Source organism: Flavobacterium chungnamense, assembly GCF_039539165.1.
In the GTDB taxonomy this organism is placed as follows: Bacteria; Bacteroidota; Bacteroidia; order Flavobacteriales; family Flavobacteriaceae; genus Flavobacterium; species Flavobacterium chungnamense.
Genome location: NZ_BAABCS010000014.1, coordinates 115,343 through 173,013 on the forward strand (window position 1 = coordinate 115,343; position 57,671 = coordinate 173,013).

Consider the following 57,671-nt stretch of genomic DNA (forward strand, 5'->3'; position numbering starts at 1 on the left):
GAAAAAAATTATTTTACTAATTCTAACATTATTTTTCTCAATAGCCGGGTATTCTCAGTTTCCAACACCGGGAATTGAAGGTTTCGAAGGAACAACTGCACCAGATTTACCAAATCCTACAACTCCTAGTGCATGGACATTAGGAACAGGTGCAATTGGAAATCAATGGGCAGTTTTTGACAATGGTGTCGGTCTCACAAGACGATGGAATATAAACACTGCTGTTGCAAATGTTTACCAAGGAGTAAATGCAGCCTATATGGATCGTGAAAATATCGGTCTTGGAAATACTTCTGAAGATTATTTAGCTACTCCATTAGTAACTGTTCCTGCAAATGGACAATTACGTTTTTGGACAAGATCAACAATCAGTGGTGCAAATGGTACAGAATATTTAATCAAGGTTTTTGATCAAACCGCACAAGGCGCAGGAAGTCAGACAAATATTGCTAATTATATTAACACACCAGCTCAATGGACTGAGGCTACCTTAAATGCAACTTATAATATATATGAAGAAAAAGTTGTAGACCTTACTGCTTTTGCTGGACATCAAGTTCACATAGCTTTTGTAATGCGTTTTTCCCAACCAACAGCTGGTATAGGTGGAGATAGATGGTTGATAGATGATATTAGATTAGTTGAAAGATGTTTAGAACCAACTAATTTATCTGCGACTGGCATAACTCAAACTACTGCAAATTTAAACTGGAATAATCCTAGTGGATCAACTTCATGGGAAATTGAAGTTATACCTGCGGTTGGTGGTACTCAAACTGGTGTTGGTGTTGTTTATAATGGAGCACTACCATACGTAGCTCCAGGTTTATCACCTAATACATGTTATGTATATTATGTAAGATCTTTATGTACTGATGGTCCTAGTACTTGGGTAGGACCCTTTAATTTTTGTACCGTACCACCAGGCCTAACATGTACTGCACCAATTGCAATAACGACTTTACCATACAGTACAAATGACAACACTGCAAATTATGGAGATTCTACAGATACAGCTCAACCTGCTGCTTGTGCAGGAACTGCCGCAAATTACATGACTGGAAATGATGTGTTTTATTCTTACACTCCAGCAACTTCTGGTACTATAAGTATAACAATGACTCCAAATGACGATTGGTCAGGTATTTTTGTTTATCAAGGATGCTCAAATGTTGGAGTAACTTGTGTAGCTGGTGTAGCAAATAATGGTGGAGGGATAAGATCAATACCGAGTTTAAGTGTTACGGCTGGTTTACCTTACATTATAGTAATTTCAACTAATGCTGCACCACAAACTGTTGGCTATAATTTATTAATTCAAGAAGTAAATTGTCCTCAACCGGATAATTTAACTGCATCAAATATTGGACAAACTTCAGCATCACTTTCTTGGGGTAATCCAGGTGGAGCAACATCATGGGAAGTTGCAGTTCAACTTGCTGGGTCTCCAATTCCTGCTGGTCCAGGTGTTCAAACAAATACGAATACAAATTATTTAGCTGCTGGACTAACTCAGGCAACTGCATATCAATATTACGTTAGAGCAGATTGCGGAAACGGAACATTTAGTGCATGGTCTGGTCCATTTTTATTCAATACTAACATTTGTGATGTTTCACAACAATGTAACTATACTTTTAGATTAACAGATTCATTTGGTGACGGATGGAATGGAAATACTATGAGCGTTAGACAAAATGGTATTGAAGTAGCGCTTTTAGGACCAACTTTCACTGCTGGTACAGGTCCTGTAAACATTACCGTTGCGATGTGTGATGGATTACCTTTTGAATTGTTTTGGAATGCTGGCGGTGCTTTTGCTGGTGAAGTAGGTGTTTCTATCATCAATTCATTCAATCAAACTATTTACACTAAAGCAGCAGGAACAGGAATTCAAAATAGTTCATTGTATACTGGAACTGTAAACTGTTTAACTCCAGCGTGTTTACCTCCAACAAATTTAGTAGCAACTAATATGTCACAAACAGGAGCTACATTGGGTTGGACTACAACAGGACCAGAAACTTCTTGGGAAGTAATTATACTTCCTGCAGGTTCACCTGCTCCACTTCCAAACAATCCTTTATGGACTGCAGCCCCAACTAATCCATTTACTGTTGGCGGACTTACTTCTGGTACTGCTTATGATTTTTATGTAAGACCACTTTGTTCTCCATCAAATATTGGAGATCCAGCAGGTCCAAGAACATTTAACACTACAATATGTGATCCAGTAAATCAATGTACTTACACATTCACAATGACTGACACTTTCGGTGATGGATGGAATGGCAATACTATGAATGTAATACAAAATGGAATCGTAATTGCTACAATTGGATCTACATTTACTGCTGGTAACGGACCAATTACAGTTCAAGTACCATTATGTAATGCTTTACCAGTTGAATTATTCTGGAATGCTGGTGGTGCTTTTGCAGGTGAAGTAGGAGTTTCAATAACTAATTCTTTTTCACAAGTAATTTTCACTAAAGCTCCAGGAACTGGTGCACAGAATACTTCTTTGTATACTGGTACTGTTAATTGTTTAGTGCCATCTTGTTTACCTCCAACAAATTTAGTTGCAACAAATTTATCTCAAACGTCAGCTACTCTTGGATGGACAACAACAGGTCCTGAAACTTCTTGGGAAGTAATTGTGCTTCCTACAGGTTCTCCTGCTCCTCTTCCAAACAATCCAGGATGGACAGCAGCACCTACAAATCCATTTACTTTTATTGGATTAACATCTGGTACTGCTTATCAATTTTATGTAAGACCAATTTGTTCACCAACAAATACTGGGGATCCAAGTTTAGCGGGAGCATTTAATACGACAATTTGTCCACCAACTAATCAATGTTCATATACATTTACAATGACCGACACCTTTGGAGATGGATGGAATGGAAATACAATGAGTGTCATTCAAAATGGAATTGTTGTTGGAACTTTTGGAGCAACTTTTACAAACGGAAATGGACCAGTTTCTGTCCAGATTCCTCTTTGTCATGGAATTGCTTTCCAATTACAATGGAATGCTGGTGGTAATTTCGCTAACGAAGTAGGTGTATCTATTCAAGAAGCTTTAGCTCCTCAAGCAACAATATATACTAAAGCACCAGGTACTGGTGCACAGGGAACAATATTATATAATGGTACTGGAGAATGTTTCTTACCAACATGTCCAAAACCAATTAGTTTAACTGCTACAAATGTTACACAAACATCAGCTGTATTAAGTTGGACTGAACAAGGAACAGCAACTTCATGGGAAATATTTATTGTTCCTTCAGGTTCTCCAGCTCCAACTCCAACATCTTTAGGAATTGTAACAACTAACCCATATACATTAACAAATTTACCTCCTGGAACAGCTTATACATTTTATGTAAGAGCAATATGTTCTCCAACAGATTCAAGTTTATGGTCACAACCATTAACATTTGGTACATTGCCTGTTAATGATGAATGTTCTAATGCAACATTTGCTATTGTAAACCAAAATCTTAATTGCGTTCAAACAACTCCAGGTACATTAATTGGAGCAACTCAATCATTACCTGCAGTAAACTGTCCTCCAGGTGTTGCAAATGATGATGTATGGTATACATTTACAGCTACAGCTGCAACTCATATCATCTCTTTCAATAACGTTGTTCCTTTAAATACTGATTTAGATTATGCAATATTTACCGGAAATAGTTGCGGTGCATTAACTCAATTAAATTGTAATGCTGCAGACGGACTTACTGCAGGTCAAACTTATTATATCAGAATTTATTCTGCATCAGCACAACAACAATTAGTTAATTTTAATTTGTGTATTGGTACTTTACCATGTACAGAGGCACCTGCTTTCTGTACTGGTCAAACTGTAACTTATGCAAACTCAACAAATGTTCCAAGTTTAGGTCAAATTGGATGTTTATTCACTTCACCTAACCCAGCTTTCTTCTTTTTACAAGTAAATCAAGCTGGTCCATTAACTTACTTAATATCACAAGTTGACACTAATGGAATTGGTAGAGACGTTGATTATGTAGCTTGGGGCCCATTTACAGATTTACAAACTGCTTGTACAGGAGTTCCACAAAATCCACTTCCTGGAATAATTCCAGCTCCAACACCTGCTGCAGGTTGTCCTGGAACATTACATGCTTGTAGTTATTCTGCAGCTCCTACAGAAATCATGTGTATTCCAAATGCTCAATTATGTGAAGTATATGTAATCATGATTACAAACTTCTCAAATCAAGCAGGTACAGTAACATTTACACAAACAAATTCTGGTGGTGGAACAACTGCTTGTTTCCCAATTAATACTTTTAACTATCCTCAAACAACTTATTGTCAAGATGGTGTTGATCCGACACCATTATTAGCTCCGGGAGCTTCTGCTGGAACCTATACATCAACTCCAGGTTTAGTAATTGATAGTGTAACTGGAACTGTAGATTTATCTGCAAGTACACCTGGTGCTTATATTGTTACAAGCTCAACAGCTACAACTATTGGTGGTACTTGTAATACAATTCCTTTTATTACAACTACAAGAACAATTATTATTACAGCTCCTGCAAGTGCAACTATTTCATATTCAAATGCATCATACTGTAATAATATAACAGCATTACAAACAGTAACAAGAACTGGTACCGTAGGTGGTACATATAGTGCAACGCCTTCAGGACTATCGATTGATCCTATTACCGGAAATTTTGTACCGAGTGCTAGTGTACCAAATAATTATATAATCACTTATTCAGTTCCTGCTTCAGGTGGGTGTGCAGCTTTTTCAACAACTACTCAAGTTGTGATAATTCCTGCCACTATTCCAACATTTACACAAGTAGCACCAATTTGTCCTGGAGATGTATTAGCTGATTTACCAACAACCTCTAACAATGGAGTTACAGGAACTTGGTCACCAGCTATGAATAATACAGCTACAACAACATACACATTTATTCCTACTGCAGGATTATGTGCAACAACAGCTACCATGACAATTGGAGTAGGTTCAACAACTCCAACATTCACACAAGTACAGCCAATTTGCCCTGGAGCACCATTAGCCAATTTACCAACAACATCTAATAATGGCGTTGTAGGAACATGGGCTCCGGCAATGAATAATACTACAACTACTACCTATACATTTACTCCTAATGCCGGAATTTGTGCAGGCTCAGTTACAATGACTATTGTAGTTAATACTCCTACAATTGTACCAACATTTACTTCTGTTGCTCCAATTTGTATTGGTAATACATTATCTCCATTACCTACTACCTCTAATAATGGTATTACAGGATCTTGGTCTCCAGCGTTAGATAATACAGCTACAACAACATATACATTTACACCAGATACTGGTCAATGTGCTGTGGTTAGTACTTTAACAATAATCGTAAATCCAAATTTAGTTGTTACTGTAAACAATCCAACTGTTTGTGCTGGATCTACTGCAACAATTACAGCAACTCCAGCTATACCTGGAAATTATTCATACACTTGGACAGTACCGTCAGGATTTACAAATCCTGGTAACGTTGCATCATTTAATACAACAGTTGCAGGAACTTATACTGTTGTTATTAATCAAGTAACTAATTTTTGTAATACTGATTTTGAAAGTCCAACAGCTACTGGAGCCTTCCCTAACCTATTTGATGAGAATTTAGTTCCTTGTTGGGATACTACTTCCGCAGATGGTATAATAGAAATTTGGCCTCCAGGATTTGAAGGTGTAACAGCTTATTCTGGAAATCAGTTAATTGAATTAAATGGAAATACACCTGGAACATTATTCCAAGATTTTAGTGTTTTACCAGGAACTGCTTTAACAATTTCTTTTGCTCATAGAGGAAGACAAGGTAATGATGTTGTTGGGGTTGAAATAGGGCCTTTAGGAGGACCTTATGTAAGTCTTGGAAACTTTACCGATAATAACACAGCTTGGGTATTACATACAGTAAATTATGTAGTTCCAACAACTGGAGGAAATAACTACACATTACGTTTTGTATCAATTTCAAGCGCAGGAGGAAGTCCAAGTATTGGTAACTTATTAGATTCAATTTCAATATCTAGTTTAAGCTGTCCATCGCTTCCTACATCAGGTGTAGTTACATTAACTACTCCAGATACACCAACGTTTACTGCTATTCCAGATATTTGTTTAAATGGAACCGCTCCTACTTTACCAACAACTTCAAATAATGGAATTGCTGGAACTTGGTCTCCGAGTACAGTAGACACATCAGCAGTTGGAACAACAACTTATACTTTCACGCCTAATGCAGGAATTTGTGCTACAACCGCTACATTGAATGTTACAATCATAAATCAAGTTACACCAACATTTAATAGTATCGCATCTATTTGTCAAAATAGCACAGCACCTAGTTTACCACTAACTTCTTTAAATGGAATTATTGGAACTTGGAGTCCAAATACAATTAATACATCTGTAGCTGGTTCAGTAACTTATACATTTACGCCAGACGCAATTCCAAGTCAAGCTTGTGCATTAATTACAACTCTTTCTGTTACTATTGATCCACAAATTGTTAGTACATTTAATTCAATTGCAAACATTTGTCAAAATGGAGTTGCCCCTTCTCTTTCTTCTACTTCGAATGAAGGAATCGCAGGAACATGGAATCCAACTATTATTGATACATCAACTCCGGGAACTACAACGTACACATTTACACCAAATACAGGAATTTGTGCAACTACAGCAACTTTATCTGTAACTATTGATGCACCGACTGTTCCAACATTTACACAAATAGCAAGTATTTGTTTAAATGGAACTGCTCCATCACTTCCTTCAACATCAAATAATGGTGGAATAGCTGGAACTTGGAGTCCTGCTACAATTAATACTTCAGTAGTTGGAAATACAACTTACACATTTACACCAAATACTGGACTTTGTGCATCAACTGCTACGATGGTAATTACAATTAATCCTCAAACTGTTCCTACATTTAGTCAAGTTGGTCCATTTTGTCAAGGGTCAATTGCACCTTCACTTAATAACACATCTATAAATGGTATTGCAGGTACATGGAGTCCAAGTACTATTAGTACATCAACTGCAGGAAGCACTACTTATACATTTACACCAAATGTTGGACTTTGTGCAACAACTGCTACAATGACTATAGTAATAAATGCTACACCTATTATAAATCCAATTAGCAATATTACTGCATGTGATAATTATATATTACCAGCACCTAGCGTTGGGAATTATTTCACAGGTCCAAATGGTACAGGAACCCAATTAAATACTGGAGCTATAATTACTGCCAATACAACTTTATATGTGTATGCTGCAAATGGAATTTGTACAGATCAAGAATCATTTACGATAACTATTTCACCTTCTCCATCATTCACATTAACAGGAGGTTGTGTTGGAACAAATTATGTTCTTGAGGTAATGTCAAATAACTTTGATACTTCAATAGCAACTTATTCGTGGACTGGTCCAACAGGAGTTGTTGGAAGTAATAGCCCAACTTTACAAGTTCCTGCAAATGCTGCTGGTAGTTATACTTGTTTCGTTACAATTCCTAATGGCTCTGGAACATGTTCTGACTCTGAGGTCTTTATTGCAAATGATGTAACTTGTTCTATTCCAAGAGGTATTTCTCCTAATGGAGATACATTAAATGATACTTTCGATTTAACAGGATTAAATGTAAAAGTATTAAGTATTTACAATAGATATGGAACTAAAGTATATTCAAAAACTAACTATGTTAATGAATGGGGAGGACAATCTGACGCTGGAAATGAACTACCAGATGGTACTTACTATTATGTTATAGAACGTAATGGAGTTGAAGCTAAATCTGGATGGGTTTACATAAACAGAGAAATCAAATAATTTAAACCTTAATAATAAAAAAGAGACTGAAATTCAGTCTCTTTTTTTGTTTAATATAATTCCGAAATTTCTTGAATGATTTCTATTAACATTTTATTATCAATTTCTTCAAGTGAAGAATACCTTAGTGATTTCATTATACTCCTATTCTCTATAATAAGATGTTCTTGATGATTTTTGATTTGAAAACCTTTTACAATTCCTAGGTCAACATACTTTCTTTTATGACTTACATTTATAAAACAAAAGGGTTTTCCTCTATAATAATAAAAAGGAATCTTCCATTTGTACAATAATTCTAAATCTTGAATTTGATTTTCAATTACAATTTGTAAATTAAAAATTATAGAACGATAAGGCTCTGGTTGACTTAAAATATATTCATCAGCAGGTTTCATCTACTGCAATCCATATTGATCAAACAAATACATTAAAGAAGCCATCGAAGCAGCTCCTAATTCTAATTCTCTTTTATTTACAGCATCAAAAGTATCATTTGCAGCATGATGATAATCAAAATAACGTTGGGAATCGGGTTGTAAAGCTACTTTTACAATCTTTTCAGACTTCAAAGGACCAATATCAACTCCAGTATGTCCTTTTCTAAAAATATGAATTAAATAAGGCTCAAATAAGTTCTTCCAAGTGGTGATTTTATCAAAATTAGAGTCATCCGCTTCAATTGAAAAACCTCTTGGTGAAAAGCCACCCGAATCACTTTCTAAAGCAAAAATGTGATTCTCATTATTCTTATTTGACAGTTCTTCATATTTTAATCCGCCTTTAACACCATTTTCTTCATTCATAAATAAAACAACTCTAATCGTATTTTTAGGTTTATAGTTCAATTTTTTAAATATTTCCAAAACCGCCATACTCTGAACACAACCTGCACCATCATCATGAGAACCATCACCTAAATCCCAAGAATCTAAATGCCCTCCAACTACCATTATTTTATTTGGATGTTCCGAACCCGTTATTTCACCTACAACATTGTAAGACAAAACATCTTCCAATATTTGGCAAGACTGTTTAAAATATAACTTTGCATTTGGGTTTTCTTTCAATAACTTACTTAACTCTTCTGCTCCATTTGTAGAAATTGCTGCTGCAGGAATTCGTTTATCAACTGAAATATCTTTGTAATTTGTTGAACCTGTATGAGGAAAATCATCCAATCTCAAATTCATGGAACGAACAATTACACCAACTGCTCCCAATTCGCCAGCTTCTCTTGCTCCAGAAGAACGTTGGTCAACGCAACTTCCATAAGCATGAAAAGTTTCAATAAACTCAGGATTCATTGGTCTGTTGAAAAATATAATTTTACCTTTCACTTTTTCAGTTCCTAAAGTTTTTAACTCCTCTAAACTTTTAACTTCAATTACATTTGCCAACAAACCATTTTTGGGAGTTGCAACCGACATTCCTAAAGCACAGATTGGAAAGGATTTTTTTTGCTTTCCAACTTGTAAATAGGCTACTTCCTTCTCACCTCTCACCCATTGTGTAACCATTACTTCTTGTAGATAAACTTTATCTAAACCCAAAAGCTCCATTTGTTGCTTTGTAAAAGTTACCGCTTTTGCTGCTCCTGCAGAACCTGACAAACGATGACCAATTTTATTTGACAAATCGTCTAACCATGGGTAAGCTTTACTTTCGGTTAAAGCAACTTTATAAATTTGTTTTAACATTGCCTCATCATTGGTTTGAGACAGCATTAAGGTAGAATTAACCAACAACAAAAAAACTATTTTCTTCATTTCTATTTATTTTATTTCAAAAATAAAGTAAAAAACATTTGGTTGAACAATTTTTATTTATTTACTTTGTACTTCAAAGTACTTTTTATGGAAAACGAAAAATATCTTAATGACATTTCTGAAATAAAAAACATGATGAACCAATCATCACGATTTATTTCGCTTAGCGGATTATCTGGTGTTTTAGCTGGAATTTATTCTTTAATTGGAGCATTTCTTGCATATAATACTATTTATTTTGACACCACTTCTATGGGTAATTATAAAAATCTAATCATCTCTCAAGATGCCATAAATAAACTTTTTATAATTGCTTTCTCCGTATTAATTTTATCAATAATAACAGGAATAGCATTAAGTATTAGAAAAGCAAAAAAAACAGAAGATAAAATTTGGAATGTTTCATCAAAAAGATTGGTTATTAACTTTGCAATTCCGTTAGCAACTGGTGGCTTTTTTATTCTATTTTTGATAGAGAAAGAAATGTTAAGTCTGGTTGCTCCATTGACCTTATTGTTTTATGGATTAGCCTGCGTAAATGCTAGTAAATATACACTTGGTGATGTACGATATTTAGGAATTACAATGATTATATTAGGATTACTTTCAACTTGGTTCTTAGGTTATGGCTTACTATTTTGGGCTTTAGGATTTGGAATTTGCCATATAATTTACGGTAGTATGATGTATTTTAAATATGATAGAAATTAATTCCATGAGAAAATCCATAAAAATAACACTAATCATTGTATCACTTTTTGCACTTTTCTATGTTGTTGCAATAAAGTCTTCAAATGAGGTTGAAAAAACATTTGCAATTTTAAATAAAAAAACACAACAAGCATTTAAAGATGGTGATGTTATATTTCAATCATCACAATCAGATCAATGTGAAGCTGTAAGAATTGCAACAAATTCAAAATTTTCACATTGCGGAATAATTTTTAATGAAAATGGAAAAAACTATGTTTATGAAGCCATTCAACCAGTAAAAAAGACATTGCTAAATGATTGGATTAAACATGGAATTGATAGTAAATACTTAGTAATGCGATTAAAAGATTCTACTCTTTTGGATAAATCTTCATTAGAAAAAATGAAATCTTATGGAAAGAATTTATTTGATAAAAATTATGATATCTATTTTGAATGGTCAGATGAAAACATTTATTGCTCAGAATATGTTTGGAAGATTTATAAAAATGGTGCTAACATTGAATTATGCAATTTAGAAGATTATCGTGTTAAAGCAATCTTGAGTGAGCGCTATGGTAAAAATATTCCCTTGAATGAGGATGTGGTTGCTCCATCTCAATTAGCTAAATCCAATAAATTAGTAACTATATTTGACAATTATTAAACTTTGAAAACCATCATACAAAATATCAACAAAGCCTTTGATCACCGAATTCGTTTGGGGATTATGTCGGTATTGATGGTAAACGAAAGCGCCGATTTTAATATGCTTAAAGAACTTCTTGGAGTAACTGATGGCAACCTCGCCTCTCATACCAAAGCTCTTGAATCTGAAAATTATATCCAAATTGAAAAACAATTTATTGGTAAAAAGCCCAATACAAGATACATTGCAACCAAAGAAGGAAAAAAAGCATTCAAAGATCATATTGATGCGCTTGAAAAACTACTATCAAAAAGTTAAACCTATTTTTTTATCTATACACTTTGAAAAACAAAGTACTTTTAATTATTATGGAAAACATAAAAACAAAATATCTAATCATCAGTTGTATCATTTTAGTAATAGAAATAATTATTGCATTGTTCGTAAACGACCAATTCATAAGACCAATATTTGGTGATTATCTTGCGTCAATTCTAGTGTTTTACTTATTAGCAACATTTCTGAAAACAGATTTGAATAAAATTGCAATTCTATCATTATTAATAAGCTATATAATTGAATTTTTACAATACATCCATATTCTCGAACTTCTTCATTTAGATAAAATCAAAATCCTAAATATCTTACTCGGAAACTCTTTTTCGTGGACTGATATACTTGCTTATACAATTGGAATACTGACTGTTGTATTAATTCATAACTATAAAAAAATATAAAATGAGCTATTTTGTTAATGAAAAATCGATAGTTAGAGAAATTTGGAAAAATACGGATGCAGTGCTATTAATTTTTGCTGGTTCTGCAGCAGAATTTACATTAAATAAAGCAGTTGATTGGTTGTACTTTACAGGAAAGATTCCGACAAATCCATTGGAACGATTGTTTTCTACCGTTGAATATGCTCAGAACATTGTCTTTGCAGAAAACGATTTGGCATTAGCAACAATTGATAAAATAACACAGATTCATCAAGGAGTTGAAAAAAGTCGTGGACAGACCATTCCGGATTGGGCTTATAGAGATGTACTTTATATGCTTATAGATTATTCGATTTGCTCTTTTGAATTGTTAGAAAGAAAACTAGAAACCCCAGAAAAAGAAGAAATTTTTGATGTGTTTTTTAGGTTAGGAATCAGAATGGGTTTGAAAAATTTACCAACCAACTATAACGATTGGTTAATTGACCGAACTATTCATCTAGAAAACAACTTACAAAAAGGAGAATTCACTATTCACTTATTTGAACAATATAAAAAGCATTTGGGTAATTCTAGATACTTCATTCTACTAGAAATTCAGAAAATCTTAGTTCCGAAAATAGTTTATAAAATGCTCTTTAAAACATCTAATTTTCCAACAAAAACACTTTTAAAACTATATAAATTCGGCAAGACATTAAAAGTAGATCATCTAGTAAAAGTGATTCTACTTCCAAAAAAACATAAAGAATCTATTACAAACATCGGAAAATACGAAACACTATAAACATCAATTATTGCGCCAATGAGAGATTTACTAATTGAAAAAATGTATGAATTAACCAAAAAACCGTATCAAAAATTCTTAAAAAAAGGAATCGCTTGGAACGTTACTCCAAAGGAGTTAATCAATTACAAAGAAGATAGTTTAGGTTTTCATTTGGGATGTTTTCTACTAAAATACAATTTCGAAATGCAACCAAAACTGGAAGACCATGACGTAATACATGTGCTAACAAACACAGGAGTTTCAGTAGTTGATGAAATTGCTATGCAATACTTTTTATTGGGAAATGGCAAAAAAAGTGCCTATTTATTTATGGTAATATGCATTGGAACTGTCTTCTATCCTACTAAAATCAAACATTTTATTCACACTTACAATCGTGGTAAAAAAGCACATCAATTTCATGATTTAGATTTTTATAAAATGCTAACCATTCCAGTTAAAACGATTCAATCAACATTTAATATTAAGTAACTATGAATAATTTATTTTCACTTTATGTTTTAAATAAAAAACAAAACAATTTTTTAATTTTCAGTTCGATAATTGCAGTTGCTTTACTTTTAATACGAGTAAAAATAACCCATTCATTTTATTTACTATTTCTTATTTGGAATTTAATTCTAGCGGTTATTCCCTATATAATTTCCAATTTCATAAAAATTGATTTTTCTCTAAAGAAATATAATTTCAAAAATCTATTTTTCATTGTGTCATGGTTGCTTTTTCTTCCAAACACCTTTTATCTTATTACAGATTTTGTGCATTTGAATAACACTAATTTGATACAATTTTGCTTCGATTTCATTTTGCTTTTAAGCTTTACAATTGCAGGATTCTATTTTGGGATACTTTCTATTTTCTCCATTCAGCAACAAATTCAATTTTTTTATACTTCAAAAACATCCTATTTATTTACAATTTCAATAAGCTATTTATGTGCCTTTGGCATTTATATAGGACGCTTTCTTCGTTTCAATAGTTGGGATATTATTAGTTATCCTCTTTTTTTGGCTGAATCTACATTCAATTGCCTTTTCGAAAATGAAACCTGGACATTCACTCTTGGATTAGGAACACTAATTTCTATAGCAAACCTATTATATATTAAATCAAAATCTAATATCTAAAATCATGACAAAAAAACAATACGAAAATGCTACAGGCATTTTCTCAACTCAATTAGCCATTGGATCATTCATTATAGGAACTATTCTATTGATTTTACATCTAATTAATCCAACTGGTGCTTTATTTGGCGTTGGAGCAATCTACCTACTTCTAGCATTTACTATCAATTTAATAATGCTACTCCGACTTGCCTATTTAGCTTTCACGCAAAAAAATCATCAAGACTATTTTACCATCAAAATACTAATTCTTTTAGCCAACATTCCCATTGCTTTTGTGTATTTACGAATCGTTGGTGAAACTTGGAAATAATCAATAACAAATTCAAAAAACAAATTCAAAAAACAAATTCAATATCAATCTAAAATTCAATTTCAATCATGGAAAATTATCAAAATCAACCTAAACAAGGTTTCTTTCAATCAACAACTGCCAAAATGATTATGGTAGGTTTGTTAACATTAGTACTATTAATTCCGTTGTTCTTTGTTCAAGACCTAATCTCTGAACGCAGTCAACGCCAAAAAGAAGTTGTTGCCGAAACCACTTCCAAATGGGGTGAAAGTGTCTATTTTTATGGCCCTATTCTAAAAATACCCTATAAAGACCCAATTACAAATCAAGTTGAAAATGCGTTTTTCTTTCCTGAAGAACTTTCAAATGTATCCAACACCGAAATCAAAACTCCATTGCAAAGAAGCATTTATAAATCGAATGTATTTACCACAAAAATGCAATTTAAAGGAAGCTATGACCAGCCAAAATTCTACAAAAAAAACATACCTAATGAAAATGTATTTTGGGATAAAGCCACAGTTATCATTCGAACCACTAATTTAAAAAGTGTGAACGATGAAGTAAAAATCAATATCGGAAGCAACAGTTTTACCTTTGAACCGGTTCACAACAACCAAAACAACGATTCTATAGAATCTCTTGAAACTGGCTACTTCAAATATAATGATTTGAAAAACACCAATTTCAACATGAGCATCACCTACAACGGAAGTAAAAGAATCAGCATTGTTCCTATCGGAAAAACTACTTCTGCCAAGATGACTTCTAATTGGGCATCACCTAATTTTAACGGAAGTTTCATTCCAAACGACAAGAAAATCAACAACAAAGGTTTCGATGCTACTTGGAAAATTCTACATTTCAACAGACCTTTCTCACAAGAAAATTTTGAGTTTTTACCAGAGCTAAGCAAATACTCTTTTGCAGTAGATTTCATTACTCCAGTAGACGAATATCAACAAAATGAACGCGCATCTAAATATGGGTTTCTCGTAATAGGTTTAACCTTTTTAATCTTTTTCCTAATTCAGTCCATCAGCAAAATTAGTATTCATATTTTTCAATATTGCATGATTGGAATTGCATTAATTATGTTTTATACTTTACTAATTTCCATCACAGAACACAGTTCCTTCAGCTTTGCCTATGCAGTTGCCGGAATCTCTGTTGTGGCTTTAATTTCGCTGTATTCCATATCCATTTTAAAAGATAAAAAATTCCCAACTTTCATTGCAATATCACTTTCTGTACTTTACACCTTTATTTATGTAATCATCCAACTTGAAGATTATGCACTTTTGGTAGGTAGCATCGGATTATTCTTAATACTTGCCTCAGTAATGTATTTCTCAAGAAAAATTGAATGGAATAAATAAAGATTAGGAGCGAATGGTTTGGGAACTCTTGGAAACCTTATTCCTGCTGCCTTTCCAAAGCTACTATTGCTGCCTTCGATAGCCTCAGGCAACAATAGTAGGCTTTTCCCTTGCATCAGGGCTAAACGACCAACCATTTAAATAAAAATAAAACTCCGAAAGAAAATTATTTTCCTTCGGAGTTTTTAATACTATCAAAAAGTTTAATTAAATTTTCATAAGATGCAACATTGGTAATTCTTATAATAATATTTGAATTGATAATTTCAATTTCTAAATCATTCTCAAAATTTATTGTTTTAAAATAATCCTTAATTGCATTTTCTTGGTGTGACTTTTTAATAATTTCTGTTTGATATTCTTTAATTACCTCCTTCTCCTCGTCAATAAAAACATCAATTATATTTTGAACAATTGGTTTCTTAAAAAAACAATAATGACCAAAAAAATTAAAATCTTTAATCCAAAAAACAATACTATAATTTTCTGTTCTTGAGCTATATCTACTATTATTAGACTTAGCTTTTATTGAAGCTATAAAAACTGACAATTGATTTTTATGATACGAGTTAGAGCAATGCCATTTTTCAAAACTTGAAAAAGTTATCGTTTCTTCAAGAAAATCTAATTCCGAATCGGTAAATAATTTAAACTTAAATCCATTATCTAATAAATGGTTTTTGATTAAAATAAACTCTCTCTCTAAATCACCATCTTCATAATAATATTTATTTAATACATATTCAGAAGTCCTTCTGTGTTTATCATAAAAAACTCCATCATCTGAAATTTCATCTGAATATTTGTAGTTATTTTGAGTTTCACTAACTTTTGCTTTTTCGCCAGTTAAAGGATCTTCAAACATTGATATAATTTCTTTATCAGAGAGGGTTTTCTTGTCTTTAAGAGCTATTTTTCTTTTCTCATCAGCTCGAACATACAATCGATTAATGATAAATACAACTATTACAATAGAAAGCAGAATTATTACGCGTGTTTCCATAGTACCAAAATATAAAAAAACTCCGAAAGAAACCTAAATTTCAATTGGAGTTTTGTATTTAATTTTAGTTAAAACAAACTAATTAAAACTAATTAATGACTGCCTTCTACTTCAATAGCGTCAACATCAATATTTTGTTTTTTCAGAATACCTTTCACCAAAACAGCAAATAAAGTTAAATAGGCAAAACAAACTACAGCAATAATATACGATTGATGAATTCCAATAATATCAGACAATTTTCCTTGAATTGGTGGAATAATTCCTCCTCCCAAAATCATCATAATTAAAAATGCTGAACCTTGAGAAGTATATTTTCCTAATCCGATAATAGACAAACTAAAAATGGATGGCCACATAATACTACAAGCCAAACCTCCAGCAAGGAAAGCATAGACAGCAATAGTTCCTGTTGTAAACAAACCAATTAACATGGCAACAATTCCAAAACTACCAAAAATCATTAAAGTTCTTGCAGGTTTGTCTTTACTCAAAAAGAAAGCTCCAATTTGCACCAATACACAAACTACATAATAATAAAGTGGTTGCATATCTTTTCCTGAAAGAATGTTAACTCCTAAAATAATTCCAAAAGCTACCAACGGAACAATGATTAAAGCTATTGTTTTTTTACTTCCTTGGAGATTAAAAACACTAATCGCTCCAGCCCAACGGCCAATCATCAAACTTCCCCAATACATAGAAATATAAGGCGCAATATCCGATGATTGTAAACTTCCAAATTCTTTTAATTTTAAAAGTTCACCAAGATTACTTCCAATAGCTACTTCTACTCCAACGTAGGTAAAAATAGCCAACATTCCCAACACCAATTGTGGGTATTGCATTGCACCCCAACCTTCAGAATTCTTTGTAGCCGATGTGTAAGAAAATAAAATCCCGCCAAGCACAACTAACAAAGCTCCTGAAAGCCAAAGCATTCTTCCTTGTTCTAATGGCTCCTGCAAAGATTTTATTTCTAATTGTTTTGCTACAATTTCATGATAAATAATGTCTTTAGCTCTATTACTGTCTTTTAATTCAACATTAATTAAATTATCTTTTTCTTTTGTTAAAGCTTCTATTTTCAAAGCTTCTTCACTTTTATAACTTTGAAAAACAGGTGTAAACATTACAGCTAGTAAAACCGTCATTACAACTAATGTACGTAACGCTTTATTTGCTTTTTCCATTGGCTCATTTGCAATACCACTTGGTACTTTTTTAGAAAAGTAAAACAAAGCTGCTGCTGCAATAAACAACAATCCAACACCAATATATAAAATCACAACTTTACTTAATTCTAAAGCTTTTATTTGCTCATCTGAAATTGATTTTGCCGTTCCAAACAATGCCAAAGCCACCACAATTGGACCAATAGTAGTTCCAAAAGAGTTGATTCCGCCACCAAGATTTACTCTACTTGCACCAGTTTTTGGGTCGCCTAATAGTATTGCAAATGGATTGGCTGCGGTTTGTTGCAATGAAAATCCTAAGGCTACAATAAATAATCCAACCAACATTCCGGCATAAATACTAGCCTCAACTGCAATAATCATTGCTCCAGCTCCAAGTGCCGAAAATAATAATCCGTACACAATACTTTTTTTGTAACCCCATTTTCCAACGATATCTTTACCAGACATATCGCCTAAAGCAAACAATAATAATGCGCCAACGTAATAAGCGGTGTAAAAAGCAAAATCAACCAACTGCGATTGAAATTGATCTAAAGAAAAATAACTTTTACAAAACGGAATAAAAATACTGTTTCCAGCAGCAATAAATCCCCAGAAAAAAAACACTGTAATCAGCGTATATAATGCAGGATAGTTTGTTTTAATTTGTTCTGAACTCATAAATTTTAGTTTGTTTGGTTTGGTTTTTAGTTTATTGGTTTGAAACTTATAGCAGTTCCGCCACCATTAGCCAAATTTAATTTAATTTTTGACTTAGAAGTAACTTCCATAGTTTTTATAGCATAAGATTTTGGATTATTTTTCCAATCGGCATCGGTACCATCTTGATAGATAATGGCTTGGTACTTTTTATTAGGTGATAAGAAATCTAATTTAATTTCTGTTTTACGAGCGTTTTCATCGGTAATTGCTCCTAAAAACCAACGTTCTCCATTTTTTTCTTTTCTCGCAACTGTCAAATAATCTCCAGGTTCAGCTTCAAGATATTTAGAATCTTGCCAATCTACAGCAACATCTTTTATGAATTGAAAAGCATCAGCATATCTTTCATAATTTTCAGGTAAATCAGCTGCCATTTGTAATGGTGAATACATCGTTACATATAGCGCTAATTGTTTTGCCAAAGTAGTATGAACTTGTTCGGTTTTGGTTTTATCGTAATAACTCATTTTGATTTCAAAAATTCCCGGAGTGTAATCCATTGGTCCACCTAATAATCTTGTGAATGGCAAAATGGTTTCGTGCATTGGCGGATTTCCGACAGACCAAGCGTTAAACTCATTTCCGCGAGCTGCTTCGGCTGCGATATAATTCGGATATGTTCTTGAATATCCTGTTGGACGAGAGCTTTCGTGTGAATTGACCATTAACTTATAATCAGCAAATCTTCTTGCAACAAAGTTAAAATGATTCACCATAGTTTGTCCATCGTGAAACTCACCACGAGGAATGATTCTACCAACATAACCCGATTTAGCCGCAGGATAACCATACTCTTTCATCAGATTTAAAGCTCTATCCAAATGTCTTTCATAATTTGCTACTGAACCTGAAGTTTCGTGATGCATTATCATTTTGATTCCTTTCGATTTGGCATAATCGTTAATTTCTTTCAAATTGTAATCCGGATAAGGCGTTGTAAAATCGAATACATCTTCTTTCCAATTGCCAAACCAATCTTCCCAACCTACATTCCAACCTTCTACCAAAACACCATCGAAACCATTTTTAGCAGCAAAATCTATATATCTTTTAGTGTTTTCTGTTGTTGCTCCATGTTTGCCTGAAGGTTTCAAACTTCCATCTGCAGCATTTTGTGCATTTTGCGAACCTGCATAATCCCAAGTTGATTTTCCAACGTGCATTTCCCACCAAACTCCAACATATTTCATTGGTTGTATCCAAGAAGTATCTTCAATTTTTGATGGTTCATTTAAGTTTAAAATCATTTTTGAACCTACAATATCTCTAGCGTCATCACTAATCATAATTGTCCTCCAAGGCGAAACACAAGGAGCTTGAAGATAGGCTTTATCTCCAATTGCATTAGGCACTAAATTAGAAGTTAATCCAAAGTTTTTGGTGTCAACATCTAAATGCATTATAGGATAATTAACAACAGCTGCTTCAAAAACATTGATGTAAATTCCGTCTGCCGATTTCATCATCAATGGCGATTGCACTCTGAAAGAACTTGCGATGGTCTTTACTCCTATTCCATTATTCAAATCCAATTTAGAATTGTCGATTTCGGATAATTTTGTTTCATTATAGGCATATTCTTGACTGTCATAATCACCAGGAATCCAAAATGCTTTGTGATTTCCTGCTAAATTAAACTGCGATTTTTCATCGGCAATTATGAAATAATTTAGATTTTTCTGCTTTGGAAATTCATAGCGAAAAGCAATACCTTCATCAAAAACTCTGAAAATGATGTTTATCCTTCTATCTGTTGATGGTTGCGAAAGTGCTACAGTCATTTCGTTATAGCTATTTTTAATATTGGATTGTTCACCCAAAACTGGTTGCCAAGTCTCATTAAAACTTTTTTGACCAATGCTGTCTATTCTGAAATTGGCCTCTAAACTTTTTGAATCTTTTATTGTAATTCCGAGTGTACTTTCCTTTATAATAGGTTTGGTTTTGTAACTAACGGAATAAGAAGGTTTTCCATCTGAAGACAATTTAAAACTTAACGAAATAGTTTTAGATGGTGAGGAAACATTCTGAGCTTCAACTGATAAAATTGAAATTAAGAACACCAATAAATGTAATTTTCTCATTTTTTATTATATTTTTTTATAAAAATACATTTTATCCTAAAAATAAATCGATTTCGTAATAATTAGTTATTAACGAAATCGATTTATTAAAATTCAGTTTTGAATTTAAAACTAAATAAATTTAGATTTTATTTTCCATCAACATAATCTTGTAAATATTGGAAACGTTCTGTTAACTTACCATTTTCAGTCATTTTGGCTCTTTGCAAAATTCCGTCTTTATCACCATTAAAAAAAGCAGGAATCACGTATTCCATAAACATTTCTCCAAATCCTTCACTAGCATCTTTAGGCAATTCACAAGGTAAATTATCAACCGACATTACCATAATTGAGCCAGGATGCGTGTGCGAAACTTCTTTGTGTTCACTTGGTAAATAGCCAAAAAATGGTTCTGCAATGGTAGATGCCTTTATGGTACAAGCAACTGGTCCATCAACATCGCACGAAATATCGGCAACAACTTGAATTTTGTTTTTTGGAGCGTTAAGCATTTCTCTTGTCAAAATATCGGGCGCACCATTTCCGTGAAAATGTCCTGCCATATAAATATCGGCAACTTGTGAAAATCGTTCAAAATCAGAAACATATTCTTGAGGATTTTTATAAAAATCTTGATTATCAAAAACCTGTCCATCAATTCTTTTGTTGTAATCTAAAACATCAATTTGACTGTAAACTGGTTGCGTGTAAACTTTGTTTAAAAAATCATCGGCTGAAACTTGCTTAATTTTCATTCCATCAAGCATTTCTTTTGCTCCCATTCCCACTTTACCGTGACCTGTTAAAACAATTTTAATGTTCGGAAGCATTGGTCTTCGCAATCGTTCGATCAATTCCTCCTTACTTTTTAAAGTTTCAGCTTTTACTAAATTGAATAAATCATATTTAATTCCGAAAGCTCTAAATCCGTTGTAAGCGCCAACAATTCCTGCATATCTTCCGAAACCAATTAATCTTTTATTTCTGGCATCGACAATAGTTTCGTGGTCGAATAATTCGATATTTTTCTCTAAAATTGCTTGAAGTAACTTTCTATTGTATGGTTGAAATTTAATAGTATGCGAAAAGAAAAAGTACTTTTTATTGGGAATTAAGGCATCAACTGGAACTTCTTTTACACCAAATAAAACATCGCAATCGCTCATATCTGTAGTAACTTCGATACCTAAACTGCTGTATTGCTCGTCAGAAAATACTCTAATATCAGAACTTTCAACTTTTACTTGAGCTTCTGGATGTTCTGTTTTTAATCTAACTAATTCTTCTGGAGTAAAAACAACTCTTCTATCTGGTGGATTTTTTCTTTCTTTAATAATTCCGAACTTCATTTTAACAGTATTTTTTTGAGACATCAAAAGTAATAGTAACGAAAACGTTTTCAAAACTTTTTACCCAAAATAAAATCGAAGTTATTTATTGAATTTCAATTAATTGGAATATTTTGTTGATAATTTTATAATTAATATAACATTTCATGAAATTTGTTTGTCATTTTGTTTATTATATTTGTTTTTCAACCCAACCCAAAATGACCAATAACAAAGTAACATATCTATTGTTTTCTTTAACTTTTTTATTACTTATAAGTTGCGATAAATCAGGAAAAATTAAGAATCCATTTAAAAAGAATAAATCTGGTTTAGAATATGCAATGCTTCCGCTAGAAGATTCTTTACCAAAACTTTCAGATTCATACAAAAACACTAAAAAGAGAGAAATTGAAAATTTCTTTACTAATAATTTTGCCAATGATTTTGAGAACATGAGTTTTCTTGTGGCAAAAAATGGACAAATTATTTATGAGAAATATGATGGATTTGCAGATAAAGAAAATAATATTTTAAACTCACCTGAAACGCCTTTACACATTGCATCTGTTACCAAAGTTCTAACAGCCTCAGCTATTTTAAAATTGATTGATGCTAAAAAAATTAGCTTAGATCAAAAATTGACTACACTTTTTGACAAATTCCCTTATCCAGATGTGACTGTAAAAACTTTATTAAATCACAGAAGTGGTATGAAAAAGTACAATTATTTTTGTGATGACAAAGCCAATTGGGGAAGAGATAAAACACTAACAAATAAAGATTTACTTGAAGTAATTATCAATAAAAATATTCCATTAGAAACTAAAACTGATACGCATTTTAGTTATAACAACACCAATTATGCACTTTTGGCATTAATTATTGAAAAGGTTACAGGAATGAAATACAGTCAGGCGATGAAGAAAATCATTTTTGAACCATTAGGTATGAAAAATACTTTTGTATTTGACGAAACTACTCCAAAAGAGAAAGGAACACCTTCCTATAAATATAATTACGTAAAATATCCATTCGATTTTCTTGATGCTGTTTATGGTGATAAAAATATTTATTCTACTCCAAGAGATTTGTTGAAATTTGATTTGGCTAGAAATGCGCCAGGTTTTTTGAGCAAAAATCTTTTAGAACAAGTTTACAAAGGATACAGCTATGAAAGTAAAGGTTCTAAAAATTATGGTTTGGGAATTCGACTGCGTGAATGGGATACTGGACAAAAATTATTTTATCACAATGGATGGTGGCATGGAAATACTGCAAGCTACATCACTTTAAGAAAAGAAAATGCGGTAATTATTGCATTGTCTAATAAATTTACTCGTAAAACCTTTCAAATGAAACGATTGTCTGCATTGTTTGGTGATTATCCATTTACATTGAAAGATACTGTCGCCAAAGACGAATAAAGTGTTTGTTTATTGATTTTTTCGGTAGTACCTTTGTGGTCTAATTTTTGTATTGAAACACAATAATTATTGGGGACGACTGGTTTTGACAGCAAGTGGAATTATTCAGTAAGCACGTCGAGCATTGTACTTTTAGCTCGTAAATCCAAAGGTTCAAACTTATAAACGGCGAAAATAACTACGCTTTAGCTGCATAATCCGAATTTTAGTACGATTTTGCCACGTTCCTACAAGGTAGGAAAGCTGGATTCACCTCAAAAGCCTTGGTTTATGGCGGTTGGTTAAGGTGAACCGTAAAAGTAAACCTAGGAAAGGTAACGCTTTAAATCCTTTCTGACACTAATAAAGCTAAGCAAAAAGTGGCGGTTCTTGGCCTTGCTTTTTGACGAAAATCTAATTAAGGACTAAACGTGTAGAAAGCTTTTTGATTGCTTGTTTGGACCCGAGTTCGATTCTCGGCGTCTCCACTGTCGTACCAATAACCTCTAAAGAAATTTAGAGGTTATTTTTTTATTTAAAAGTTGTAAATCCGACATAAAATAGTTCGAGACAACTCCCCTCTTTTCCACAAATAAAAAGGGATAACTCATTGTACTGAGTTATCCCTTTTTTTGTAGAAAACATTCTACCCTAATAAATCCAAAATTATTATCAACTTCGTATATGCATATAAACTATAATAATGACAACATTTCAAGCAAATAACGAAACAATTCTTATCAATGATAAATTTGGATTAATCACTGATAACCAAGTAATTATAACCAAAGGTTCTAAGAAAAGTAAAGTCCCTTTTAACTCTATAAACAGAGTTAACTTAATAAAAAGTAGAGTCTTTTATTTGAATATTTTATTGTTTTTGTTAAGCGCTTCTGTTTTTATTTATTCCTATTTTATGTTCAATTCAGAAAGACTATTCTTTTTTTATGGATTAATTTTTTTAGGTATTGTACTATTCCTATATTCAATTGTTCATAAATTTTATACCTACAAACTTATCATAAAAGAAAAAGACCAAACATTGATTGAGGTAAAAACTACACAATTGAACAGAAAGAGCATTAAAGAATTTTATAATGCTATAGTTAGGAAAGTTCCAAAAAAATAGAGTTTTACTCTGTAAAACCAACTTCACCTTCCCAATTCATAAAACCACCTTCTAAGTTAAATGTGTTTTCAAAACCCATTTGCTTCATAATACTGCATGCTTGAGCACTTCTTCCTCCTGCTTTGCAATAAACATAGTAGTTTTTTGATTTATCAAGTTCTTCTAATCGGTAGATGAATCCTTGTCCTTTATAAATATCATTTAAAATTGCTCCTGGAATAATTCCTTCACTCCATTCGTCATCGGTTCTAACGTCTAAAATTACTGCATTCGTATCTGCTTCTAATTTTGAAGCCCATTCTTGTTGAGATAAGTTCATTTCTATTATTTTTTTCCAAATTTATAAATTTCATTTTACATGGTCATAAAAGTATTAACAAAAAAATAACACAACATTTGTATATACAAATAAAAATAATTTTACATTTGTACCTACAAATTTGGTAGTTACAATTATGAAAATCGAAGAAATAATAAAATCGAATGTTGCTATAGATGATGCTAAAAAAATTGTCCTGAACATTATGGTTACCCAAAATGTTGTTACTGAAAAGTTTAATGAGGTATTAAAACCTTATGATTTATCAGGCGAGCAGTATAATGTATTGCGCATTTTGAGAGGTCAAAAAGGAAATCCTGCCAATATGTGCGTGATTCAAGAACGAATGATTGCAAAAAACAGTAACACTACCCGATTGATTGACAAATTATTATTAAAAAATCTAGTTACAAGAGAAGTTTGTCCTGAAAACAGAAGAAAAATAGAAGTTTTAATTACTGAAAAAGGATTGAAACTATTAGAAGAATTAGATCCTAAAGTTTTAGAAAACGAAAAATTATTTGCCGCAAATCTGAACCAAAAAGAATTAGTTGAATTAAACACCTTATTAGAAAAATATAGAAACCTTAAATAAAAATTACTATGACTCAATTTATAAAAGACGCAAATTGGCGTTATGCTACTAAAAAATTTGATGCAACAAAAAAAATTTCATCAGAAGATTTAGCAAGTTTAAAAGAAGCAATTCGATTAACAGCTTCATCATACGGATTGCAACCTTACAAAGTATTAATTGTTGAAAATCCAGATTTAAGAGCTCAATTGCAACCTGTTTCTTGGGGACAATCTCAAATTGTTGATGCCTCTCATTTATTAGTTTTTGCAAACATTATCAACTTTGGAGAAAAAGAAATTGATGCAACCATTAATAATATGGCAACTACAAGAAATCTGCCTATAGAAGCACTTCAAGGATATGGTGATTTTATGAAATCTAAATTGGTTTCACTCCCAGAAGATGTAAAAAACACTTGGACATCAAAACAAACTTATTTGGCTCTAGGAAATTTAATGAACGCTGCTGCCGAACTAAAGATAGATGTAACTCCTATGGAAGGTTTTGAACCAGAGAAATACAACGAAATTTTAGGTCTTGATAAACTTGGCTTGAACGCATCACTAGTAGCAACAATTGGATATCGTCACGAAGAAGATGCTACACAACATTACGCAAAAGTGCGTAAATCTGAAGAAGAATTATTTGTAACAATATAATTAATAATTAAAATCAATAACTCAAATTTAAAAGAAAATGAAAAATTTAAAAACAATCGCAATCGCATTATTCGTAGCAGTTTCAACAATCGCTACAGCACAATCTAAGAAAGTAGACGCATCTAAAAGTACTATCAACTGGGTTGGAAAAAAAGTAACTGGTCAACACAGCGGAACAGTAAACATTCAGAGTGGAAACTTAATTTTTAAAGGTAAAAAATTAACTGGTGGAACTTTTGTAGTTGATATGACTTCACTAACAGCAACTGATATTCAAGGAGAATACGCAGCAAAATTAAATGGTCACTTAAAAGCAGACGATTTTTTTGGAACAGATAAATACCCAACATCAAAATTAGTTTTCAAAACAATTGCTTCAAAAGGAAATGATGTATATACTGTAACTGCAGATTTGACAATTAAAGATGTAACTGCTCCAGTAAAATTTGACATTACTGTAAAAGGAAATACTGCAACAACATCTTTCAAAGTAGATAGAACAAAATTTGGAATAAAATATGGTTCAGGAAGTTTCTTTGACAATTTAGGAGATAAAACAATCAACGACGAATTCGAATTAACAGTTTCTCTACAGTTCTAATAAAAGGGAAAAATTGCTATGAAAAAGGAAAGCCTCAGAGAGAAATCTTTGAGGTTTTTTTTATTGCTTCTAAAAACCAACTTATGATTATATTTGCCCAATGAAAAAAATTGTAATCATTGACAACTACGATAGCTTTACATTCAACTTAGTCCATTATTTGGAAGAATTGGATTGTGAGGTAACCGTACTTCGCAATGATGAATTTGAACTTGATGAACTAAAACATTTTGATGACATAATCCTGTCACCTGGACCCGGAATACCTTCAGAATCAGGTTTATTGAATCAAGTTATAGTAACTTATGCTTCAAGTAAAAAAATACTTGGAATATGTCTAGGTCAACAAGCCATTGGCGAGGTTTTTGGAGGTTCTCTTCTTAATTTAGACACCGTTCATCATGGAGTTTCATCTTCTATTGATATTGTTGTTAATGACGAAATCTTATTTAAAAACCTACCTAAACAACTTGAAGTAGGCCGTTATCACTCATGGGTTATCAATCCAGTTGATTTTCCTGAAGACTTAGAGATAACATCTGTTGGAGAAAATGGTGAGATTATGTCAATCCGACATAAACATTTCAATGTAAAAGGTGTTCAATTTCATCCAGAAAGCATTTTAACGCCTCACGGAAAAACCATTTTGGAAAATTGGTTATCAAATTAATTAATATAAATCTTTACTTTATATATATTGATATATAGTTCTGAATTATAATTATTTAAATAATTACTATAGATTTTTACTATAACTACAAAAAATCAAAATACTTGATATTTGTTAGAAAAAACTTTCAAATTTCAATTCTTATTAACTAAAATAACTAGTTATCAACAGAATATGAAATGAAGAAGATATTTAATTAAATTTGAAATAGTTCATTTAGTTTTTAATCAATTTTAATTCAAATAGTTATGGGACTTTTTAACAATAATGAGAAGAGAATCATTAAAGAGCTTTGCAAAAAAAGTGAAGATATTAGCAAAGACATCACAAATGAAATTGATGAACTACTAGTTGAACTAAAAAATGAGTATGATGAGAATAGCAAAGTAGTCAATGAATTTCATGATTTTGTAAATGAACTCAAAACTAAATTAGCACCAGAAGACGCTAATAAACTTATAGAGTTTTCAACTCGAATGACAAAAGTAAAACGTTGTGCAAAAAAAGGTGTTGAAGCTATGAGAGAATTGGCTCGTGACCAAAGAAAAGCCACAAGAGAAACTATAAGAGAGTATCAAGAATACTTGTATGTTTAATTAGCGAGTAAAAACTAATTTATTGCCTTTGCTTAAATTAGCATCAAAAGCATATCCTTCATAGTTAAACCCTTTTAAATCATCAATAGTTTCTGCATTAGTGTCAATAATGTAGCGAACCATCATTCCTCTCGCCTTCTTTGCAAAAAAGCTTATCATTTTTAACTTTCCGTCCTTATAGTCTTTAAATTCTGGAGTAATTACTAGAACTTTTAATTGTTTCATATCAACAGCATCAAAGTATTCATTGCTTGCAAGATTAACAAACAATTCTTCTTTTTGAAGTTCAGCGTTTAATTGTTTTGCAATTAAGGGTTTCCAAAATTCATAGAGATTTTTGTTTTTTCCAATAGGCAACTTTGTTCCCATTTCAAGGCGATAAGGTTGCATTAAATCGAGTGGCTTCAACAAACCATACAATCCTGATAAAATTCTAAGTTTATCTTGTAAAACTTTTATTTTTTCCTCTGAAAGTGAATAAGCATCTAATCCAATATAAACATCTCCACTAAAAGCAAAAACAGCTGGTCGAGCATTTTCAACTCTCATTTCGGCAAGATTTCGTTCTTGATTTCTTTGCCAATTTAAATCTGCCAACTTATCCGAAATATCCATCAACTCAATCAATTGTTTTGGTTTTTGTTTTTTCAAAACTTTGTCAATGGCTAACGATTGTTTTGCAAAACTATATTCTGAATACAATTTTGTTGGTAATGGAGTTTCAAAATCCAATGATTTAGCTGGTGATATTACGATTTTCATGACTTCTTTTTAATGTTATTTTCGTCTGTTTGCCATAAAATTGGCTCGAGTCAAAAATACAAATTTCAAATTTGAAATTATATACGTTAAAATGATTAGTTTCGATTTAACTATCAACAGAATTTATTATTTTTACTTTTTTACCAAATTATATGCTGTCTCTCAATAAAATCCACCATATCGCCATTATTTGCTCTAATTATGAAATTTCTAAACATTTCTATACTGAAATTTTAGGTTTAAAAATTATCCAAGAAATTTACCGAAAAGAACGTCAATCTTATAAATTGGACTTATCCTTAAATAACAATTATTGCATCGAATTATTCTCGTTCTCAAATCCTCCAAAGCGTGTATCACAACCTGAAGCTTCTGGCTTACGACATTTAGCATTTGAAGTAAATGACATTGAGATTACAAGAAAGTATATTTTAGAAAAAAATCTTTTTGCCGAAGAAATTCGCATTGACGAAAACACTAACAAACGTTTTTTCTTCACCAATGATCCAGATGATCTACCAATAGAGTTTTATGAAGTTTGAGTAAAATCTTATCAACAATTCGCGTTTCGTAATTCGTTTTTCTAATTTATATTTTACCTTTGACCTTTCAAAAAAATAGAATCATGGTTTATAAATTTAGAGTAATTCTCGATGCAGAAGAAGATATTTTCAGAGATATTGCTATACTTGAAAACGACACTTTAGAAGATTTACACAATGCAATCGTAAATGCTTTTGGATTTGACGGATTAGAAGTTGCATCTTTCTACACTTGTGACGACACTTGGAATCAAGAAGATGAAATACCAATGTTTGACTCTGGTGATGTTCCTGGTGAGAACAAAATTATGAGTGATTATCAGTTGAATGACATATTAGATACTGAAAACACTAAAATCATTTATGTTTATGATTTCATCAATATGTGGACATTCTTAGTAGAACTTGCCGCAGTTGAAGATTCAGTTGAAGTTGGAATGGTTTATCCAAACCTTTTATTTTCTCATGGTGAAATGCCTACAGAAGCTATGGAAAAACATTTTCAAGCTGATTTTGAAGAAGAAGAAAGCTACAACGAATTTGAAGACGATTTAGATGAAGATGATTTAGATGCTTTTGGAAGTGATGACAGCTTTGAAGATTACGGATTTGAGGAAAATTGGAATTAAATTTGAGAGAATAGAAAAAAGAGAATAGAAAATAGACTTCAAAAATTATAAAAATAAATGATCAACCTTTTTAATACCCACATAGAATCTTTATCCATCCATAGAGTTGGTAATAAAAGCCGTAACGAAGCCATTTTTCTATCAGAAAAGCAATACGGATTAAATGATGAAATCGTTCCTTTATTGAAGGAATATTTCTTTAAATCGTTTCGCGAAAAAGAAGAAAACTACTTTCAATTTGCACACGAAGTAGATTTGGAGTACAACGATATGTTCAATTTGGCTACAGAGATTTTCACTAATCCAAGTTCGGTGCATGAAGTTTCTAAAAAAATTACCAACCACCTTTTTGAACAATCTAATCATCCGCATATCAAAAACGGAGAAGTTTACGTGACTTATTTAACCAACGTTTCTATTGACAATAATGTTGTTGATGCTATTGGTGTTTTTAAAAGTGAGTTGCGCACCGATTTCCTTCAATTTGAAGAAAAGGATAGTAATTTAGAAATGATTCTTCAAGAAGGAATTAACTTAAACAAACTAGATAAAGGTTGCTTGATTTTTAATCACAAAAAAGAAGAAGGATATAAAATTTTGACTGTTGATAGCAATCGTTATGATGCACGTTATTGGTTGGAACATTTCCTAGCTGTGGATGCTTTTCAAGATGAGAATTTCATGACTAAAAAGTATTTAAAGTTCTGTCAAGAGTTTGCTAAAGAAGTTGTTTTTCCTGCTGAAGACAAAAAGCAAGAAGTTATGTTTATGAATCGTGCAGTAAACCACTTTGCTAAAAACGATAATTTTGAAGAAACAGCTTTCTTAAATGAAGTAATGGACAATCCAGATTTGATTCCGGAGTTCAAAAACTATAAAGCGGATAGAGGCGAAAAATATAGTATTGAAGATGTTACTTCATTTCCTATAGCCAATGCTGCTGTTTCAGATGCCAGGAAATCGATTAAAAACGTAATTAATCTTGATACCAATATTCAAATCAAATTGGACTTTATCAATCCAGAAAGTGCCGAAAAATTTGTAGAAAAAGGTTGGGATGAAGAAAAACAAATGTATTATTACTTAGTTTACTTTAATAAAGAACAGAAAAGCTAGCATTAGTTTAATAAAAACTCAAATCCTCAATAAAAAAATTGGGGATTTTTTTATACTAAATTATTAAACATTCAGTTTTTAAGTTTTAAATCGTTACATTTAGTCATAACACAGAAAAATGCGCTATTATTTTTATTTAGTAATGTTGTTTTTTAGTTGTCAAATTTTGTCAGCTCAAAGTATCATTCCTACTAAATCGGATAGTGTTTACAAAAAAATTGATGATTTTTCTAAAGAAAGAAAATTCTTCAAAGTTGTGCATAAGTTAATGTTTAGACCACGTAAATCAGAAGCAGCTAAAATTCAAAAACAAAAAGGAGCTTCACCCATTCAGAAATCTTTTGAAAAATACAGTTGTAGAATTATCCGAAATATTACTATTGAAACCACCGATCCGTTTGGATATTCTGCCGAAAATGAAAAAGAAGTTCCAGAAAAAAAATTAGAACGATATGGAAATTCTTTACACGTAAAAAGTAAAAAATGGACTATTAAAAATTTATTACTTTTCAAAAAAAATCAAGAGTTAGACTCTTTGCTTATAAAAGAATCAGAACGTTTAATTAGAAGTCAACGATTTGTTAGAAGCGTTGTTATCAAACCAATTGCAATAGAAAACTGTCAAGATTCTATAGATATTTCTGTAAGAGTTTTAGACACTTGGAGTTTGATTCCAACAGGCGCTTTTTCAAATTCAAAAGCAAATTTAGAACTAACTCAACGCAATTTTTTTGGACTTGGACATGAAGCTAGCTTTGATTACATTAGAAGTTTTACAAATAATACTTTTGCCTACGACTCGAGATATAGTATTCAAAATATTAAAAATACATTCATAAACACATCGGTTTCCTCAAGAACAGATTTGGAAAACAACACTTACAAAGCCTTTAAAATTGAAAGACCGTTTTATTCTACACTAGCACATTGGGCTGGAGGTTTTTACTATGATTATAAAAATTATTCCGAATTCTTGACCAATGCTAATTTAGTTACTTCATATCAAAATTATAAGATAAAAACATATGAATTTTGGGCAGCACATTCAAGTAAAATATTTGCAGGAAATTCCGATTTCTCTAGAGCTACTAATCTGATTACTTCCTTAGGTTTTACAAACACTACTTACTTGAAACAACCCGAACTTAGCTACGATCCTATTCGTTTCTCCAACTCATCAAAACGCTATTTAGCTACCATCGGAATTTCAAGTCAGCAGTTTTATCAAGACAAATACTTATTTCGTTTTGGTGTGATTGAAGATATTCCTTACGGAAAAGTATTCTCCTTTACAGGCGGTTTTGAAAATAAAAACAACTTAAACAGAGCCTATTTTGGTGGAAGATTCTCCTATGGTGACTATCTTGATTTTGGTTACATAAGTGCCAACATAGAATATGGCTCCTTCTTTAATAACGGAAAAACAGAGCAAACCACTATCAAAATTGAAACCAATTATTTTACCAACTTATTTTCGATTGGAAATTGGAAATTTAGACAATTTGTTAGACCAGTTTTAGTTTTAGGAAGCAATCGTTTAAACACAACTAGAGATAGATTGAATTTAATAGATGTCAACGGAATTCCGGGTTTCAATAGTTCACCACTTGTTGGAACGAGAAAATTTTTAACTACATTCCAAACGCAATCATACAATCCTAAAAACTGGTATGGTTTCAATTTAAGTCCGTTTATGAATTTCACTATTGGTTTTTTAGACAACGGAAATCATAAATTCTTCAACAATAAAATGTATTCTCAAATTGGAGTTGGCGTCTTAATTAACAACAATTATTTGATTTTCAATAGTTTTCAATTTTCTTTCTCCTATTATCCTTCACTCCCTATTGACGGAAGCAATATCATTAAAACCAATACGTTTCAAAACACAGATATTAACTTCAACAACTTCCAAATAGGACAACCTTATGTTTTACCTTATGAATAAACACCTTTAATATCTTGTTAAAATCAATCCATTTATTGAATATTATTTATAGTTTCACAACATTAATATTAATTCAATGAACCTAAAATTATATTTATTTGTTATTGTAAATCTTTTGATTTTTGATAATTCAATGGGACAAATTACACTTTCATCCTTCGAATTTGATAAAGAAAAAAAAGGACCTAACACCATTTATTATAATTTTTATAATGGAATTCAAATGATTGAAATCGACTATAATAATTATGAAAAAGCTCGAATTGATTATCAAGATATGATAAAACCAATAAGCAGTATCCGACCAAGAAATTATGGACACAATACTATTATTTTAAGAAATAAAAATGGTGAACTGTTACACCAATACAACTTGAGAGGAAAAACTTTTAAATCAACCGATTTCCTTCCTTCTGAAAAATGCATTACTGTATCACACGCCTCAAGATTAGATGCAAACTATATAGCCAAAACCAATTATCCTTTTTATGGAAAATACAGTTTTTATGTTACTGAAAACAACAAAGCTGGTATAATTGATACTTTAGGTACTCCAATTTTGGAAGTTGTTTATGATGCCATTCTTAGCTATGGTGATAACTACAACCTTAATTCTTATGTAATGTTTGATATTAGAAACGATAGAGAAGACGAAACTTGTTTCTACACGATAAAACGCGACGGAAAATGGGGATTCAAAAGTGATAAACTAGCAATAGAGCCAAAATATGAAGAGTTGATTTCTCTAAAAAAGAATGTTTTTAAGATTAAAAAAAGTGATAAATATGGTTTGATAAATTATAAAGAAGAAAGTCTAATTGAACCCATTTACACTGACTTAATTTACAAAAATGATTTTTATCTTTATACCAAAGAGGCTATTGAAAATATAGATAAGTACACAACACTTTACGGAGTTATTGATTCGAATTTTAAAATAAAAACACAACCTATTTATAGCAATCTTGAAGACATTATTGAAAATTACTATCCTTCTGGAAAATATTGGACCTGTAAAACTGATGGCTGTGGTGCCATAGACAAAAACGGAAATGAAATTTCGAAGTTTAAATATGGTTCGATGCCTCAAAATCCATACAACAAATATTATCGAACAACCGACTATAAAGACAGCAACATTCGTTACATTTTAAATTTAGATTTTGAAGAAATTGGAAAAAATTACGATTTAATTTATGATTGGAAAAATCAACTCTTCACTGTAAAAAAAGGCACTAAATATGGCTTGATAGATTTAAATAATAAAATAGTTTTACCTTGCGAATATGATTCTTTTTGGGAAGAATCCAGAAACGAATTGGGCACACTTATAAAAAACAAAAAATATGGAGTCATTACTAGTAAGGGAATTGTAGTAATTCCTTGTAAATATGATTATTTATACTTTACAGTTGATAATACCATTGTAGCAACTCTTATTGATACCAATGATAAAACCAATAGAGAAAGAAAAGTAGGTTTATTGGATGCCAATGGTAACCAAATGACTACTTTTAAATATGATGAAATTGAAACGATTGATTACGGATTTTATCGTGTTAGAATCGATACAAAATATGGAGTTCTCAACAAAGAAGGAAAAGAAATTACTCCAGTAAAATATGATGAAATTTACCGCTATAGAAATGGTTTTTGTATTGCCAAACTCGATTTTGGATACGGCTATATAGATACTTCTGGAAAAGAAATAACCCATTTCTATTATGAAAAACCAACCGATTTCAACTACAACATTGAGAAAAAACTAACAGCAAAAGCCTATTTAAGAGGAAAAGAAGTTATCATTGATGAAAATGGAAAGGTTGTAAAGTAGCAATCTCAATAAGTTGATTTCTTTTATTATATTTGAGAATATAAATTTGAATATGAAAAGCATAAAATATCTATCAATACTATTCCTCATTGTTTGCTTTTCAAACAATTGTTATTCACAAAAAAACACGAAACTAAAAACTATTGGTGGAAGAACAAAAACTTCAAATCCAAATATACCTTACATCTACGAAAATGGTTTTAGTGATTATGAAGTTGTAAAACAAGCAACTTTAAATAGTAAAGATTCATCAGCAGTGTATACTTTGAAATTTAATGCAGTGGCTTCTGCAATGTACACACAAAAAATCATGTTCGATAAATTTGGAAAATGGACAACGGCAGTTCCATCTGGAAATAATAATGGCTTTATTCTAATTTGGGAAAACATAAAACTTTTTAATGATAAAGAAGAGCTATTCACAATAATGGCAAGTGGTACAGAAAGTTTGGAAGAGATGTTTGCCGCAGTATTGGTATTTGATTCAAAAAATAACAATTGCCTATCAGAAAAAAGTGAATTTAAAAAAGAAATAATTGACTATTTTTCAAATGCAATTATACATCTTAATAAGGATAAAACTTTTTATGAAAAGTATAGAACAATGAAAAATTAAAATTGGTTATAAAAGTTATACAACAAACACCTCTTTTCCTTCCCAAAAAAGAATTCCCTACCTTTGCAAAAAATTAGACGCAATGAATACTTTTGAGCAATTTAATCTTCCTAAATCTTTACAAAAAGCAATTGACGAAATGGGGTTGACCACTCCTACTCCAATTCAGGAAAAATCGTTTTCTGTTATTATGTCGGGACGCGATGTAATGGGAATTGCACAAACTGGTACAGGTAAAACCTTAGCCTATTTATTACCTCTTTTAAAACAATGGAAGTTTGTAAATACTGATTCGGCTCGTGTAGTGATTTTAGTTCCTACTCGTGAATTGGTGGTTCAAATCGTTGAAGTAATTGAAAGCTTAACCAAATACATGTCGGTGCGAACGCTTGGTATTTATGGTGGCGTTAACATCAACACACAGAAAAAAGCTGTTTATGAAGGAATCGATATTCTTGTAGGAACTCCAGGAAGAACTATGGATTTAGGTCTAGACAATGTAATCCGCTTTGATTCACTGCAAAAATTAGTCATTGATGAATTTGATGAAATCTTAAATTTAGGTTTTAGAACCCAAGTGACTTCATTATTAACGATGATGAAAAACAAACGTCAAAACATCTTGTTTTCTGCAACCATGACTGATGAAGTAGATGCGATGCTTGACGAATATTTTGAATTACCAGAAGAAGTTTCACTTGCAGCTTCTGGAACTCCATTAGAAAAAATTGAACAATTGGGTTATTATGCGCCTAATTTTTTAACCAAACTAAATCTATTAAATCATCTTTTAGACACTGACGAAAGTACTTCAAGAGTTTTGATTTTTGCCAATAATAAAAAGACTGTTGACTTAATTGCCAATAGTATTGAAGAAAGTCATCCTGAGCAATTTGGTGTAATTCACTCTAATAAATCACAAAATTATCGTTTGAATACGATGGCTTCCTTTCAAGCTGACGAATTAAGAGGAATTATAACTACAGATGTAATGGCTCGTGGTTTAGATATTTCTGATGTTACTCATGTTATCAATTTTGAATTTACTGAAATTCCAGAACAATACATTCATAGAATTGGTAGAACTGGTCGTGCTGATAAATCGGGAATTGCAATCAGTTTTATAAGTCCGAGTGAAGAAGAAATTCAAATTCAAGCGGAAATCTTAATGGAAAAAGAAATCCAATTTTTAGATTTTCCAGAAGGAGTTGAAGTAGCCGTGAGATTATTAGAATTTGAAAAAGATAGAAAAAAAGTAAAACAACTTTTAAAGAAACCGAAAATTGAAGGTGGTGATGCTTTTCATGAAAAATCTAAGAAAAATCAAAAAGTAAATCTTGGTGGACCTGCAAAAACTAAACCTAGAAAAACAGAACCTAGAAATCGTGGTGTAGAACGTAAGAGAGCTGCTAAGAAGAAGAAATAGTTTTCAGCAAGCTGTAATAGTTGATAGTTTTATGAAACTTTTAAACCTTTAAACTTTTAAACCTATTAACTTTTTGTTACTTTTGACAAATTCTAAATAGAAATGCAGTTTAAACATCCAGAAATTCTCTATTTCCTATTCTTATTGGTCATTCCGATTCTGGTGCATCTTTTTCAGTTGCGAAAATTCAAAACAGAATATTTTACCAACGTAAAATTCTTAAAAGAACTTGTTGTTCAAACAAGAAAAAGTTCTAAAATCAAAAAATATTTACTTTTAGCTACAAGATTGTTGTTATTAACGTTCTTGATAATTGCCTTTGCACAACCTTTTTTTAAAGCAAAAGACAGTAAAAATGCTACTAATGAATTATACATCGTTCTTGACAATTCTTTCAGTATGCAAGCAAAAGGTCAAAAAGGCGAATTGCTAAAACGTGCCGTTCAAGATTTACTAGAACATACACCAGAAAATGCAAATTTCTCTTTAATAACATGCTCTGACAACTTTTGGAATACTGATATAAAATCCATCCAAAAAGAACTTCAGAACCTGAAATATAGTGCTTCACCATTTCAATTGGATAATCTATTGTCCAAAATAAAAGCCCACAAATCTGCTTTCAATAAAGATATTGTGGTAATCACTGATGGTGTTGGTTTACAACCTAATCAAGTTAAAAATATCAAAGACGACGAAAATTTATATTTCATAATTCCAGAAGCTGAAAAAACCGACAACATCGCTATTGATAGTGTTTTCATCAATCAAACGATGGATAATTTTTATGAAATCAGTGTTAAATTAGATGCTTATGGAGACGATTTCAAAGATATTCCAATTGCCTTGTACAACAAAAAGAAGTTGGCGGCAAAAACCTTAGTCAATTTTGAATCCAAAACAAAAACCATCAATTTCACCATTCCAAAAGAAGATTTTCATGGTTATGTTGCTATAGTTGATAACAGTTTGGAGTATGACAACAATTACTATTTCAGTATCTCAAAACCTGAAAAAAGCAACGTGATTAGTATTGGTGAATCTGAAAAAAGTGGTTTTTTATCAAGGATTTATACCTCTGATGAATTCAACTATATCAATTATTCACTTCAATCATTGGATTATAATTTACTTGACAAACAGGATGCCATTGTTTTAAACGAACTGAAAGATATTCCACAAGCACTTCAAACCACATTAAAATCATTTGTAGAAAAAGGCGGAAATGTAGTTTTAATTCCAAATGAGGAAAGCAGCACAACCAACTTGAATGGCTTTTTATCCAATTTTGGTGGCGTTCAGTTTAAAGCTTTGTCGAATAAAGAAAAAATGGTTACAAAAATTAATTTCAGTCATCCTTTATTTAGCAGTGTTTTTGAGAAGAAAGTTGATAATTTTCAATATCCAAATACAAAAAACTCCTTTGAAATAAGTAACTCTGCTCCTATGGTTTTGGGCTATAGCGATCAAACTTCCTTTTTGAGTGCTATTCAAAATAGTATTTCGTCTATTTATGTTTTTGCTGCTCCAATCAATAAAATCAATAGTAATTTTCAGAATTCGCCTATTATTGTTCCAACTTTTTATAACATGGGACAAAACGCTCAGAAAGCTGGAATTAATGCTTTAATTATTGGAGATAACAAACCATTTATTGCGCAGACTTCATTAAACAAAGACGAAATCGTTAACATTAAAAACGGAACAGAAAGTTTTATACCTGTTCAACAAATATTAAATGACAAAGTAAAGTTGACTTTCAACGATAATCCGAAAGAAGCTGGAAACTTTGAGATTTTTAATTCCTCTAAATCCATAGAAAATTTAAGTTTTAATTATAATAGAACCGAAAGTAATTTAGCTAACGCTAATCCAGATGCTGTAAGTGATTACAAGGAGATAAGCAATGTAGATGCGATATTTGATACGCTACAAGCCAATCGATCCGACAATCAACTTTGGAAATGGTTTGTTATTTTAGCTTTGCTATTCATCACGTTGGAAGTTTTAATTCAAAAATTTGTAAAATGAAAATCATAATCAGAGAAGCCAAGATTATCGACTCGAAAAGTCCTTTTCACAATCAGGTAGTTGATGTAAAAATCAATGATGGAATCCTAGAAAAAATAGGAAACAACCTCTCGCCTTCTGATGATTATGAAGAAATAAAACAATCTAATTTACATCTTTCTCAAGGATGGTTTGATAGTAGTGTTTCTTTTGGAGAACCAGGTTTTGAAGACAGAGAAACTATTGCTAACGGACTGAATGTAGCTGCAAAAAGTGGTTTTACTGCTGTTGCTCTTCAACCCAATTCTGCACCAATTCTTGACAATCAATCACAGATTTTATTTGTAAAACAAAAAGCTAACGATACTGCAACAGATTTATTTCCGATTGGTGCTTTAACAAAAAATAGCGAAGGAACCGATTTAGCCGAACTTTATGACATGAAAAATGCTGGAGCAATCGCCTTTGGTGATTACGGAAAAAGTTTGTCTAATGCCAATTTGCTTAAAATTGGATTGCAATACGTTCAAGATTTTGATGGATTGGTAATTGCTTTTTGCCAAGATGAAAAGATAAAAGGAAGTGGTGTTGTAAATGAAGAAATTGTATCAACTAGATTAGGGTTGAAAGGGATTCCAAATCTTGCAGAAGAATTGATAGTTGCTCGAAACTTGTTTTTACTTGAATATACCGGTGGAAAATTACACATTCCAACCATTTCAACAGCAAAATCGGTAGAACTCATTCGAAATGCTAAAGCAAAAGGACTAAAAGTTACTTGCAGTGTAGCTGTTCATAATTTGGTATTAACCGATGAAAAATTGGAAGGTTTTGATACTCGATTCAAAGTTGCTCCACCATTGCGAACAGACAATGATAGAATTGCTTTAATTTCAGGGATTTTGGATGACACCATAGATACCATTACATCAGACCATAATCCGATGGATATTGAACATAAAAAGATGGAGTTTGATTTGGCTAAAAATGGAACTATAGGTTTAGAAAGTGCTTTTGGAGCTTTGTTAACCGCTTTACCATTAGAAAAAATAGTAGAAAAATTCACTTCAAGTAGTAGTATCTTCAATCTAAGTCAATCAGAAATAGCAGAAGGAAATAAAGCCAATATAACATTATTTACTACAGATACTGAATGGATTTTTACAAAAGAACATATTCTATCAAAATCTAAAAACAGTGCTTTTCTTGGAACAAAAATGAAAGGAAAAGTAATTGGAATCTATAACAATAATAAATTAGTTTTAGCCTAATGGACAAAAAAACAATTGATGAAGGAAAATCAACTGCAATCACTAGTTACATTCTGATAATTGGTGTTTTAATTGCACTATCAATGAATTCGGAAAACAAAAATTCGTTTGCTTCTTTTCATATTAGACAAGGATTGGGATTAACCTTAACATTTGTAGTTTTGGGTATTTCTATAAGTCATTTTGAAAGTGTTATGGTTGCAGCACCAATGTGGATTTTTATTTCTGTATTAACAATTTATGGAATTTTTACAGCTGCGCGCGGTGAAACCATCAAATTACCTTTACTAGGTGGATTATTTCAAAAATGGTTTAAAAATATTTAATTTTATATAATGACATTACATCACTTAGTTCGTGAACCCAAAATAAAGAAAGACAAAAATCCATTACTACTATTGCTTCATGGTTATGGAAGTAATGAAGAAGATTTATTCTCATTTGCAACAGAATTACCTGAAGAATATTATATAGTTTCTGCAAGAGCTCCATACGATATGATGTATGGAAGTTATGCTTGGTACGCTATAAACTTTGATGCAGATGAAAACAAATTTTCAGATATTGCACAAGCACAACAATCTAGAGACTTGATAGCAACATTTATAGATGAATTAGCAGCAAATTATGCTATTGACGCCAATGCTGTAACACTTATTGGATTCAGTCAAGGTTGCATTTTGAGTTATGCTATTGCAGTTTCTTATCCTCAAAAAGTACAACGTGTCGTTGCAATGAGTGGTTATTATAACGAAGAGATAGCTATTGATAATTTCAAAGAGAATAATTTATCAGAATTAAAAATATTTGCCTCTCATGGCTCGGTTGATCAAGTTGTTCCAGTAGATTGGGCAAGAAATTCAATTCCTAAACTAAAAGAGCTTGGAATTGATATTGTTTACAAAGAGTATCCTGTTGGACATGGTGTTGCACCACAAAACTTTTTCGACTTTAAAAATTGGTTGCATAGCAAATAATAACTCTTAAGTTAATAATATTATTTGTCTTAATAAATTGTTAGATCTAAATTTATATCACAACCAAATATAAATAAATTGATTTAAATTTTTAAAAATAATATCTGAACTTCATTATTACTTTTTAATAAAACATAAAACTTTTTACTTTAGATAAATAGTAAATAGATTAAAAAGATAAGTATTTATACACTTTAAGTTTTATTTGAATTGTAGCTCTTTAATGTATTGATGTGGATTCAATCCAGTAATTTCTTTGAAGGATGTAAAAAAGGGATTATAGGAGGAAAAACCTACTTTTTCTGCTAATGCATTAAGAGTGTTTAACTTTAAATAACCTGATTCTATTAAATTTATAGCATCATAAACACGAATAATTTTCTTAAATTCATTAAAACTTATTTTAGAGTGATATTTAAATATAAAATTCACATGACTTTTAGGAATATTTAAATTCTCAGCAATTTCTTTTTGTGTTATTTTTTGATTTCTAAAACACTTTTTGAACAAAACTAAATTTTCAATTTCTTTCAAATTATTTAATAAATCTGGAACTATTTTTTCCTTTAACAACTCATCTTGTTTATTATTTATTTCAACATCATGATTTAAGATCCATACTTCTAATAATGAGAAAGTTTTGTTTTTTTGCAATTCAATTTTTTTATACAAGGCATTAAATCCCAAAAATATATCCGGATTGCATAATAAATATAAAAAAATAATAATCCAAAGTAGACCTGATATCCACAGAAAGTTTTTACCCGCGAGAAATCTTTCATGATGGAATTCATAATATATTGAAAAATAATTTCTAAGTGTAACTATGAAAGTAATTGAAAATAAAATTAAAGTCCATTTATAAATTAAATTATTTTGTTTATCAATCAAGCCAATTTTTGAGTTCTGATTCCAAATTTGTTTTTTCAGTAATACGAAAGAACTAAAAGTATAAAAAAGAGAAAAGAGAATAAAAAATATGAGGAAAATTAAGGAGCTGTAATCACCTAAAAAATTATAATTATTATTTATTTGATTTATTGACCCAACAAATATGGGCAATATAAAATGAAGTATTTCTTTAAAATTATATCTTTTTATATTTAGAACTAAGCTTTTAAAGTACAAAAAAGTTGCGGGATAAGCAACCATAAAAAATGGGGTATAAGAAAAATTAGGTTTCAATTCCTTATTAAAATTCAATACAATTTCTAAGAAAAATTTTAATACTATAAATAGTAATAAAAAGATAATGTAAATATTATTGAGTCTATTTGATTTATATATTATTAGAAGTACATAAATACAAATAAAGCCAAGAAAGACAACTAAAAAATAAATTAAGTTAATAAGCATACATTAAAATTCATGAATCAGATTTATGAATCAAATGTAATTATTATACTTACATTTTTAGACTTTTTTATCATTTTTAAAGTTACTATAATCCTAAAAATAAATATTTTTTTTAAAAAAATATTACTAAAAACTTAAAAGTAATTACTCTTTAATTTAAAAAATAGTGCAAGCTAATTTCGGAGTCTTTTTTTAATTCATTTTTAACGTAATTTTAAAAATATTATTATTTAAATTTTAATTAAAAAAAAAATGGTACCCGAAAACACTACATTAATATTAAACAAATATTTTATTACAAATGCTGATGTTAAGGAAATAAATCTTGTTTATGAAAGAAAAAAAACTAAACTTCATTATAAAATAAATAATTTTTTTTTTAAAAAAAGCTATTACTTAAAAGTTAAATATAAAGACTCCACAGAAAAAAAAATTAAAATTGAAATGAAAGATAAAAATTTGATTAAACCTTGGATTATTCATTATAACTTTTATATAGCTGAAAACAGATAATAGTAACTTAACTTACATTTAATAATGTTAACATACATTAACATCAAATAATAAAAGTATCAAAAGAAATTGTATTTTAATTTTGAGCATTATTATAATATTTAAGCAATCATTACATATAAAAGCCCCATTTTATGAAAGAAAAACCTTTAACCAAGATTTCAGGAACACCGCAAGAACTTCATAATATATATAAAAAAAATACATCTGAAACTGACATTAATAGTACTTCCAAACAAAAAATTGTAAATTTATCAGATAAAAATGAATGCCCACAATGTAGACATCAAGTAATAAAGACTAAAAAAAGCGAACATGAATTCGATTTTCACGAAAGTCTTTGTGATGATTGTAAAAAGGATTTTTGGTTAATTACAGGTTCATTAACGAATCGCTTAAATAAAAAAGAACTATTTAAAGTTAACATTACTGAATTTTTGTTATTTTCATAGATTAGTTGAATATTTCCGATTAACTGAAATTATTAAACTACAATAATTTCGATTACACAAAATATAGTAATATTAGTAAATAAGATTGCAAAAGTAAATATTTGGAATTTAAAAATATTGTAGCTTTAAAAATTGATTTTGTTAATAATAAAAACAGGTTTTATTTTGTTACTCACCTTCCTCAGGATTATCACTCCCTGTAACTTTATTACCAATTTCACCATCTCCTGAATAAATAATTGTACCATCTTTTTTTAGAACATAACCTTTCCATGGCACCAATTGATAATCTTCAAAAATCCATGGTTTCCCTTCTGCACTTCTTGTTAAAATGAATGATTTTTCGTCTGGCATAAATACTTCAGCTTTATCTCCAGTTTCGTTAAAAAGCACATAAGCGCAAAGTGTTACATCTTCTGTAGCAATATCATCCGAAGGATTTAATTGAATTCCTGTGAATGCTCTAACACATTCTTTATTCAATTTAGACCAAGTATATCCAGCAGATGCCAAACATCCGTTTTCGTCCTGATCTGCTCCAACTATTGTTGAATCTTTTGGTTGAGTTTTTGTCTCATCTTGAATAGCATCATCTTGCTGTTTGCAAGAAACTAAAACAATCAACAAAAAAAATAAAGTGGTTATATTTTTAATCATATCATATTAATTAATATTCTTCTTTTGGATAAATAAAGCTATCCATAACTTGAAAAGTTACCTTTCCGGTTTCGTCAATAAAATACTTCAACATTACATCGCCCCAATAGGTTCCATCACTATAGTTGGCTATTATCCAACGATGATTTAATATTTTTATTTTATTGATGATGAATTTTTGTGCTCCTAATTTTTCTTGACCAGTATAGATATTGCCTTCTGGTTTATCATTGAAAGCTAACAATGCCTCTCTAATTTGCGGAACTAATTTAGTTACATCTTTACCTTCAAAATAGTTTTGTGCGTATTCATTCTTCTCGAGTGAAAAACTATCTGCATCACTCAACTGATTGATTAAGAGATTAATAGTATCTTTAGCACTTTTTTCGTTTGATAAACTAATGCTCTTCTCGTGAGCCATTTGTTTATTGTAATACATGTAAGTAAATGCCGCAATTAAAGCCGAACAAATAAATAAATACAAATACAATTGTCTTTTCATATCATATAGAAATTTCTAAATTATCATAAGCCAAAAAAACATTCTTTGGCAACTTTTTTTGCACCTCTTCATGAAAACCTAATAAGTGACTTATGTGCGTCAAATAAGTTTTTTCAGGTTGTACCAAAGTTACAAAATCTAATGCATCTTGCAAACTAAAATGTGAATGGTGTGGTTCTTCTCGCAAGGCATTAATAACCAACACTTTCACACCTTTTATTTTTTCAACTTCTTCTGAAGCTATAGTTTTTACATCGGTTAAATAAGCAAAATCATTAATCCTGAAACCAAAAACTTGTAAGTTTCCATGCATTGCATCTATTGGTGAAACTTTAAAATTACCTACAACAAAATCTTTATTATTAGAAACCTCAATAGCTTTTAAAGATGGAGCTCCTGGATATTTATTCTCCTTTTCAAATACATAATCAAATCTTTTTTCAAGATTTTTAATTACACGTTTATGTGCATAAATTTCAATTTCTCCTTGTCGGAAATTAAACGGACGAATATCATCAATTCCTGCAGTGTGATCAGAATGTTCGTGAGTGAATAAAATAGCATCAATTTTAGGACATTTAGAAGTTAACATTTGTTGTCTAAAATCGGGACCACAATCAATTACTACAGAGTTTTCGTCATCATGAACCCAAACAGAAACACGTAAACGTTTGTCTTTGAAGTCGTCACTCAAACATACTGAATGATGACTTCCAATTACTGGAATACCTTGCGAAGTTCCTGTTCCTAAAAAATAAACCTTCATTTAGCACGATTTTTGTTATACTTTTTATAAAAAAGTATTAGATGTAAATTTTCTACAAAAATAGAACTATTTATCTTTTAATACCGCAATCGTTTTAGTAACTTTGCATTGTATAATTTTATTTATGGGAAATAACGGACTAGATATTAAGTTAAAAGGAGACAAAGTAATTGAGCAAATTCCGTCTATAAAAGACAAAGCGCTTAGAATTAATTTGAACGAAAATATTTATGGAACATTCGCTGAGATTGGTGCTGGACAAGAGACTGTTCGACACTTTTTTAGATCAGGAGGTTCTTCTGGAACAATTGCAAAGGCAATGTCGGCTTACGATAAAGACTTTAGTGATGCCATTTATGGCATTGAAGGCGATGGTCGTTATGTAACAGAAAGTCGTCTTAAAAAAATGCTTACGCATGAAGTTGACTTAATAGAAAAACGTCTGGATAGAGAAAAACATCCTAACAAAATGTTCTTTAGTTATGCAAATACCGTAGCAACTATTGATTTTGCTAAGCAATTTAAAGGTCATGGTTGGGTTGGAATAAAATACCAAATCGAACCAGACGAAGAATACAACGAAATTATACTTCACATTCGTTTTAAAGAAACTGATGCTCGTTTGCAACAAGAAACACTTGGTATACTTGGTGTGAATTTAATATATGGCGCGTTCTATAAATACAATGATCCTAAAAAATTATTGCGTTATTTGTACGACCACTTAGACAAAGACCAATTAGAAATTGATACTATCAACTTCTCAGGACCACGTTTTGCTAATGTTGACAATCGTTTGATGAGTTTACAATTGGTTAAAAATGGAATGACTGATGCCGTGATGTTTGGTCCAGATGGAAAAAACATACTTCCAGCAGCGGTTCTTTACAAGAAAAATATTTTGGCGTTAAGAGGAAGTTTTCGTCCGGTTACTAAGGTAAATATGGACATGTATGAGAAATCTCTTGAAATGTTTGTGGAAGAAAATAAAGTTGAAAAAGACAATACGTTTGTAATTTTTGAAATTACACTTTCCAACTTACGTTCTGAAGGAGAAATTGACGAACGTGACTTTATGGATAGAGCCGAATTGCTTTGTTCGTTGGGACAAACCGTTATGATTTCTAACTTCCAAGAATATTATAAAGTGGTTGAATATTTCTCTAGCTATACCAAAGCTCGTATGGGATTGGTTATGGGAGTAAACAATTTGGTTGATATTTTTGACGAAAAATACTATCGTCATTTAAGTGGTGGAATCCTTGAAGCTTTTGGAAAATTATTCTACAGAGATTTAAAAGTGTACTTGTATCCAATGGAAGAAAATGGTGATATAATCACTTCACAAAACTTGAAAGTACATCCTAGAATGAAAGAATTATACAAATTCTTCGCATACAATGGAAAAGTTGTTGATGTACCAGTTTATGATCCTGAAAATCTAAAAATATTCTCAAGAGAAGTTTTAAGAATGATAAGCACCGGAATTCCAGGATGGGAAAGAATGTTACCAAAAGGTACCGCCGAATTAATAAAGCAACATAAGCTATTTGGTTATGATCCAAATCGCGTGCTTGAAGAAGCTTAATATAGAAATCCTCAGTTTAAAACTGGGGATTTTTTTATATATTTGGGAGTGATTGTTAATTTAAGAAAAGTTCTACTAAATCATAAAAACTATTTATAACATTGCTATGATAAAATATCTATTCATCTTTTTTTCAACTTTTACACTTTTTTCACAAACCAACAATCAAAAGGAGGTTACTGGTTTAATAATTGATCCAACAATTAAACAAGAAGTTGAAAATCACATAAAAGAATCAGATGATTTTGGAAAAATGAATTCTGTTATGCAAGTATATGAAAATTCAATTTTGGGAGAATTTTTTGAGAATGATACTTTGTACATTAGCAATGATGATATAACTAAAAAACAACTATTCAAATCATTTTATTATTGGAAAGATGGAAAATTAGGAATTGATGGTGCTTTTGGTCTTTTTGGTGGTATTGGATTTAATATAAATTTCAACAACAATCATGCAGAAGTATTTCATATGCTAAGTTCTGACGATTTTCCATCTTACGCTTATAATGAAAAAGACACCTTAATTTATAGATTAGAAGTACCTTGTACTGAAACAAAAATTATATTATCAGAATTACCCGATAAAGAAAAAAAACAACTGATTTATGGCTATGTAGAATTTAATAGTAATACTTATTATTCTACAAGTGGTTCTTTGGATAAAGGAAAAAAACCACCTAAAAAAAGATACAGAAATAACATGAAAATATATTTTAGATGCAAATATCTAGAACTTTAAGGGTTGTTATTGTAAATAAAATAAAACATCAGTTATCAAAATATATAAAATAAAGATAATATTACAAATACTTCAATATATCATAAAACCTACTTAAACAACAAAAATAAAATGTTAAAAAATAAATATTTATTGTTTATCAATAATTATTTATTATGTTTGTACCATAATTTTAAAACAATTAATTATGGAAATCAAAATTACTACTAAGCAAATACTAAATGTTTTATACATTTTATCTTGGCTTATCTTTGTTGGAATTTGTATCGACACTGGAGGTATTTTATCTAATGCGATTTATGCATTCTTCTTTAATCCAGTTATTGCGCAAAATTTTTGGAGTGGCTTAGATTTGTCTTCGCTCTTTCAATTTGATCGTGGCTATTTTTTAGTAGAAACTTTTCTAATGTCGATTGTAGGCATTATGAAAGCAATTATGTTTTACTTAATTATAAAATTAATACACGATAAAAAATTAAATCTTTTACAACCTTTTAGTAATGAAGTTAGAAAATTCATTTTTAATTTGGCTTTTTTGACTTTTGGAATTGGGTTATTCTCAAGTTGGGCTGTGAAATATGCAGAATGGTTTGAAAGTAAAGGTATTGTAATGCCAGACATTAATTTGCTTAAAATAGATGGCGCTGGAGTATGGTTGTTTATGAGTATTGTTCTATTTATAATTGCTCAAATTTTTAAAAGAGGAATCGAAATTCAAGAAGAAAACGAACTAACTGTATAAGCTATGCCAATAATTGTAAACCTCGACGTAATGATGGCTAAAAGAAAAATGTCATTAAATGAACTTTCAGAAAAAGTTGATTTGACCTTAGCTAATCTTTCTATACTCAAAACAAGAAAAGCCAAAGCGGTTCGTTTTAGTACGCTAGAAGCGATTTGTAAAGCATTAGACTGTCAACCAGCCGATTTGCTAGAATATAAAGAATAGAAAAAACCTCGCTAATAACGAGGTTTTCTGTTTTATTTCAGAATCTGCGAAGCGTGAACTTTAGTTTTTACGTCAGTAATAACTTCATCTATTACTCCATTTTCGTCTATTACGAATGTTGTTCTGTGAATTCCATCGTATTCTTTTCCCATAAACTTTTTTGGTCCCCAAACGCCAAAAGCTTCAATTACTGATTTGTCCTCATCAGCAACTAATGGAAATGGAAAATCAAATTTTTCTTTGAATTTGAATTGTGCTTTTTCACTATCGGCACTTACTCCTAATAAAGCATAATTATTAGCTTGAAATCGTTCAAAATTATCCCTCAAATCGCAAGCTTCTGCTGTACAGCCTGGTGTATTTGCCTTTGGATAGAAGAATACTACTAATTTTTTTCCTTTATAATCAGCTAATGAATGTAAGTTTCCATCTTGGTCTTTACCTGAAAAACTTGGAGCTTTGTCTCCTTTTTTAAGTGTTGTCATTGTTTTTTAGTTTAAAAGTTGACTTCGAGTGCCTCAGCCAACACATTTTTATATTTGAATTGTCATTGAAATTGACTTATTTTACATTTCAAATTTAGTTAAAAATGACCAAGAAAGAGCGTGCAACGTTTGTTATAAATACGTTAAAAGAACTTTATCCTACTATTCCGATTCCTTTAGACCATAAAGATCCTTATACTTTGTTGGTTGCTGTGCTGCTTTCTGCTCAATGCACTGATGTTCGTGTAAATCAAATCACACCGTTACTTTTTGGAAAAGCAGACAATCCATATGATATGATAAAAATGAGTGTGGAAGAAATCAAAGAAATTATTCGTCCTTGTGGCTTGTCACCTATGAAATCGAAAGGAATTCATGGTTTATCACATATTTTAATCGACAAATATAATGGTGAAGTTCCACAGAGTTTTGAGGCATTAGAAGCACTTCCTGCAGTTGGACATAAAACGGCTAGCGTTGTTATGAGTCAGGCGTTTGGTGTTCCTGCATTTCCAGTGGATACTCATATTCATAGGTTAATGTACCGATGGAATTTAACTTCTGGAAAAAATGTTGTTCAAACCGAGAAAGATGCTAAAGCAATTTTTCCAAAAGAATTATGGAATGATTTACACTTACAAATCATTTGGTATGGACGAGAATATTCACCTGCAAGAGGTTGGGATATTGAAAAAGATATTATTACTAGAACTATTGGAAGAAAAGAGATTCTAAAAGAATTTGATAAAAAAATATCGCGTCCAGTTAAATAAAACTAGACGCGATATGTTAATTAGCAAGGAGTTCGAAGTTCATGTTACCAACTTTGACCATTTTCAAAGCTTTCGAATAATTAAGTATGAAATTAATTGTTTCTTTTTTTGGTAACATTTTAGTATTTGCTAATGCTTTTTTAGAGTAAAGTTTTGCCATAGAGTGATTTAAATTATACATCTATAACGTTATAACTTTACATATATTGTTTAATTGGTCAAAATAATTTGATTTTTTTCAATTAATTTTCTCAAGTTCATTAGTGCATATCGCATTCTACCTAAAGCAGTATTGATGCTAACACCTGTCAATTCTGCAATTTCGTTAAAACTCAAGTCTTGATAGATTCGCATAGTCAACACTTCTCTCTGATCATCAGGAAGTTGTTTTATTATTTTTTGCAAATCTTTTTCAATAACTTCTGTAATAATTCTACCTTCAGCATTCATTGAAGTATCCGTTAAAACAGAAAAAATTGAAAACTCTTCGGTTTCGCGAAGCATTGGCATTTTTTTGTTCTTACGATAATGATCCACAATAAGATTATGTGAAATACGCATTACCCAAGGTAAAAATTTACCTTCTTCGTTATACGAATTAGATTTTAAAGTCTTGATTACTTTGATAAAAGTATCTTGAAATACGTCGTCAGCTACATCACGGTCGGCCATTTTGGAATAAATAAATCCATAAATTTTAGACTGATGTCTGTTGATTAATACAGCCAAAGCGTTCTCGTCGCCGGCTATATAATTCTTTACCAATAAAGCGTCTGGGATTTGAATAGTAGCCATAAAATTATCTTTTAGTTTTGGGTTAAAAAATCGTAATGTTTTTTCTAAAAGTAATTTTTTTCGATAGGCGACTGTTAAATTTTGATTAAATTATAGCCAAATGTAACATAAACTTTTCTTAATATGCAAATAAAATTTAAAATTTTAACATTTCAAATGCAATAAAATTGAAAAACCAGCATAAAAACTACAAAAAGGCCTTACAAAAAAAGAATTCTTGTAAGGCCTTAACAAACTTAAAAATGTATCTAATTGAATATAGAACTATTTCACAATCATTTTTTTAACGCTCTTTTTATCTCCCGAATAAACTGCAATTAAATAGATTCCTTGTGAAAGATTTTTTATATCGACTTTATTCGTATCCTCTTTTGTTTCTAAAACTAAAGTTCCAACCATATTGTAGATTTCTACTTTATCAATTTTAGCTTCATAATTTATTTTGACAAATTCTTTAACAGGATTTAAGAAAGAAAAATCAACAGTATCTTGAATTGAGGCTACTTCTAAAGCGCAATTACTTCCAACCACATAATTATAGTATGTTGTGACTGAAAAACCATTTGCGTAAGCAAACTTAACTGCATAAGTAATCGTTGAACCTATTGTTTGGTTTGTAATTGTTTTAGTAAAAATATTTCCTGAGACATTTGTCATTTGAGTTTCAGTAAACGGACTTTGTTTCCACAAGAAAGCCACTACTCCTACTTTGTCTGTGTCTAACATTTCAAAAGTTATTTTTACATCTGTTCCTAAAGTTTCAAAAGCATAATTGTATCCTGTTGAAAAAGAATTTGTTTGCGCAGCTGAACTCGTTCCAGAGCAACCAATAACTCCAGTAGTTGTCGCATTCAAAACTATTGGATTTGAAATATAGTTGTTTCCTGCTAAATCGCTTGCAGTTATTGAAAAACTATAATTTGTATTTGGAGACAAATTTGGAACAATTACCGATTTTTGAACTCCAGCTGGATTGGCTGTATTGATAGTTCCACCACTATAATTAATACTATAAGAAACATTTCCTGAATTGTCATTTGCATTCAACAGCAATTGAATCGTTGAACTTGTAACAGTTCCAACTGTAGCTGTAAAATTAGTTGGTGCTTGTGTATCAACTAAAGTATTTTGATAAACTCTAACATAATCTACCTCCATCGCAGTTTGTGTAAAATTAGAAGGTATTGTTCCTGCAATTCCTCCCATTGCAATATTTAATAACAAATATTGTTCTGCATTAAAAGGCCAATTACTTGGTGTTTTCACTGCCGGATTGTAGGTATAATAAGCTACGCCATCTAACAAAAATGTAATTTGATAAGGCGACCAATTCATAGAATATACATGGAAACTATTTCCTAAATTATTTGCAATTGTTCCACCAATGTTCATGGTATTTCCAAAAGAAGAAGGTGTATGAAGTGCGCTTTGAACATAATTTGTAGGTTGAGATGGTGTAATACCATGTTCCATAATATCAATTTCACCACAAGCTGGCCAATCTGTTGTGCCAAATTGCGAATCGAAATAGGCTCCATCTTCATTAACATTTTTACCCAACATCCACAAAGCTGGCCAAGTACCTTGATTGGTTGGAACTTTGGCACGTATATCAACTCGACCGTAAAGAAAAGCAAATTTAGAATTTAAACGAGCTGATGTATATTGCTTAGTAATACCTTGATTAGTATAAGGTTCTTTTTTGGCAACAATACTAAGAAATCCAGCATTAACAGAGGAATTTGTAAGTTGATCGGTGTAATGCTGTACTTCTCCATTAAACCAATTTCCACCGGCTGGCAACTGTGTTTGATGATGCCATTTAGTTGAATTTACTGCACCATTAGTATCAAATTCATCCGACCAAACTAGATTAGTATAAACTACATCTACTTGAGAATAACTTGATGTAAAAAAAATCAATAGTAAAAGTATTTGTAATTTATTTCTCATATACATTTTTATTAAAATTTAAGTTTTTCATTTTTGTCCCACAAACCCCAATAAGCTCCAACTGCACCTTCTGGTCCTACTTTCCATGATTCATCAAACGAAGAAAAATAGAAAATTTCAATATCATTAAATTTCGACCAATTTTGACTTTCTATAAAATATTTCATAGCATTTTCATTGGTTGCTACAGCACCTTTTAATGAACCGCCTTCGCTTGGCCAACCAGTTTCTGTTATAATAACGCGTTTTCCTTGACCTGCATCTTTTGCAGAATTAAACATACTTTGCATGTGAGGTAAAGAATATTCTATAGGACAACCTTCCCAATAAGGATAACAATTTGTCAAAATCACATCACAAACCTCAGTAATTCTTGGTCGGTGAGAAAACTCATAATAAGCATCAACGTATCCTACTGGAATATTTGGAAGTGCTTCTTTTACTCGTTTAATGTATTCTAACAATTGATCTTCTGTCAAATCACCTCTGTACATTACTTCGTTTCCTACTGCTGCTATATCTACACAACCTTCTTTAGCTAAAGTGATTAAACTCTCTATTTCTTTTTCGTTTAGTTCTAAATCATCTCCAAGCCAAGCTCCAACTAAAGTTTGCATTCCGTTTTCTTTGGCAATTCTTGGAATATGTTCGTTGCCTTCGATACATGAAAAAGAACGAACCCATTTAGAATATGGCTTTAAAATTTGAATACGACGATTTACTTGTTCGGCAGTAATAATATCGCCTGGTTTTTGTCCGTCTTCGTATAAGCTAAAGCAAATTCCATGCATGCCATTTTCTAAAGTTTCTCTCCAAAGTTCTGCTAATTTCTTTGCAGGAATTTCGGAAAAATCAAAACTCTGATAATCACTTTTATTAGTGTTATTACTATTGCTGTTATTATAATTATTTTCTAATGAAAAATAGTGACCTTCTCTAAATGACATGATTTGTAATTTTTAAAATTTAAGCTTCTCATTTTTATCCCAAATTCCCCATGCTGTTCCAACGGTTCCTTCTTGCAAGGCTTTCCAAGATTCGTCAAAAGAAGAGAAATGGAATAGCTCAATATTGTTGTTTTTTGCCCATTTTTGAGAAGAAACAAAATATTTCATAGCATTAATTTCTGATGGAATTGCTTCCTCAACCGTTTCTCCTTTACTTGGCCAACCTGTTTCTGAAATTATAATTTTCTTTCCTTGAGCCACGTTTTTAGTTACTTCCATCATATTTTGTAAATAGGAAGTTGTAAAATCTACATTTGCTCCTTCCCAAAATGGATAGAAGTTTACTAGAAGTAAATCGCAACTAGAAATCAAATTTGGTTTATCTAAAAACTGATAATAAGCATCAACATAACTAACAGAGATATTTGGTACTGCTTCTTTGACTCTTTTTATGTAACCAATAAGTTCTTGTTCAGAAATTTCATTACGATGTAATACTTCATTTCCTACAGCAGCTATATCTACTAAACCTGATTTAGCTAGTTTGATTAATGCTTCAATTTCTTTTTCATTTCTAGCTTTATCATTGCTAATCCAAGCTCCAACAACAGTTTTAAGTCCTTTTTGATGAGCAATTTCTGGAATTAACTCGTTACCTTCTGTACATGAAAAGGAACGAATCCAATTGGTGTGTGGAGCAATAATATCTAATCTTCTTCTAATTTGATCAGCAGAAAGTATATCACCAGCTTTTTGGTTTTCTACATAAGGACTGAAACATAATCCGTGTAATCCATTATTTAGTATTTCAGAATAAATAGCTTTTAATTCAGTCTCGCTTTTAGTATTTAATTCGTTATCAATTGAAGAATTAATCGAACCATTTTTTACTAATGAAACTAGTTTTCCTGAAAGATAGGCTGAAGATTGGGTTTTCGTTTTTCCTTTTCGTTTATCTAAAAGATCTCTCACTTCTCTGGCTTTGGCTTCGTCTACATCATAATCTTTCATCACCCAAATTGCAAAAGATGTTCCTAGAATTGGAATACCAACAAAAGCTATAAGTAGCCAAAACATTGTTTGATCAGTTTGGGTATCAGCATTAGATTTAAAATCAACTAAAGAAAGAATAATTCCGCTTAATAAAGCTGCCACTGCAGTACCAAATTTAACCATCCACCAATAAATGGCACCCAAACTTCCTTCTCTTCTTTTACCTGTGTTTAATTCATCAATATCAATAACATCAGAAGTCATAGACATCATAATAGTAAATAAACCGCCAATACCAAAAGAGAAAAATGGCAATGCAAATAAAAACAAATAAGGTTTTCCAGGAACAAAAAGAAAATATAATAATATGTACCCTAAAATAGAAATACTCTGAGAAACTAAAAACGCTTTCTTTTTTCCCATTGTTTTTGACATTCTTGCAACTATTGGTATTACAACTACAGTAGTTATAATTGCTCCAATACATCCGAATAAAGTAGGCCATAATCCAAAACCGTTTTCGTTTCCTTTAAACAAATAGTATTTAATAATAAAATATGAAAAACCAGCAGTGGTTTGAAATGCATTAAAAATTAAGAAAGTTGCAATACAAATTTTTCTGAAAGGCATAATTTCTGCAGAAGCTTTTAAACCTTCTTTTATTTCTCCAAAACTCCCAAGGATTCCTTTTAAATCTATTGGACTGTAGTTTTCATTGATTGTAGATTTACTTGAAATAAAAAATGCTGGAATTGCTGCTAAAATAGCACAACCAATTGCAACGTAAATCGCTAAATTTCGCACAGCAAAATCGGTAGTTGGATATAATTTTGTATTATACATTACAACATACAGCCAAGGAGCTGCAACCCATGCTAACTGACCAATTAGTTGAGAAGTTGCCATAATACTGGTTCGCTCATGAAAATCATCGCTCATTTCATAACCCATGGCAACAAATGGAATACTAAAAATAGTAAGTCCTGTATAAAAAATAAAGGAAATACCTAAAAAGTATGTAAAATTATAGGTTACACCATTTTCTGGATACATTTGCCACATTAACGCAAATGAAATTCCTAAAATAATAGCACCTGCTAAAACATATTGTCGCCTTCTACCCCATTTTGATTTTGTATTATCACTAACGTAACCCATTACAAGGTCAAACAAAGCATCATAAAATTTAGGTATAAAAAAAGCAATCCCTTGTAAAAAACCACTAAAACCAAGTCTTTCAACTAGTATTACTGCGAAAATACCCAACACAGCTGGAAAGATTTGGTTGGCAAGCATACCTATACCAAATGCAATTTTTTGACCCATTGGAACTTTTCCTGATGAAGTTGAATTAGTATTTGACATATAGAGTTTTTTTAATTATTGGTTAGTTTGGTTTGATTATTATAGTTTGTAATGCTTTTGCATCAATTGAGATTAAAGCATTTTTATTATTTAATTTGATATCAATTGTTTGTTTAGATTCTGTTGGATTAAAAACGGCTATTGCAATAGAGCCATCTGGATTTTGGACAGCAGTTGAAACCAATTCTTTAGAATTTATTTCACATCCAATTTTCACAGCACCAGGTCGCATGAACTTACTGAAATGAGCCATCACATAATATAAAGGTGTAAGGTAGACTTCATCATTTTTATCATCAACAATTACTGGAGCTACGCACCAATTTTTGAACCAATTTGGTCCACCTTGTCTGTCAAGAACCATGTTCCAGTCTATCCAACCATCGACTCTATTATTTAGACATCCTATTATATCATTTGCATAACGGTTTACAGGAGCGTATTTTGGATGCAAATATTTTTCTTTTTCGCTTGCCCAATCCCAACCCCAATCGGTAGCTTCTTTTTTCCAAAACCAAGCATCATCTTGCCAATGTGGAATTTCAGAATCGACACAACCTTCGGTTTCAATCAAGTATTTATTTGGTGCTTTTTGGTGCGCGTATTGTAAATCTTCTGGAAAAACTTCATAAGTACTTTCATACCAATGAATGGCCATTCCGTCAAAATATTTAGAGGTGCTTTCATCTTTATACATTTCGTTTGCCCATTCTTTGATTCCTGCACGATTTTGGTCATATCCAAGTATCTTTACATTTCCCCAACCGTCTTTTTCTAATTTTGGTCCCATGTGATTCATAACAAAATCGGTCATTTCTTTAGGAGAAAAAAGAGTACTTTCCCAATTATTTCCGTTTCCGTGAGGTTCATTTATTACTGTTAAACCCCAAATATCAATACCTTCTTTTTTATAAGCATTAAGATATTTTGAAAAATATAAAGCGAATGCATCGTTGAATTCTGGCAATAATTTTCCACCTACATATTTTTTATTGTCTTTCATCCATGGCGGACACGACCAAGGAGAAGCAATGATTTTAAAACCTTCTTTAGAAATCGCTTTTGCTTCTAAAATCATCGGAATTAAATCGGATTTATCGTCTTCTATGGTAAAGTGTTCCAAAGTCATGTCGTTTTCGACTTTGGCGTAAGTGTAATTGCTTAACGAAAAATCGCAAGACGCAATGTGTGTTCGAGTAAGCGAATAATTGGCTCCTGATTCACTGAAGTAAGCATTTAAAATTTTCTTACGATTTTCTTTACTCAATCGATTGAGTAAATAAGCCGAAGATTCAGTAAAAGAGCCTCCAAAACCAGTGATAGTTTGAAATTTTTCATCAGGATTAATGGTAACAACAATTGGAGCTCCTTCATTTGAAAATTGGGTAATTTTTGTCAATGAATTGCCTCGTTCGGAAGTTTCATAAACTTGAACGTTTAATTTATCAGCAACTTTACAACTATGCAATGAAAACGCCATAATACAAGCTATTATCAAAAATTTACTATAAACTATTTTACCCTTATTTTTTACCATTTCTTTAATTCTTTAAAATAGAATTTGGTGTTTTAACATCAAACCATAAAGCTTTTTCATCGCCGTTGTAAGTTTTTGTTATTGGTTTTCCATCTCTAGTTAAACCTTTAAAAGTTCCGCTATCAACATTTTTCCAAAGCACATATTTGGCTTGTGATTGCAAATTAATTAAGCCAAAATGATTTTCTGAACCTAACGGATTGGCAGCATCTTTCCAATTTTCATCAAAAGCCTCAAAATAGAAACACGAAATATTATTTTTGTTGCTCCATTCTCTCATTAAATCATAATACAAAGCTGATTTGTATTCATCTGTTGCTTTAGAACCATCATTTCCATAATGTTCATTTGACTTTGTTGCCCAACCTGTTTCTCCAATATGAACTGGTTTATTTACACCAATTGACTTCATATAACTTACAACACTATCGTATTGATTGATGGCATAATTTCTGGCTCTTATCATTGTAGCATCTACTTTTTCTTTTTCAGACAACTGCAATTCATTTTCTTTTATTCCCCAAAAAACTGGGTGATAATGCGTGTCGTGCATTGGATAAGTATGCATCGAAATATAATCTA

At 31.1% G+C, this 57,671-nt stretch carries 54 protein-coding genes and 1 other RNA gene (2 of these 55 running past the window's edge); 35 read left to right on the forward strand and 20 right to left on the reverse strand.

The genetic code is table 11. The features are described 5' to 3' along the window. Positions 1-7,909: the 3' portion of a fibronectin type III domain-containing protein gene (locus tag ABD771_RS06675; RefSeq protein ID WP_345092442.1), read on the forward strand. Its footprint begins 2 nt before the window's first position; only the last 7,909 of its 7,911 coding nucleotides appear in the window; only part of the start codon is in view: it crosses the left edge, with 1 base visible at position 1; its stop codon occupies positions 7,907-7,909. Between the two features lie 50 nt (positions 7,910-7,959). Here ABD771_RS06675 and ABD771_RS06680 read toward each other — a convergent pair whose 3' ends face one another. Continuing rightward, positions 7,960-8,307, reverse strand: a complete 348-nt coding sequence (locus ABD771_RS06680; RefSeq protein WP_345092445.1) for a DUF1801 domain-containing protein — start codon at positions 8,305-8,307, stop codon at positions 7,960-7,962. Next, complete coding sequence (locus ABD771_RS06685; RefSeq protein ID WP_345092448.1) at positions 8,308-9,678, reverse strand: M28 family peptidase; 1,371 nt, start codon at positions 9,676-9,678, stop codon at positions 8,308-8,310. It lies immediately after the preceding gene. Positions 9,679-9,765: 87 nt separating this feature from the next. Between ABD771_RS06685 and ABD771_RS06690 the strand changes: the two genes are divergently transcribed. From ABD771_RS06690 to creD, 9 genes are all read left to right on the forward strand, one after another. Then, complete coding sequence (locus ABD771_RS06690) at positions 9,766-10,389, forward strand: hypothetical protein (RefSeq protein WP_345092451.1); 624 nt, start codon at positions 9,766-9,768, stop codon at positions 10,387-10,389. Further along, on the forward strand, positions 10,376-11,038 hold the full coding sequence (locus ABD771_RS06695; RefSeq protein ID WP_345092455.1) for a YiiX family permuted papain-like enzyme: 663 nt from the start codon (positions 10,376-10,378) through the stop codon (positions 11,036-11,038). The genes ABD771_RS06690 and ABD771_RS06695 overlap by 14 nt, the downstream gene beginning before the upstream one ends. 3 nt (positions 11,039-11,041) lie before the next feature. Beyond that, positions 11,042-11,338 carry a winged helix-turn-helix domain-containing protein gene (locus tag ABD771_RS06700; protein ID WP_345092459.1) on the forward strand — a complete coding sequence of 99 codons (297 nt, stop codon included), beginning with the start codon at positions 11,042-11,044 and terminating at the stop codon, positions 11,336-11,338. A 50-nt stretch (positions 11,339-11,388) separates the two neighbouring features. Next, positions 11,389-11,757 carry a ribosomal maturation YjgA family protein gene (locus ABD771_RS06705; RefSeq protein WP_345092462.1) on the forward strand — a complete coding sequence of 123 codons (369 nt, stop codon included), beginning with the start codon at positions 11,389-11,391 and terminating at the stop codon, positions 11,755-11,757. A gap of 1 nt (position 11,758) precedes the next feature. Beyond that, a complete protein-coding gene (locus ABD771_RS06710) occupies positions 11,759-12,526 on the forward strand; it encodes an oxygenase MpaB family protein (RefSeq protein ID WP_345092465.1) in 768 nt (255 codons plus the stop codon). Positions 12,527-12,544: 18 nt separating this feature from the next. Next, positions 12,545-13,000: a hypothetical protein gene (locus ABD771_RS06715; protein ID WP_345092468.1), complete on the forward strand. Its 456-nt coding sequence runs from the start codon at positions 12,545-12,547 to the stop codon at positions 12,998-13,000. Between the two features lie 2 nt (positions 13,001-13,002). Next, positions 13,003-13,656 carry a DUF1361 domain-containing protein gene (locus ABD771_RS14320; RefSeq protein ID WP_425556453.1) on the forward strand — a complete coding sequence of 218 codons (654 nt, stop codon included), beginning with the start codon at positions 13,003-13,005 and terminating at the stop codon, positions 13,654-13,656. Between the two features lie 4 nt (positions 13,657-13,660). Next, complete coding sequence (locus ABD771_RS06720; RefSeq protein ID WP_345092471.1) at positions 13,661-13,969, forward strand: hypothetical protein; 309 nt, start codon at positions 13,661-13,663, stop codon at positions 13,967-13,969. 68 nt (positions 13,970-14,037) lie between these two features. Next, positions 14,038-15,330: a cell envelope integrity protein CreD gene (creD, locus tag ABD771_RS06725; RefSeq protein WP_345092474.1), complete on the forward strand. Its 1,293-nt coding sequence runs from the start codon at positions 14,038-14,040 to the stop codon at positions 15,328-15,330. Between the two features lie 166 nt (positions 15,331-15,496). Here creD and ABD771_RS06730 read toward each other — a convergent pair whose 3' ends face one another. From ABD771_RS06730 to ABD771_RS06745, 4 genes are all read right to left on the reverse strand, one after another. Next, complete coding sequence (locus ABD771_RS06730; protein WP_345092477.1) at positions 15,497-16,333, reverse strand: hypothetical protein; 837 nt, start codon at positions 16,331-16,333, stop codon at positions 15,497-15,499. A gap of 92 nt (positions 16,334-16,425) precedes the next feature. Then, the gene (locus ABD771_RS06735; RefSeq protein WP_345092480.1) at positions 16,426-18,192 is read right to left on the reverse strand and encodes an MFS transporter; all 1,767 of its coding nucleotides are present in this window, start codon (positions 18,190-18,192) and stop codon (positions 16,426-16,428) included. 26 nt (positions 18,193-18,218) lie between these two features. Beyond that, positions 18,219-20,318, reverse strand: coding sequence for a glycoside hydrolase family 97 protein (locus ABD771_RS06740; RefSeq protein ID WP_345092484.1), 2,100 nt, complete (start codon positions 20,316-20,318; stop codon positions 18,219-18,221). Positions 20,319-20,446: 128 nt separating this feature from the next. Next, positions 20,447-21,649 (reverse strand): NAD(P)-dependent oxidoreductase, encoded by a 1,203-nt coding sequence (locus ABD771_RS06745; protein ID WP_345092488.1) that lies wholly within the window; start codon positions 21,647-21,649, stop codon positions 20,447-20,449. 200 nt (positions 21,650-21,849) lie between these two features. Between ABD771_RS06745 and ABD771_RS06750 the strand changes: the two genes are divergently transcribed. The 3 genes from ABD771_RS06750 to ABD771_RS06760 all read left to right on the forward strand — a co-directional run bounded on the left by ABD771_RS06750 (position 21,850) and on the right by ABD771_RS06760 (position 24,163). Beyond that, positions 21,850-23,055 carry a serine hydrolase domain-containing protein gene (locus ABD771_RS06750; protein WP_345092491.1) on the forward strand — a complete coding sequence of 402 codons (1,206 nt, stop codon included), beginning with the start codon at positions 21,850-21,852 and terminating at the stop codon, positions 23,053-23,055. 71 nt (positions 23,056-23,126) lie between these two features. Beyond that, positions 23,127-23,525, forward strand: a transfer-messenger RNA (tmRNA) gene (gene ssrA, locus ABD771_RS06755). 212 nt (positions 23,526-23,737) lie between these two features. Next, the gene (locus tag ABD771_RS06760; RefSeq protein WP_345092494.1) at positions 23,738-24,163 is read left to right on the forward strand and encodes a hypothetical protein; all 426 of its coding nucleotides are present in this window, start codon (positions 23,738-23,740) and stop codon (positions 24,161-24,163) included. Positions 24,164-24,167: 4 nt separating this feature from the next. Here ABD771_RS06760 and ABD771_RS06765 read toward each other — a convergent pair whose 3' ends face one another. Next, on the reverse strand, positions 24,168-24,482 hold the full coding sequence (locus ABD771_RS06765; RefSeq protein WP_345092497.1) for a rhodanese-like domain-containing protein: 315 nt from the start codon (positions 24,480-24,482) through the stop codon (positions 24,168-24,170). Positions 24,483-24,618: 136 nt separating this feature from the next. Here ABD771_RS06765 and ABD771_RS06770 point away from each other — a divergent pair, with 136 nt between their 5' ends. The 5 genes from ABD771_RS06770 to ABD771_RS06790 all read left to right on the forward strand — a co-directional run bounded on the left by ABD771_RS06770 (position 24,619) and on the right by ABD771_RS06790 (position 27,585). Further along, on the forward strand, positions 24,619-25,077 hold the full coding sequence (locus ABD771_RS06770; RefSeq protein WP_345092500.1) for a MarR family winged helix-turn-helix transcriptional regulator: 459 nt from the start codon (positions 24,619-24,621) through the stop codon (positions 25,075-25,077). A gap of 8 nt (positions 25,078-25,085) precedes the next feature. Next, complete coding sequence (locus ABD771_RS06775) at positions 25,086-25,718, forward strand: NAD(P)H-dependent oxidoreductase (RefSeq protein WP_345092503.1); 633 nt, start codon at positions 25,086-25,088, stop codon at positions 25,716-25,718. A gap of 37 nt (positions 25,719-25,755) precedes the next feature. Continuing rightward, positions 25,756-26,319 carry a YceI family protein gene (locus ABD771_RS06780; protein WP_345092506.1) on the forward strand — a complete coding sequence of 188 codons (564 nt, stop codon included), beginning with the start codon at positions 25,756-25,758 and terminating at the stop codon, positions 26,317-26,319. A gap of 100 nt (positions 26,320-26,419) precedes the next feature. Then, positions 26,420-26,989, forward strand: a complete 570-nt coding sequence (locus ABD771_RS06785) for an anthranilate synthase component II (protein WP_345092509.1) — start codon at positions 26,420-26,422, stop codon at positions 26,987-26,989. Positions 26,990-27,237: 248 nt separating this feature from the next. Continuing rightward, on the forward strand, positions 27,238-27,585 hold the full coding sequence (locus ABD771_RS06790) for a hypothetical protein (protein ID WP_345092512.1): 348 nt from the start codon (positions 27,238-27,240) through the stop codon (positions 27,583-27,585). Here the strand turns inward: ABD771_RS06790 and yaaA are convergent, their stop codons facing one another. Continuing rightward, positions 27,586-28,347: a peroxide stress protein YaaA gene (yaaA, locus tag ABD771_RS06795; protein ID WP_345092515.1), complete on the reverse strand. Its 762-nt coding sequence runs from the start codon at positions 28,345-28,347 to the stop codon at positions 27,586-27,588. 152 nt (positions 28,348-28,499) lie between these two features. Here yaaA and gloA2 point away from each other — a divergent pair, with 152 nt between their 5' ends. The 11 genes from gloA2 to ABD771_RS06850 all read left to right on the forward strand — a co-directional run bounded on the left by gloA2 (position 28,500) and on the right by ABD771_RS06850 (position 40,716). Beyond that, positions 28,500-28,889, forward strand: a complete 390-nt coding sequence (gene gloA2, locus ABD771_RS06800; protein ID WP_345092518.1) for an SMU1112c/YaeR family gloxylase I-like metalloprotein — start codon at positions 28,500-28,502, stop codon at positions 28,887-28,889. Positions 28,890-28,972: 83 nt separating this feature from the next. Beyond that, complete coding sequence (locus ABD771_RS06805; RefSeq protein ID WP_345092521.1) at positions 28,973-29,518, forward strand: IS1096 element passenger TnpR family protein; 546 nt, start codon at positions 28,973-28,975, stop codon at positions 29,516-29,518. Positions 29,519-29,575: 57 nt separating this feature from the next. Further along, positions 29,576-30,634, forward strand: coding sequence for a nucleoid-associated protein (locus ABD771_RS06810; RefSeq protein WP_345092524.1), 1,059 nt, complete (start codon positions 29,576-29,578; stop codon positions 30,632-30,634). Positions 30,635-30,800: 166 nt separating this feature from the next. After that, positions 30,801-32,582, forward strand: coding sequence for a BamA/TamA family outer membrane protein (locus ABD771_RS06815; protein WP_345092527.1), 1,782 nt, complete (start codon positions 30,801-30,803; stop codon positions 32,580-32,582). Between the two features lie 76 nt (positions 32,583-32,658). Further along, a complete protein-coding gene (locus tag ABD771_RS06820; RefSeq protein ID WP_345092530.1) occupies positions 32,659-34,416 on the forward strand; it encodes a WG repeat-containing protein in 1,758 nt (585 codons plus the stop codon). Positions 34,417-34,468: 52 nt separating this feature from the next. After that, on the forward strand, positions 34,469-35,032 hold the full coding sequence (locus tag ABD771_RS06825; RefSeq protein ID WP_345092533.1) for a hypothetical protein: 564 nt from the start codon (positions 34,469-34,471) through the stop codon (positions 35,030-35,032). Between the two features lie 82 nt (positions 35,033-35,114). After that, complete coding sequence (locus ABD771_RS06830; protein ID WP_345092536.1) at positions 35,115-36,458, forward strand: DEAD/DEAH box helicase; 1,344 nt, start codon at positions 35,115-35,117, stop codon at positions 36,456-36,458. A gap of 102 nt (positions 36,459-36,560) precedes the next feature. After that, positions 36,561-38,489 carry a BatA domain-containing protein gene (locus tag ABD771_RS06835; protein ID WP_345092538.1) on the forward strand — a complete coding sequence of 643 codons (1,929 nt, stop codon included), beginning with the start codon at positions 36,561-36,563 and terminating at the stop codon, positions 38,487-38,489. Beyond that, positions 38,486-39,739, forward strand: coding sequence for a dihydroorotase (locus ABD771_RS06840; RefSeq protein WP_345092541.1), 1,254 nt, complete (start codon positions 38,486-38,488; stop codon positions 39,737-39,739). The genes ABD771_RS06835 and ABD771_RS06840 overlap by 4 nt, the downstream gene beginning before the upstream one ends. Then, positions 39,739-40,065 carry a magnetosome magnetite crystal formation protein family gene (locus ABD771_RS06845; protein ID WP_345092546.1) on the forward strand — a complete coding sequence of 109 codons (327 nt, stop codon included), beginning with the start codon at positions 39,739-39,741 and terminating at the stop codon, positions 40,063-40,065. The genes ABD771_RS06840 and ABD771_RS06845 overlap by 1 nt, the downstream gene beginning before the upstream one ends. A gap of 9 nt (positions 40,066-40,074) precedes the next feature. Then, a complete protein-coding gene (locus tag ABD771_RS06850; RefSeq protein ID WP_345092549.1) occupies positions 40,075-40,716 on the forward strand; it encodes an alpha/beta hydrolase in 642 nt (213 codons plus the stop codon). Between the two features lie 201 nt (positions 40,717-40,917). Here ABD771_RS06850 and ABD771_RS06855 read toward each other — a convergent pair whose 3' ends face one another. After that, positions 40,918-41,901 (reverse strand): helix-turn-helix domain-containing protein, encoded by a 984-nt coding sequence (locus ABD771_RS06855; RefSeq protein ID WP_345092552.1) that lies wholly within the window; start codon positions 41,899-41,901, stop codon positions 40,918-40,920. A gap of 818 nt (positions 41,902-42,719) precedes the next feature. Here ABD771_RS06855 and ABD771_RS06860 point away from each other — a divergent pair. Continuing rightward, a complete protein-coding gene (locus ABD771_RS06860; protein ID WP_345092555.1) occupies positions 42,720-43,037 on the forward strand; it encodes a hypothetical protein in 318 nt (105 codons plus the stop codon). Between the two features lie 168 nt (positions 43,038-43,205). Here the strand turns inward: ABD771_RS06860 and ABD771_RS06865 are convergent, their stop codons facing one another. Genes ABD771_RS06865 through ABD771_RS06875 form a run of 3 tightly spaced genes read right to left on the reverse strand, consistent with a single transcriptional unit; the run spans position 43,206 to position 44,962 of the window. Then, positions 43,206-43,694 carry a hypothetical protein gene (locus ABD771_RS06865; protein WP_345092558.1) on the reverse strand — a complete coding sequence of 163 codons (489 nt, stop codon included), beginning with the start codon at positions 43,692-43,694 and terminating at the stop codon, positions 43,206-43,208. 10 nt (positions 43,695-43,704) lie between these two features. Beyond that, on the reverse strand, positions 43,705-44,196 hold the full coding sequence (locus ABD771_RS06870) for a hypothetical protein (RefSeq protein ID WP_345092561.1): 492 nt from the start codon (positions 44,194-44,196) through the stop codon (positions 43,705-43,707). 1 nt (position 44,197) lies between these two features. Next, positions 44,198-44,962, reverse strand: coding sequence for an MBL fold metallo-hydrolase (locus ABD771_RS06875; RefSeq protein WP_345092564.1), 765 nt, complete (start codon positions 44,960-44,962; stop codon positions 44,198-44,200). 124 nt (positions 44,963-45,086) lie between these two features. On the opposite strand from ABD771_RS06875, the gene ABD771_RS06880 reads away from it, so the two are divergent. The 4 genes from ABD771_RS06880 to ABD771_RS06895 all read left to right on the forward strand — a co-directional run bounded on the left by ABD771_RS06880 (position 45,087) and on the right by ABD771_RS06895 (position 48,241). After that, a complete protein-coding gene (locus ABD771_RS06880; protein WP_345092567.1) occupies positions 45,087-46,550 on the forward strand; it encodes a TonB-dependent receptor in 1,464 nt (487 codons plus the stop codon). Between the two features lie 106 nt (positions 46,551-46,656). Next, the gene (locus ABD771_RS06885; protein ID WP_345092570.1) at positions 46,657-47,292 is read left to right on the forward strand and encodes a hypothetical protein; all 636 of its coding nucleotides are present in this window, start codon (positions 46,657-46,659) and stop codon (positions 47,290-47,292) included. Positions 47,293-47,479: 187 nt separating this feature from the next. Next, a complete protein-coding gene (locus tag ABD771_RS06890) occupies positions 47,480-48,034 on the forward strand; it encodes a hypothetical protein (RefSeq protein WP_345092573.1) in 555 nt (184 codons plus the stop codon). A gap of 3 nt (positions 48,035-48,037) precedes the next feature. Further along, complete coding sequence (locus tag ABD771_RS06895) at positions 48,038-48,241, forward strand: helix-turn-helix domain-containing protein (protein WP_345092575.1); 204 nt, start codon at positions 48,038-48,040, stop codon at positions 48,239-48,241. Positions 48,242-48,273: 32 nt separating this feature from the next. Here ABD771_RS06895 and bcp read toward each other — a convergent pair whose 3' ends face one another. Continuing rightward, positions 48,274-48,726: a thioredoxin-dependent thiol peroxidase gene (gene bcp, locus ABD771_RS06900; RefSeq protein WP_345092578.1), complete on the reverse strand. Its 453-nt coding sequence runs from the start codon at positions 48,724-48,726 to the stop codon at positions 48,274-48,276. 104 nt (positions 48,727-48,830) lie between these two features. On the opposite strand from bcp, the gene ABD771_RS06905 reads away from it, so the two are divergent. Further along, positions 48,831-49,499 carry an endonuclease III domain-containing protein gene (locus ABD771_RS06905; protein ID WP_345092581.1) on the forward strand — a complete coding sequence of 223 codons (669 nt, stop codon included), beginning with the start codon at positions 48,831-48,833 and terminating at the stop codon, positions 49,497-49,499. A 16-nt stretch (positions 49,500-49,515) separates the two neighbouring features. Here the strand turns inward: ABD771_RS06905 and ABD771_RS06910 are convergent, their stop codons facing one another. The 7 genes from ABD771_RS06910 to ABD771_RS06940 form a co-directional block, all read right to left on the reverse strand. Beyond that, entirely contained in the window at positions 49,516-49,659 is a 144-nt protein-coding gene (locus ABD771_RS06910; protein WP_345092584.1) for a hypothetical protein, read from the reverse strand. A gap of 50 nt (positions 49,660-49,709) precedes the next feature. Beyond that, positions 49,710-50,294 (reverse strand): RNA polymerase sigma factor, encoded by a 585-nt coding sequence (locus ABD771_RS06915; protein ID WP_345092587.1) that lies wholly within the window; start codon positions 50,292-50,294, stop codon positions 49,710-49,712. A 264-nt stretch (positions 50,295-50,558) separates the two neighbouring features. After that, complete coding sequence (locus tag ABD771_RS06920) at positions 50,559-52,247, reverse strand: family 16 glycosylhydrolase (RefSeq protein ID WP_345092590.1); 1,689 nt, start codon at positions 52,245-52,247, stop codon at positions 50,559-50,561. A gap of 11 nt (positions 52,248-52,258) precedes the next feature. Beyond that, positions 52,259-53,194: a glycoside hydrolase family 17 protein gene (locus tag ABD771_RS06925; protein WP_345092593.1), complete on the reverse strand. Its 936-nt coding sequence runs from the start codon at positions 53,192-53,194 to the stop codon at positions 52,259-52,261. Positions 53,195-53,206: 12 nt separating this feature from the next. Further along, entirely contained in the window at positions 53,207-55,552 is a 2,346-nt protein-coding gene (locus tag ABD771_RS06930; protein WP_345092596.1) for an MFS transporter, read from the reverse strand. A 22-nt stretch (positions 55,553-55,574) separates the two neighbouring features. Continuing rightward, positions 55,575-57,032 carry a glycoside hydrolase family 30 protein gene (locus ABD771_RS06935; protein WP_345092682.1) on the reverse strand — a complete coding sequence of 486 codons (1,458 nt, stop codon included), beginning with the start codon at positions 57,030-57,032 and terminating at the stop codon, positions 55,575-55,577. A gap of 61 nt (positions 57,033-57,093) precedes the next feature. Continuing rightward, a protein-coding gene (locus ABD771_RS06940; RefSeq protein ID WP_345092599.1) for a glycosyl hydrolase family 17 protein crosses the window boundary here: on the reverse strand, positions 57,094-57,671 show its 3' end. It continues 622 nt past the right edge of the window; 578 of the gene's 1,200 nt are visible here — the last part of the coding sequence; its start codon lies off the right edge, out of view — the gene reads right to left on this strand; its stop codon occupies positions 57,094-57,096.

What these genes read in the sequence shown, in the direction of transcription:
- ABD771_RS06680 (WP_345092445.1), bottom strand. Translation starts at nt 8,307, where the DNA reads ATGAAACCTGCTGATGAATATATTTTAAGTCAACCAGAGCCTTATCGT.
- ABD771_RS06685 (WP_345092448.1), bottom strand. Translation starts at nt 9,678, where the DNA reads ATGAAGAAAATAGTTTTTTTGTTGTTGGTTAATTCTACCTTAATGCTG.
- ABD771_RS06690 (WP_345092451.1), top strand. Translation starts at nt 9,766, where the DNA reads ATGGAAAACGAAAAATATCTTAATGACATTTCTGAAATAAAAAACATG.
- ABD771_RS06695 (WP_345092455.1), top strand. Translation starts at nt 10,376, where the DNA reads ATGATAGAAATTAATTCCATGAGAAAATCCATAAAAATAACACTAATC.
- ABD771_RS06705 (WP_345092462.1), top strand. Translation starts at nt 11,389, where the DNA reads ATGGAAAACATAAAAACAAAATATCTAATCATCAGTTGTATCATTTTA.
- ABD771_RS06710 (WP_345092465.1), top strand. Translation starts at nt 11,759, where the DNA reads ATGAGCTATTTTGTTAATGAAAAATCGATAGTTAGAGAAATTTGGAAA.
- ABD771_RS06715 (WP_345092468.1), top strand. Translation starts at nt 12,545, where the DNA reads ATGAGAGATTTACTAATTGAAAAAATGTATGAATTAACCAAAAAACCG.
- ABD771_RS14320 (WP_425556453.1), top strand. Translation starts at nt 13,003, where the DNA reads ATGAATAATTTATTTTCACTTTATGTTTTAAATAAAAAACAAAACAAT.
- ABD771_RS06720 (WP_345092471.1), top strand. Translation starts at nt 13,661, where the DNA reads ATGACAAAAAAACAATACGAAAATGCTACAGGCATTTTCTCAACTCAA.
- creD (WP_345092474.1), top strand. Translation starts at nt 14,038, where the DNA reads ATGGAAAATTATCAAAATCAACCTAAACAAGGTTTCTTTCAATCAACA.
- ABD771_RS06730 (WP_345092477.1), bottom strand. Translation starts at nt 16,333, where the DNA reads ATGGAAACACGCGTAATAATTCTGCTTTCTATTGTAATAGTTGTATTT.
- ABD771_RS06735 (WP_345092480.1), bottom strand. Translation starts at nt 18,192, where the DNA reads ATGAGTTCAGAACAAATTAAAACAAACTATCCTGCATTATATACGCTG.
- ABD771_RS06740 (WP_345092484.1), bottom strand. Translation starts at nt 20,318, where the DNA reads ATGAGAAAATTACATTTATTGGTGTTCTTAATTTCAATTTTATCAGTT.
- ABD771_RS06745 (WP_345092488.1), bottom strand. Translation starts at nt 21,649, where the DNA reads ATGAAGTTCGGAATTATTAAAGAAAGAAAAAATCCACCAGATAGAAGA.
- ABD771_RS06750 (WP_345092491.1), top strand. Translation starts at nt 21,850, where the DNA reads ATGACCAATAACAAAGTAACATATCTATTGTTTTCTTTAACTTTTTTA.
- ABD771_RS06760 (WP_345092494.1), top strand. Translation starts at nt 23,738, where the DNA reads ATGACAACATTTCAAGCAAATAACGAAACAATTCTTATCAATGATAAA.
- ABD771_RS06765 (WP_345092497.1), bottom strand. Translation starts at nt 24,482, where the DNA reads ATGAACTTATCTCAACAAGAATGGGCTTCAAAATTAGAAGCAGATACG.
- ABD771_RS06770 (WP_345092500.1), top strand. Translation starts at nt 24,619, where the DNA reads ATGAAAATCGAAGAAATAATAAAATCGAATGTTGCTATAGATGATGCT.
- ABD771_RS06775 (WP_345092503.1), top strand. Translation starts at nt 25,086, where the DNA reads ATGACTCAATTTATAAAAGACGCAAATTGGCGTTATGCTACTAAAAAA.
- ABD771_RS06780 (WP_345092506.1), top strand. Translation starts at nt 25,756, where the DNA reads ATGAAAAATTTAAAAACAATCGCAATCGCATTATTCGTAGCAGTTTCA.
- ABD771_RS06785 (WP_345092509.1), top strand. Translation starts at nt 26,420, where the DNA reads ATGAAAAAAATTGTAATCATTGACAACTACGATAGCTTTACATTCAAC.
- ABD771_RS06790 (WP_345092512.1), top strand. Translation starts at nt 27,238, where the DNA reads ATGGGACTTTTTAACAATAATGAGAAGAGAATCATTAAAGAGCTTTGC.
- yaaA (WP_345092515.1), bottom strand. Translation starts at nt 28,347, where the DNA reads ATGAAAATCGTAATATCACCAGCTAAATCATTGGATTTTGAAACTCCA.
- gloA2 (WP_345092518.1), top strand. Translation starts at nt 28,500, where the DNA reads ATGCTGTCTCTCAATAAAATCCACCATATCGCCATTATTTGCTCTAAT.
- ABD771_RS06805 (WP_345092521.1), top strand. Translation starts at nt 28,973, where the DNA reads ATGGTTTATAAATTTAGAGTAATTCTCGATGCAGAAGAAGATATTTTC.
- ABD771_RS06810 (WP_345092524.1), top strand. Translation starts at nt 29,576, where the DNA reads ATGATCAACCTTTTTAATACCCACATAGAATCTTTATCCATCCATAGA.
- ABD771_RS06820 (WP_345092530.1), top strand. Translation starts at nt 32,659, where the DNA reads ATGAACCTAAAATTATATTTATTTGTTATTGTAAATCTTTTGATTTTT.
- ABD771_RS06825 (WP_345092533.1), top strand. Translation starts at nt 34,469, where the DNA reads ATGAAAAGCATAAAATATCTATCAATACTATTCCTCATTGTTTGCTTT.
- ABD771_RS06830 (WP_345092536.1), top strand. Translation starts at nt 35,115, where the DNA reads ATGAATACTTTTGAGCAATTTAATCTTCCTAAATCTTTACAAAAAGCA.
- ABD771_RS06835 (WP_345092538.1), top strand. Translation starts at nt 36,561, where the DNA reads ATGCAGTTTAAACATCCAGAAATTCTCTATTTCCTATTCTTATTGGTC.
- ABD771_RS06840 (WP_345092541.1), top strand. Translation starts at nt 38,486, where the DNA reads ATGAAAATCATAATCAGAGAAGCCAAGATTATCGACTCGAAAAGTCCT.
- ABD771_RS06845 (WP_345092546.1), top strand. Translation starts at nt 39,739, where the DNA reads ATGGACAAAAAAACAATTGATGAAGGAAAATCAACTGCAATCACTAGT.
- ABD771_RS06850 (WP_345092549.1), top strand. Translation starts at nt 40,075, where the DNA reads ATGACATTACATCACTTAGTTCGTGAACCCAAAATAAAGAAAGACAAA.
- ABD771_RS06860 (WP_345092555.1), top strand. Translation starts at nt 42,720, where the DNA reads ATGAAAGAAAAACCTTTAACCAAGATTTCAGGAACACCGCAAGAACTT.
- ABD771_RS06865 (WP_345092558.1), bottom strand. Translation starts at nt 43,694, where the DNA reads ATGATTAAAAATATAACCACTTTATTTTTTTTGTTGATTGTTTTAGTT.
- ABD771_RS06870 (WP_345092561.1), bottom strand. Translation starts at nt 44,196, where the DNA reads ATGAAAAGACAATTGTATTTGTATTTATTTATTTGTTCGGCTTTAATT.
- ABD771_RS06875 (WP_345092564.1), bottom strand. Translation starts at nt 44,962, where the DNA reads ATGAAGGTTTATTTTTTAGGAACAGGAACTTCGCAAGGTATTCCAGTA.
- ABD771_RS06880 (WP_345092567.1), top strand. Translation starts at nt 45,087, where the DNA reads ATGGGAAATAACGGACTAGATATTAAGTTAAAAGGAGACAAAGTAATT.
- ABD771_RS06885 (WP_345092570.1), top strand. Translation starts at nt 46,657, where the DNA reads ATGATAAAATATCTATTCATCTTTTTTTCAACTTTTACACTTTTTTCA.
- ABD771_RS06890 (WP_345092573.1), top strand. Translation starts at nt 47,480, where the DNA reads ATGGAAATCAAAATTACTACTAAGCAAATACTAAATGTTTTATACATT.
- ABD771_RS06895 (WP_345092575.1), top strand. Translation starts at nt 48,038, where the DNA reads ATGCCAATAATTGTAAACCTCGACGTAATGATGGCTAAAAGAAAAATG.
- bcp (WP_345092578.1), bottom strand. Translation starts at nt 48,726, where the DNA reads ATGACAACACTTAAAAAAGGAGACAAAGCTCCAAGTTTTTCAGGTAAA.
- ABD771_RS06905 (WP_345092581.1), top strand. Translation starts at nt 48,831, where the DNA reads ATGACCAAGAAAGAGCGTGCAACGTTTGTTATAAATACGTTAAAAGAA.
- ABD771_RS06910 (WP_345092584.1), bottom strand. Translation starts at nt 49,659, where the DNA reads ATGGCAAAACTTTACTCTAAAAAAGCATTAGCAAATACTAAAATGTTA.
- ABD771_RS06915 (WP_345092587.1), bottom strand. Translation starts at nt 50,294, where the DNA reads ATGGCTACTATTCAAATCCCAGACGCTTTATTGGTAAAGAATTATATA.
- ABD771_RS06920 (WP_345092590.1), bottom strand. Translation starts at nt 52,247, where the DNA reads ATGAGAAATAAATTACAAATACTTTTACTATTGATTTTTTTTACATCA.
- ABD771_RS06925 (WP_345092593.1), bottom strand. Translation starts at nt 53,194, where the DNA reads ATGTCATTTAGAGAAGGTCACTATTTTTCATTAGAAAATAATTATAAT.
- ABD771_RS06930 (WP_345092596.1), bottom strand. Translation starts at nt 55,552, where the DNA reads ATGTCAAATACTAATTCAACTTCATCAGGAAAAGTTCCAATGGGTCAA.
- ABD771_RS06935 (WP_345092682.1), bottom strand. Translation starts at nt 57,032, where the DNA reads ATGGCGTTTTCATTGCATAGTTGTAAAGTTGCTGATAAATTAAACGTT.